Origin of the sequence: Streptomyces spiralis (assembly GCF_014654675.1) — a bacterium.
Lineage (GTDB): Bacteria > Actinomycetota > Actinomycetes > Streptomycetales > Streptomycetaceae > Streptomyces > Streptomyces spiralis.
This window is the reverse complement of record NZ_BNBC01000028.1, coordinates 1-56113: the sequence shown is the minus strand read 5'-3', so window position 1 is coordinate 56113 and position 56113 is coordinate 1. Positions and strand designations below refer to the sequence as shown.

The following is a 56113-nucleotide window of genomic DNA, read 5'->3' as shown; positions in this document are numbered from 1 at the left end:
TCACTTCGAGGTCATGACCTTCGACGGCAAGCGACTGGTCCAGGTGGACGCCTAGGCCCTGTCGTCAAACTCCCGTCTGCCCCGCGACGCCATGCACGCCCCCCTCGCCGCACCGGGCGCAGACCCAAGTACGTCCAAGTACGTGGGCCCGCGCCCGGCACGCCGAGAGCACGCACCTGACGCCGCAGGGCCGCCCTTCGGGCGGACGACGGGAGTTTGACGACAGGACCTGGCGAACGGCCAGAGAGGTGCCCGGGCCGCCGCCCGGCTTCCGCCGACGGGTCCCCTTCGCGTACGGTTGACGGCTGCCCAGCACGTCAGAAGGGGGCCCGGTGGCCGCTCAGGCTCAACAGGATTCCGCGGTCGAATCGGTTCACGGCGCAGGCCACGGCGCGGCGCAGGACGCCGCGCAGGACTCGGTGCGCGACCAGGAGATCCGCGGCGAACAGGAACACCTGGACCGGGTGTACCGCCGGCTCGAGGAGAAGATCCACGAGGCGGAGTTCCTCATGCACGACGCGGCCAAGCGCGGCCAGGTCGGCACTCCCGGCGCGCTCGCCGAGCGCGACGCGCAGGTCTTCCGCGCGGGCATCCACCTCAACCGGCTGAACAACGAGTTCGAGGACTTCCTCTTCGGCCGTATCGACCTGCTGCTCGGCAAGGACGGCAAGAAGGGGCCCGACGGCGCCTACACGGCCGTGGAGCCCGCCGAGGGCGCGGTGCGCGAGGACAACACCGCCGACATCGCCGAGACCCTGCACATCGGCCGGATCGGTGTCCTCGACGAGGACTACTCCCCGCTCGTCATCGACTGGCGGGCGCCGGCCGCCGCCCCGTTCTACCGCTCCACCCCGGTCGACCCCGGCCGGGTCGTCCGCCGTCGTGTGATCCGCTCCAAGGGGCGGCGCGTGCTCGGCGTCGAGGACGACCTGATGCGGCCCGAGCTGACGGCCTTCCTGGACAGCCGGGAGCTGCCCGTCATCGGCGACGGCGCGCTGATGGCCGCGCTCGGCCGCGCCCGCACCCACACCATGCGGGACATCGTCGCCTCCATCCAGGCGGAGCAGGACCTGGTCATCCGCGCGCCCGCCGCCTCGGTGACGTACGTCGAGGGCGGCCCGGGCACGGGCAAGACGGCGGTCGCCCTGCACCGGGCGGCCTACCTGCTCTACCAGGACCGGCGCCGCTACGCGGGCGGCATCCTGATCGTCTCGCCGACCCCGCTCCTCGTGGCGTACACCGAGGGCGTGCTGCCTTCCCTCGGCGAGGAGGGCCAGGTCGCCATCCGCGCGATCGGCTCGCTGGTCGAGGGCACCGAGGCCACGCTGTACGACTCGCCGTCCGTGGCCCGGGCCAAGGGCTCGTACCGGATGCTGAAGGTGCTGCGGAAGGCGGCGCGCGGCGCGCTTGAGCTTGGTCCCGGCGCGGGCGCGGCGGCCGGTCCGGTGGCGGCCGCGGCCGCCGCGGCGGGGCAGCTCGCCCTCGGTGACGACACGGACGGCGACGCCGCCCCGCAGACCCCCGCCGGGCCGCCCGCCCGGCTGCGGGTGGTCGCCTTCGGGCGCCGGCTGGAGCTGGAGGGCGGGGAGCTGGACCGCATCCGGCGCACCGCCCTCGGCGGCACCGCGCCGGTCAACCTGTTGCGCCCGCGCGCCCGCAAGCTGCTGCTGGACGCCCTGTGGGAGCGGTCCGGCGCCGGCGCCCGGCACACCGACCCCGAGCTGGCCGCCGAGCTGCGCTCCTCCTTCGACGAGGACGTGACGAGCGAGGACTCCTTCACCGCCTTCCTGGACGCCTGGTGGCCCGAGCTGACCCCGCGCGCCGTGCTCGCCGCCATGGCCGACGAGCGGCGCCTGGGCCGCTGGGCGCGCCGGGTCCTCAACCCCGGTGAGGTGCGCAGGGTCGCCCGTTCGCTGAAGCGGGACGGGTACTCGGTGCACGACATCGCGATGCTCGACGAGCTCCGGGCGATCCTCGGCACCCCGGCCCGCCCGAGGAAGAAGCGCGAGCTGGACCCGCTGGACCAGCTCACCGGCCTGGAGGAGCTCATGCCGGTGCGCGAGGAGTCGCAGCGCGAGCGGGCCGAGCGCCTCGCGCAGGAGCGCACCGAGTACGCGCACGTCATCGTGGACGAGGCGCAGGACCTCACGCCCATGCAGTGGCGCATGGTCGGCCGTCGCGGCCGGCACGCCACCTGGACGGTGGTGGGCGATCCGGCCCAGTCCTCCTGGTCCGACCCGGACGAGGCGGCCGAGGCCCGTGACGAGGCCCTGGGCACCCGCCCGCGCCGCCGCTTCGAGCTCACGGTGAACTACCGCAACCCGGCCGAGATCGCCGAGCTGGCCGCGAAGGTGCTCGCCCTTGCCATGCCCGGCTCCCGGGCCCCGTCGGCGGTGCGCTCCACGGGCGTACAGCCGCGCTTCGCGGTCGTACGGGACTCGGTGGCGAGCACCGTGCGTCAGGAGGCCGAGCGGCTGCTGGACCGGGTGGACGGCACGGTCGGCGTGGTCGTCGCGATGAACCGGCGCGAGGAGGCCAGGCGCTGGCTGGCCGGCCTCGGGGACCGGGTCGTGGCCCTGGGCAGCCTGGAGGCGAAGGGCCTGGAGTACGACGCGACGCTGGTCGTCTCGCCCGCGGAGATCGCCGACGAGTCGCCGGCCGGCCTGCGGGTGCTCTACGTCGCCCTGACCCGGGCCACCCAGCAGCTGACGGTGGTCTCGGGGGAGCGGGACGAACCGGACGCGGCCGGGGTGCCGGACCTGCTCAGGGACTGATCGGGGGAACCCGCCCGGGACTGATTCCGCCGGAAGCGGGAGCTACGGGAATGGCCCCGCGGCATCTGTTTGTTAGCCTTGACCGTGACACCGGCTCGATCCAAGCCCCCGGGCCCAACCTTCGTCCCTTCGAGGGACCACTTGCCGCGAGGCGAGCATGGCGGGTCGGTGTCATGAACGTGTGAGAGGCCCACGTCACCGAGTGACGTGGGCCTCTTTCTTTGTCCGATCCTTTCTCGTATGGTGGAAGTCGTTTTCCGAAAGCGCGCGCTCCTCCGTGAACAAAACGTCCGCAATCCGGGGCGACTACCACGTACTCAGGGGTAGGTGCGACGATCGGACGGCTACAACTCGCGACACGGTGAAAGCAGAGGAAGTCGGCCATGGCAACGGCGCCCAGCGTCTCCTACTCGATGACCATCCGGCTGGAGGTGCCCGCGAGCGGAACCGCCGTCTCGCAGCTCACCACCGTCGTGGAGTCCTCCGGAGGCTCGGTCACCGGCCTCGACGTCACCGCGTCCGGCCACGAGAAGCTCCGTATCGACGTCACCATCGCGGCCACCTCCACCGCGCACGCCGACGAGATCGTCGGGAAGCTGCGCGGCATCGAGGGCGTCACGCTCGGCAAGGTCTCCGACCGTACGTTCCTGATGCACCTCGGCGGCAAGATCGAGATGGCGTCCAAGCACCCCATCCGCAACCGTGACGACCTGTCCATGGTCTACACGCCGGGTGTGGCCCGCGTCTGCATGGCGATCGCCGAGAACCCCGAGGACGCCCGCCGCCTGACCATCAAGCGCAACTCCGTTGCGGTCGTGACGGACGGCTCCGCCGTGCTGGGCCTGGGCAACATCGGCCCCAAGGCCGCGCTGCCGGTCATGGAGGGCAAGGCGGCCCTCTTCAAGCGGTTCGCCGGCATCGACGCCTGGCCGATCTGCCTGGACACCCAGGACACCGACGCGATCGTGGAGATCGTCAAGGCGATCGCCCCCGGCTTCGCCGGCATCAACCTGGAGGACATCTCCGCGCCCCGCTGCTTCGAGATCGAGGCCCGGCTGCGCGAGGCCCTGGACATCCCCGTCTTCCACGACGACCAGCACGGCACCGCGATCGTCGTGCTCGCCGCCCTCACCAACGCGCTGCGCGTGGTGGACAAGCCGATCGAGAACGTCCGGGTCGTGATGTCCGGCGCCGGAGCCGCCGGTACGGCCATCCTCAAACTGCTGCTCGCGGCGGGTGTGAAGAACGCGGTCGTCGCCGACATCCACGGTGTGGTGCACACCGGCCGCCATGATCTGGTCGACGCCGCCCCCGAGTCGGCGCTGCGCTGGATCGCCGACAACACCAACCCCGAGAACCTCACCGGCACCCTGAAGGAGGCCGTGCGCGGCGCCGACGTCTTCATCGGCGTCTCGGCCCCGAACGTGCTCGACGGCGAGGACGTGTCCGCCATGGCCGACGGTGCGATCGTGTTCGCGCTCGCGAATCCCGACCCCGAGGTCGACCCGGCAATCGCCCGGCAGACGGCCGCAGTTGTGGCCACCGGCCGCTCCGACTTCCCCAACCAGATCAACAACGTGCTGGTCTTCCCGGGCGTCTTCCGCGGCCTGCTGGACGCCCAGTCCCGCACCGTCAACACCGAGATGATGCTGGCCGCCGCGCAGGCCCTGGCCGACGTGGTCACCGAGGACGAGCTGAACCCGAACTACATCATCCCGTCCGTCTTCAACGAGAAGGTCGCCGGCGCCGTCGCCGGAGCGGTGCGCGAGGCCGCCAAGGCGGCCGGGGCGGCACCGGTGAGCAGCAGCCCGACCAGCGTCGTCTGAGCACCTGCTCTGAGTACCTCTTCGGGGCACCTGCTCCGAGCATCACTTGACAAACGGGTCATACTGACTGAAAACAGGCGTCCGGGGGCGGCGGCTCCCGGACGTGACGATGGCCACGGTGGGCCTGAAACCGGCGCGTCGCCGATCGCGTTGTCAGTGGCGCGTTTTATCGTGGCCGCCAGGCGCAGGCCCTCTTTTCGTGTGACTCCCAAGGGTGTTCTCACGACTCCTACGGGTGCCGGATTGGCTTTCCCGCCGCAGGTGGGGGCAGGATGCCTCCCTGGGCGCGAGGGTCTGACGAGGGACCCGGGTCCGGGGACCGATCGAGGACCCTGGCAGCATCGGCTTCGCTGGCCCAACATGCGGCTTGGCCGCGTGGCACGCCTCAACGGCAAGAAGAACACGGGAGTAACAACATGAACCGCAGTGAGCTGGTGGCCGCGCTGGCCGACCGCGCCGAGGTGACCCGCAAGGACGCCGACGCCGTGCTGGCCGCGTTCGCCGACGTCGTCGGCGACATCGTCTCCAAGGGGGACGAGAAGGTCACCATCCCTGGCTTCCTCACCTTCGAGCGCACCCACCGTGCCGCTCGCACCGCCCGCAACCCGCAGACCGGCGAGCCGATCCAGATCCCGGCCGGCTACAGCGTCAAGGTCTCCGCGGGCAGCAAGCTCAAGGAAGCCGCCAAGGGCAAGTGACCTTGCCGTTGGTACGCCTCGGGACGGCGTACGCGGCCCGCTAGGTCCGGCATCGACGTCAATGGGGCGGCCCCCTTCACCGGGGGCCGCCCCATCGTCGTACGCGCCTACAGCCGCGGGTGAGCGCTGCCGTCGTACGTCCGCCGTGAGCGCTGCGTACGACGGCCTGTGGCGACCGCTAGCCGAGTGCCTGGCCCGGCAGCTCGACCTTCGCGCCCAGTTCCACGAGCTTCTCCATGCTGTGCTTGTCCGGGGGATGACCCCCGGGCCCCCAGCCGGAAGGCGCTCGCTCAGCCGGAGTGGCGCGGCTGAGGGCCGTCAGCCGAGCGCCTGGCCCGGCAGCTCGACCTTCGCGCCCAGTTCCACGAGCTTCTCCATGAAGTTCTCGTAGCCGCGGTTGATCAGGTCGATGCCGTGGACCCGGGAGGTGCCCTGGGCGGCCAGGGCGGCGATCAGGTAGGAGAAGCCGCCGCGCAGGTCCGGGATGACCAGGTCGGCGCCCTGGAGCCGGGTCGGGCCGGAGACGACGGCCGAGTGCAGGAAGTTGCGCTGGCCGAAGCGGCAGTCGGAGCCGCCCAGGCACTCGCGGTAGAGCTGGATGTGGGCGCCCATCTGGTTCAGCGCGGAGGTGAAGCCCAGACGGGACTCGTACACCGTCTCGTGGATGATCGACAGGCCGGTCGCCTGGGTGAGGGCGACCACCAGCGGCTGCTGCCAGTCGGTCTGGAAGCCGGGGTGCACGTCCGTCTCCAGTGCGATGGACTTCAACTGCCCGCCGGGGTGCCAGAAGCGGATGCCCTCGTCGTCGATCTCGAAGGCCCCGCCCACCTTCCGGTAGGTGTTCAGGAAGGTCATCATGGACCGCTGCTGGGCCCCGTGGACGTAGATGTTGCCCTCGGTCGCCAGCGCCGCCGACGCCCAGGAGGCGGCCTCCAGACGGTCCGCGAGCGCGCGGTGGGTGTAGCCGCCGAGCTTGTCCACACCGGTGATGCGGATGGTGCGGTCGGTGTCGATCGCGATGATCGCGCCCATCTTCTGCAGGACGCAGATCAGGTCCTCGATCTCCGGCTCGACCGCCGCGTTGGACAACTCCGTGACGCCCTCGGCGAGTACGGCCGTCAGCAGCACCTGCTCGGTCGCGCCGACGGACGGGTAGGGCAGCCGGATCTTCGTGCCGCGCAGCCCCTTGGGCGCCTCCAGGTACTGGCCGTCGGCCCGCTTCTCGATCACCGCGCCGAACTGCCGCAGCACGTCGAAGTGGAAGTCGATGGGCCGGCCGCCGATGTCGCAGCCGCCGAGGCCGGGGATGAACGCGTGGCCCAGCCGGTGCAGCAGCGGGCCGCAGAACAGGATCGGAATGCGGCTGGAGCCCGCGTGGGCATCGATGTCAGCCACGTTCGCGCTCTCCACCCGGGTCGGGTCGAGCACCAGCTCGCCCGGCTCCTCACCCGGACGGACCGTCACCCCGTGCAGCTGCAGCAGACCGCGTACGACCCGCACGTCACGGATGTCCGGAACGTTGCGCAGCCGACTTGGCTCACTGCCCAGCAGAGCGGCGACCATGGCCTTGGGCACGAGGTTCTTCGCACCGCGGACACGGATCTCGCCCTCCAGCGGGGTGCCGCCATGGACAAGCAGGACATCGTCGTTGACGCTCATGTATCTCGCGTTCCGATGAGGTGGGCAGGGGGGTGGCCGGGCGCGGCCGATCACTTCGGTCAGGGCCGGGGAAGACAGAGTAATCGCCGTACACCCCCCTGAAGTAAGCCCGAGGACCGCCCAGCCACGTCATGGCTGTGTCACAACACGAACCGTCGCAGACCGGGCACATGGGGTCACCGCCTGGCCGTGCGCCCTCGGCGCTCCCGTGCCCCCGTGAGCTGCCCTCACTCCCGTAGCCGGATTGGCTCCCCACACCTGGGCAAGATGCGGGATCATGTCTGGCATGACCGAGGTGTCCTCGCTCACAGGGCGGCTGCTCGTGGCAACGCCCGCCCTGGCGGACCCGAACTTCGACCGCGCGGTGGTGCTCCTTCTCGACCACGACGAGGAGGGCTCCCTCGGTGTCGTCCTCAACCGTCCCACGCCCGTGGACGTCGGCGACATCCTCGAGGGCTGGGCGGATCTCGCCGGGGAGCCCGGCGTCGTCTTCCAGGGCGGCCCCGTGTCGCTGGACTCCGCGCTCGGCGTCGCCGTCATCCCGGGCGGCGCCTCCGGCGAGGCCGCTCCGCTGGGCTGGCGCCGGGTGCACGGCGCGATCGGACTCGTCGACCTGGAGGCCCCGCCGGAGCTGCTGGCCTCCGCCCTCGGATCGCTGCGGATCTTCGCCGGGTACGCCGGCTGGGGCCCCGGTCAGCTGGAGGACGAGCTGGTGGATGGGGCGTGGTACGTCGTCGAGTCGGAGCCCGGCGACGTGTCCTCCCCGTCCCCCGAGCGGCTCTGGCGCGAGGTGCTGCGCCGGCAGCGCAACGAGCTGGCGATGGTCGCCACATATCCGGACGACCCATCGCTCAACTGAACTCCGGACGCTTCAGTACCCTTGCCGTATGAGCACTCTCGAGCCCGAGCGCGGGACTGGTACGGGAACCCTCGTAGAGCCGACGCCGCAGGTGTCCCACGGCGACGGCGACCACGAGCGCTTCGCCCACTATGTCCAGAAGGACAAGATCATGGCGAGCGCCCTGGACGGGACGCCCGTCGTGGCGCTGTGCGGCAAGGTCTGGGTGCCCGGCCGCGACCCGAAGAAGTACCCGGTGTGCCCCCTGTGCAAGGAGATCTACGAGTCCATGGGTGCCGGCGGCGGCGACGACAAGGGCGGCAAGGGCGGCGGCAAGTAGTCGCCGGGAGAGCGGTTCAGACCTCAGTGGTCCAGACCTCTTGTGGGTGCCTGCGGTAGTCCCTAGGCTCCGTCCGTGGCGCAGGACGAGATCAAGAACGACGTGATTCCGGCGGCGCGCGCCGTCGCCGGTCCGGTGCGGGGCGCGTTCCTGTTCGACCAGGACACGACTCTGCGGGCCGCCCCCGGCACGGGCACCGCTGAACGCTGGCTGCGCGCCACGCTCGGCGCGGCCCTCGGTCTGCCGCTGCCGGCCGTCAGCCCGAGCGGGCCGCCGACTGCCGCGTCAGCCGCTGTGTCGGCCGCCGTGTCGTCCGCCCCGTCGGCCGTCGGTCGGGAGCCGGCGGCGAACTCGGTGCGGCTGCTCCTGGACGACACCCTGGAGCCCGAGGCCTATCGGCTCCGTGTGACCGACCGGAGCGTGGAGATCCGCGGCGGTGCCCCGGCCGGGGTCTTCTGGGGCGCGCAGACCCTGCGCCAGCTGCTCGGCCCGGACGCCTTCCGCCGCGCCCCCGTGCGACCGGGCGCCGCCCACGCGGTCCCGGCCCAGGTCATCGACGACGCGCCCCGCTTCCGCTGGCGCGGGCTGATGCTGGACGTGGCCCGGCACTTCATGCCGAAGGACGGCGTCCTGCGCTACCTGGACCTGATGGCCGCGCACAAACTCAACGTGCTCCACCTCCACTTGACGGACGACCAGGGCTGGCGGGTGGAGATCAAGCGGTACCCGAAACTGACCGAAACCGGCTCCTGGCGCTCGCGCACCAAGGTCGGCCACCGGGCCTCCCCGCTGTGGGAGGACAAACCGCACGGCGGCCACTACACCCAGGACGACATCCGCGAGATCGTCGCCTACGCCGCCGAGCGGCATATCAGCGTCGTCCCGGAGATAGACGTACCCGGGCACTCGCAGGCCGCCATCGCCGCGTATCCGGAACTCGGCAACACCGACGTCATCGACACCACCGCCCTCACTGTCTGGGACAACTGGGGGGTCAATCCGAACGTACTCGCCCCCACTGACAACACCCTGCGCTTCTACGAGGGCGTCTTCGAGGAACTGCTCGACCTGTTCCCGGCGAACGCCACGGGCTCCACGGGATTTTCGGAGTTCTTCCACATCGGCGGCGACGAGTGCCCCAAGGACCAGTGGCGCGCCTCGTCTGCGGCGCAGGCCCGCATCCGGGAACTCGGGCTGGCCGACGAGGACGAGTTGCAGGCGTGGTTCGTCGGCCACTTCGACAAGTGGCTTGCCGCGCGCGGGCGTCGGCTCATCGGCTGGGACGAGATCCTGGAAGGCGGGCTCGCGGACGGTGCCGCCGTGTCGTCCTGGCGCGGGTACGCGGGCGGGATCGCCGCCGCGCGGGCCGGCCACGACGTCGTCATGTGTCCCGAGCAGCAGGTGTACTTGGACCACCGGCAGGACGCGGGCGCCGACGAGCCGGTGCCCATCGGCTACGTACGGACCCTGGAGGACGTCTACCGGTTCGAGCCGGTGCCGCCCGGACTCGACGCGGACCACGCCCACCATGTGCTGGGCGCCCAGGCCAACGTGTGGACCGAGGTGATGGAGGACTCCGCACGCGTGGACTACCAGACCTTCCCCAGACTGGCCGCCTTCGCCGAGGTCGCCTGGAGCGCTCTGCCCGCGCCCTCGCAACGGGACTTCGCCGACTTCGAACGCCGGATGACCACCCACTACCGACGCCTGGACGCCCTGGGCGTCGCCTACCGCCCTCCCACCGGCCCGCACCCCTGGCAACGCCGTCCCGGCATCCTCGGCCGCCCGATCGACGGCCCGCCACCGGCCAGGTGACCCCCGATGGAGCCGGGCCGCGACTGTCGGGCGGGCCCGCGACTGATGGGCAGACCCTGACTGGTGGGGCGGGGCCCTCTGCTGGGCGGGGCTCCTTCCGGTGAGGCGGCCTTGGTAGGTGGGGCGAAGTCCTGATCGGTGGGCGGCGTCCCTGCCGGTGGGGCGGACTTGGCGGGGGAGCGGGTCCTGGTCGGTGGGCGGTGCCCCTGCCGGGGGGCAGCCCCGACGGGAGGCCTCCGGCCGGTGGGCGAGGCCCCGACCGGTGCGGCGGCGGCCCCCGACGGGTCGGGCGGCGCGGGGCGACCCGCGGCCCTTCCGGCTTCCCGCTCCCCGGTCCCTGCCGGTGGGGCCGCCCCCGACGGGGAGTCCCCGGCCGGTGGGCGAGACCCGACGGGTGCGGCGGGCTCCGACGGGTCGGGCGGCCTCGGCGGGTGGGGCGGCCCCGACGGGCCGGCCCGTCGGGGCCGCCCCGGGTTCCCGATCCCCCGGCTCCCCGATCCCCGCCCCTTCCGCGCCCCGCGCTTCTCGAACTGACAGCGGAAAAAAATCCGCAAGAGTCAGCGAAGGGTGGGAATTCGCCCGCAGCGGTGATGCCGTGTCAAAACGGACCATGTCCCCGATGAGGTGGGCGAATGCCTCCTGGCGGACCCGTGTCCTCGCCCCCTGCGAAGATGTGCCAGAGTTGCCACGTCCGCCCTGTCAGGTCGTACCGTACGGCCACACGGGTGGGACCAGTGGGGCAGCGGGAAGGGGCAAGCCGGTTTGACCACGCACGCACCGCAGGCGGCGCAGGCCGTCACGCTGCCCACGACGCTGGACGAGGCCGTGGCGGCACTCACCGCCATGCCCGCCGCCGTGCCCGTGGCCGGCGGCACCGACCTCATGGCCGCCGTCAACTCCGGGCAGCTCAGGCCGGCCGCGCTGGTCGGCCTCGGCCGGATCAGCGAGATCCGCGGCTGGCAGTACCAGGACGGCCACGCGCTGCTCGGCGCCGGCCTCACGCACGCGCGCATGGGGCGCCCCGACTTCGCCGCCCTGATCCCCGCGCTCGCCGCCGCCGCACGCGCCGCCGGCCCCCCGCACATCCGCAACGCCGGCACCCTGGGCGGCAACATCGCCTCCGCCGCCCCCACCGGGGACGCGCTGCCGGTGCTGGCCGCCCTGGAGGCGACCCTGATCATCGCGGGTCCGGGCGGAGCCCGCCGGGAGATCCCGGTGTCGCACCTGCTCGCCGGGGTGGAGATGCTCCGCGCGGGCGAGCTCATCGGCTACGTGCGCGTACCGCTGCTGCACGCCCCCCAGGTCTTCGTGAAGGCGACCGGCCGCACCGGCCCCGGCCGCGCCGTCGCGTCCGTGGCGCTGGTCCTGGACCCGGCCCGGCGCGGTGTGCGCTGCGCGGTCGGCGCCATAGCGCCCATGCCGCTCCGGCCCCTGGACGCCGAGCAGTGGGTGGCCCAGCTCATCGACTGGGACAACGACCGCGCGATCGTGCCCGAGGCGCTCAACGCCTTCGGCGAGTACGTCGCCGCGGCCTGCATCCCCGATCCGGTCCCGGCCCCGGACGGGTCCGTGCCGCAGCTTCCACCCGCCGTACTGCACCTGCGGCGCACCGTCGCCGCGCTGGCCCGACGAGCACTGGGGAGGGCGCTGTCGTGACCGACGACCAGCACGCGGAGGGCGCGCCCGGCAGCGGCGGCCGCTGGAACCCGCTGCCACAGGGCGACTACGACGACGGTGCCACCGCGTTCGTGAAGCTTCCCGAGGGCGGCATCGACGCCCTCCTGGCCGCCGACAGTCCGCTGGCCGCGCCCGGCCACGGCTATGTGCCGCCGCAGATAACGGTCACGCCCGCCTCGCCCGCGGCCACCGACCCGTCGGCCACCGGCGGCTGGGCCGTACCCGCCGAGGGCGCCCAGTGGCCCGACCCGAACGCGGTGCCGCAGGACGGCACCGGGGACGCGGGCGCGGACGACCGGTTCGCGTACCGCCCCCAGGCCACCCAGCAGTGGACCTTCCAGGACGACCACACCCAGGCACAGGGGCAGGCGCAGGCGCACTCCCAGGGGCGCTCCCAGGCGCAGCCCCCGTCCCCGGCGCCCGGGCACGACGTCACGGGGCAGTGGTCGATCCCGGTCGCCGGAGGCGACCTTCCGGACGAATCGGGCGAGTTCACTACGTCGTCCCTGGTCCAGCAGTGGGGCGGCACCCCTCCGCCCACCCTCCCGGGCGGCGCGGCCGCCCCCTGGGCGCCGGAGGCGATCGGGCAACCGTGGGCGCGCCCGCCGCAGGACCCCGCCGACGGTGCGTACGACGGCGGCGCGTACGACGGCGAGCCCGCCGCCCACCCGTATCCGGCCGAGCCCGCGACGACCGCCCAGCACCCCGAGGAACCGACGGCGCGTGACGAGCACCCGGAGCACCGCCGGCACCCCGAGTCCGAGCCCGAGCCGGAGTCCGGTGCCCCCGCCGCGACCCGGTCGGCCGCACGGGACGCCGAGGCCGTGCAGCCCGGCGCCGGACCTTCCCGACCTTCCGGACCTTCCGGGGCTCCCGGGGCCGATGAGTCGCCCGAGCATGTACGCGGGGCCGTCCAAGCGCCCGTAGAGCCCGCCGAGAGCGCCGCTGGGCGCCCCGCCGCCCAGGACCCGGCCGAGGAGTCCGCCGACCCCCGCCAGGCCGCCGAAGAGCCCGTCACGGCCTCCGACCCCACGGCCCCGGACGCCGACCCGGCCGACCCGGCCGACGCGCACCAGGAAGCCGCGGCCGCGGACGGCCCGCCGCCCGCGGCGCCGCAGGACGAGCATCCGCTCGCCTCCTACGTGCTGCGCGTCAACGGCGTGGACCGGCCCGTCACCGACGCGTGGATCGGCGAGTCGCTGCTGTACGTGCTGCGCGAGCGGCTCGGTCTCGCGGGCGCCAAGGACGGCTGCTCGCAGGGCGAGTGCGGCGCCTGCAACGTGCAGGTGGACGGCCGTCTCGTCGCCTCCTGCCTGGTGCCCGCGGTCACCGCGGCCGGCAGCGAGGTCCGTACGGTCGAGGGCCTGGCCGTCGACGGACAGCCGTCGGACGTGCAGCGGGCGCTCGCGCGCTGCGGCGCGGTGCAGTGCGGCTTCTGCGTGCCCGGCATGGCGATGACCGTGCACGACCTGTTGGAGGGCAACCCGGCCCCCACCGAACTGGAGACCCGTCAGGCCCTGTGCGGCAACCTGTGCCGCTGCTCGGGCTACAAGGGCGTCCTGCGGGCGGTCGAGGAGGTCGTCGCCGAGCGCGAGGCGCACGCCGCCGCGGAGCACGCCGCGGCCGACGGCGGTGAGACGGATGCCGGCGAGCCGCGTATCCCGCACCAGGCGGGCCCCGGCGCCGGCGGCATCCACCACTCGGCCTTCGGCGCACCGGCCCCGCACGGGCCCGACGAACCGCACGGTCACCCTGATCCGCACGGGCACCACCACGATCCCCACGGACATCACGACCCGCACGACCCCTACGGCCACGACGGAGGCCAGGCGTGAGCAACGAAGCCGCCACCGCTGCCGCCACGGAGACCGCCCCCGCGCCGGAGCCTCTGCCGCACGGAATCGGCTCCTCGCTGCCGCCCGCCGACGCCCGCGCCAAGACGGAGGGCACCTTCCCGTACGCGGCCGACCTGTGGGCCGAGGGCCTGCTGTGGGCGGCGGTCCTGCGCTCGCCGCACGCGCACGCGCGCATCGTGTCCATCGACACCACCCACGCGCGCGAGATGCCCGGCGTACGGGCCGTCGTCACCCACGAGGACGTCCCCGGCCGCCCGCTGTACGGCCGTGGCACGGCCGACCGTCCCGTCTTCGCGTCCGAAGTCGTACGCCACCACGGCGAGCCCATCGCCGCCGTCGCCGCCGACCACCCGGACACCGCGCGGATGGCCGCCGCCGCCGTCATCGTCGAGTACGAAGTACTCGACGCGGTGATCGACCCCGAGCAGGCGTTCGAGGCCGAGCCGCTGCACCCCGACGGCAACCTGGTCCGGCACATCCCGCTGCGCCACGGCGACCCGGAGGCGGCCGGTGACGTCGTCGTCGAGGGCCTGTACCGCATCGGCCGGCAGGACCCCGCGCCGATCGGCGCCGAGGCCGGCCTCGCCGTGCCCCGCCCGGACGGCGGCGTCGAGCTGTACCTCGGCTCCACCGATCCGCACGCCGACCGCGACGCGCTCGCCGCCTGCTACGGGCTGGAGCCGGAGCGCGTGAAGATCGTCGTCACCGGTGTGCCCGGCGCCACCGCCGACCGCGAGGACCAGGGCTTCCAGCTCCCGCTGGGCCTGCTGGCGCTGAAGACCGGCTGCCCGGTGAAGCTGACGGCGACCCGCGAGGAGTCCTTCCTGGGCCACGCCCACCGCCACCCGACCCTCCTGCGCTACCGCCACCACGCCGACGCCGAGGGCAAGCTGGTCAAGGTCGAGGCGCAGATCCTGCTGGACGCGGGCGCCTACGCCGACACCTCCGGCGACGCCCTGGCCGCCGCCGTGTCCTTCGCCTGCGGACCGTACGTCGTGCCGAACGCCTTCATCGAGGGCTGGGCCGTGCGCACCAACAACCCGCCCTCGGGCCACGTCCGCGGCGAGGGCGCCATGCAGGTGTGCGCCGCCTACGAGGCGCAGATGGACAAGCTGGCCAAGAAGCTCGGCGTCGACCCGGCGGAGCTGCGGCTGCGCAACGTGATGGCCACCGGAGACGTCCTGCCCACCGGCCAGACGGTGACCTGCCCGGCCCCGGTCGCCGAACTGCTCCAGGCCGTGGCGGACCACCCGCTGCCCCCGCTGCCCAAGGACACCCCCGAGGACGAGTGGCTGTTGCCCGGCGGCCCCGAGGGCGCGGGCGAGCCGGGCGCGGTGCGCCGGGGCGTGGGCTACGGCCTGGGCATGGTGCACATGCTCGGCGCGGAGGGCGCGGACGAGGTCTCCACGGCCACGGTGAAGGTCCAGAACGGCGTCGCTACGGTGCTGTGCGCTGCCGTCGAGACGGGCCAGGGCTTCACGACGCTCGCCCGGCAGATCGTCCAGGAGACGCTGGGCATCGACGAGGTGCACGTGGCCCCCGTCGACACCGACCAGCCCCCGGCCGGCGCGGGCTGCCGGGGCCGCCACACCTGGGTGTCCGGCGGCGCGGTGGAGCGCGCGGCGAAGATGGTCCGCACCCAGCTCCTCCAGCCCCTCGCGCACAAGTTCGGCATGTCGACCGAGCTGCTGCAGATCACCGACGGCAAGATCACGTCGTACGACGGCGTGCTGTCGACCACGGTCACCGAGGCCATGGACGGCAAGGAGCTGTGGGCGACGGCCCAGTGCCGCCCGCACCCCACGGAGCCGCTGGACGAGGCCGGCCAGGGCGACGCCTTCGTGGGCCTGGCCTTCTGCGCGATCCGCGCCGTGGTGGACGTGGACATCGAGCTGGGCTCGGTCCGCGTGGTGGAGCTCGCGGTGGCCCAGGACGTCGGCCGGGTCCTCAACCCCGAACAGCTGGTCTCCCGCATCGAGGCGGGCGTCACCCAGGGCGTGGGCATCGCGCTCACGGAGAACCTGCGCACCCCGCGCGGCCTGGTCCGCCATCCCGACCTGACGGGGTACGCCCTGCCGACGGCCCTGGACGCGCCCGACATCCAGATCGTGAAACTGGTCGAGGAGCGGGACGTCGTGGCCCCCTTCGGCGCGAAGGCGGTCAGCGCGGTCCCGGTGGTCACCTCCCCGGCGGCCGTCGCCTCCGCGGTTCGGGCCGCCACCGGCCGCCCGGTCAACCGCCTGCCGATCCGCCCGCAGGCGGCGGTCGTCACGGGCCAGTGAGCGGCTGAGCCCCGGCGTTCTCGCAGGCCGGGGGCTTTGTCAGTGGTGCGTCGTAGTGTTTTCGGCAGTCGGGCAGTCGGTACGACGGCTTCGGAGAACACGGGGGAACGATGAGCACGACCTGCACCGCGGTGACCGCCCTGGCCGAGGAGGCCGGGGATCCGAACCAGGGCCTGACCCTGCGCCTGCCCGCCCGCCTCCTGGACGAGGAGTTCGGCCGGGGCCGCGTCGTCCGCTTCGAGGACGTCGACTTCCCGGCCACGCTCACCCACGAGCCGACCCGCCGCTTCCTGCGCGAGACGGGCCTGCCCGAGGACGGCATCCTCTTCGAGCTGGACACCGACATCCCCCTGCGCACCCTCGCCGAGTACTACGCCGACGAGCACCCGGGCGCTTACCGGCGTGCCGAACTTCCGTCCCACGTCGACCGCTTGATACGCCTCGGCCACTTCGCCGAGGGCGACAGCCTGGTGGTCGACGGAGCCACGGGCGAGGTGTGGAACTGGAGCGCGGCCGAGGCCACGCTCCACCCCTTCGACGAGGACGTCTCCACCCTCGCCTTCAGCCTCTGGCTGCTGCACCGCACGCTGGGAGGCCGTGGCGGGAATTGAACCCGCGTACCTCGCTTTGCAGGTTTGTCGTCGCTGGTCAGAGCGCCATCCGGATGCGGCTCCGTAAGGCTGTGTACGGCGATGAACGAGACGGAAACTGAGACGGACGCTGTCTCCTCGCGTCAGCCGCGATGACCTTACGTCCTGCGCGATTGATACGCGAAGCGTGATGTGGCTCCTGATCATCCAACGAGGCCGACGAGCGTCTGACAGGCTCTCAGGGTTAACCGCGGATGTTGCTCAAGCCTGGGGTCGCTGCCCCAGGTCTGCCCCGGGCGCGGTGGCGCGCTGCAGCTTGCAGGCGAACGTAGCGGGCTGGATTCACAGGCGCACGATGACCAGGGCGGTGTCGTCGGTGGCGTCACCGGGTGGGAGTAGGTCGTTGAGCACGGCGTCGGCGAGGGGTTCGGGGTCCTCTGCCTGGTGGCGAACCAGGGAGTCGGCGAGCCGGGCGAGGCCGGTGTCGATGTCTTCGCCGCGGCGTTCGATCAGGCCGTCTGTGTAGAGCACGACAACGGCGCCCTCGTGGAAGTCCGCTGCAGCCTGGATCCGGGGGGCGTGTTCGGGACGGGCGGCCAGTGGCGGGTCGGTGGCCTGGTCCAGGAACTCGACGGTCCCGTCCTTCTGCAGGAGCGCGGGTGGGGGGTGGCCCGCGCTGCTGTAGGTGATGGTGCGGGTCTTCCAGTCGATGAATGCCGTGGCCACGGTGGTGTTCTCGGCGCCGTCGACGGTGCGGGCGTACAACCCGAGGACCTCCAGGGCGCGGGCGGGGCCTTCGGCGACGAGGGAGGCGGCGGTGAGGGCGCTGCGCAGTTGTCCCATGACGCCGGCTGCGGGCAGGCCGTGGCCGACGACGTCGCCGACCGCGACGGTGATGCGGTCGCCGGGCAGGTCGACCAGGTCGTACCAGTCGCCGGCCACATGCAGCGCTTCGGAGGCGGGCCGGTAGCGTACGGCCGCCGGGTGCCGGCCGACCGGGCGAGGAGCGGGCAGCATGGCTTCTTGCAAGGTCAGCGCGACTTCACGGGCGCGGATGAGCTCGGTGACGTCCTCCGCCCGGTGCAGCAACAGCGTTACCCGTTCGTCAGATCCGAACACGGGGATGTTGGTCATGTTGAAGTACCGCTCGTGCCGCACTCCGGGCAGATCGGGGTCCTCCACGTCGTAGCGCTGCAACGCCACGATGCTGCGCTCACCGGTGCACGCTGCCCGGCGTAGTGATGCCAGAACTCTGAGCAGGAGAGGCTCGGAGGGGTCTTTTTCGGGGTAGTCCTCGGGCACGAAGCGACCGACCACCTGCTCGCGGGGGAGGCCCCGGAGGCGCAAGAACTCCGCGTTGGCGTCCGCGTAGATCAGCTGCGGGGTCACCAGCGCCACCGCCCCGGGAAGGGCCTGGAACACCGCCGCGTAGTCGACCGCCGGTACCTTCATGACTTCCCTGCCTTGCCCCGCAGCTCTGTCTCTCTTCACGATACGAGCGGGGACTCACAGCTCGCCTCATGATGTTGTAGGTCCAAGGGCGGCTACACACGAACCGTGATCGATTGGCGTGCCCGGGGATCCTCGCCGACGACCTAGCCGGGGTGTGCGCCGCGGTCTGAGCGTCGAACGACCTTCGGCACGGCTGCAGGGCTCAGGCGATGCTGGACTCGCCGACCGCCACGGACACAGTGAGCCCGGCCGTCAGCAGGCCGAGAAGCGCTCCTCCACCTCCTTCATTGAGCCCCGCTGTGCGGGCCATCGGCACGGGCTGTAGTTGCTCCCGACCGCCCTCGGATGGCGCGGATACGCCCCGACTCTGGCCGTCCAGCAGATTTACAGTGTGCTCCGCCCCCGCACTGCGACCTGCGCTTTCCCTGGCAGCCGGCACCGCCGGGAGACGCCTGGGGGAGATCGAATCGGTGGACGGCGACCGCTGCTTACAAGTTCGCTCGCTGGGTCAGGCGACATCCCGGAATGGGCCCTCGTGGCTGGCCGGCATTCCAGCCGAGGCCGTCGTTGTCCGCCCTGGTCCGGCGTCGTTGATGTCGGCTGGTGATGGCAGCCGGACTCTCTGCCGACAGCGGCGGACCCTGCAGGTCACTCAAGCGGCACGGGAGCGACGGGGAGCTGTTCCTTGTACGGCCACGTGAACGTTCGGTCCGGTTCGAGGTGAGCCTCTCCCCAGTGAATGGCATGGATGCCGTTCTCCGGATCGGCCGTGAAGAAGACGCAGATCAGCTTCGTAGAAGCTCCCAACTCCTCGAACGCTTCGTACAGCCCCAGGTACTCCTCCGTCGCCAGGCCGTCATCGAGGTCGAACAGCCCCTCTGGCGGCTGGGGCCCATGCGCCCGGAACAGTCGATGCCGGGTGGGCGACGCGTTCGAAGGCAACCGGGCACGATCAAGCGGCCTCGGCTTGTCTGCGTACCTGAAGGGGAAGAGTGCGTGATCGTGGATCACTGCGTACTCGTACCCGCGCACGTCTCGTACGGACTCCCCAAGCTCCCGCGCCGTCTGCGCCAGGTACTCGCGCACCAATCCTGAGAGGGCGACACCGTAGGGGCTCCGCTTCCTCAGCCCTACCGCAAGGTGTGCGGCATGAGCCTTCGCGTGCGCGTTGGCCAGTTGCATCGGCACGGCTGCCGCCAGCGCGCCGGCATGCCGCCCGAATGGAGCACATCGTCGGCGTCAGCATTGCCTTCCGTGATGCTGAGGGGACGCACTGGCAGCGCACGCGAGACGGGTCCCTCCGCGAGGTCGACACAGGTGATGTGAGTCAGCGGACGGGAGTTGCTGACGGTGGCGGTTTCGTTCAACCCCAGGAATTGGAGGATGTGGATCTCCCACGTCTCCAGGCCTGAGTCGATCGCCAGGTGCCCAACCAGACGACGACTCCTGGTGAGCGGAGCCCGGACCGGTATAGGCAGGGACTTGCTGTCGACTGAGACGGAAACTGAGACGGACGAGCAAAGGGGCGGCACCCCATCAAGGGTGCCGCCCCTTCGTTTTGCCTGTTCAAGGCAACAGAGGCCGTGGCGGGAATTGAACCCGCGTACCTCGCTTTGCAGGCGAGTCCCTGGGCCACTCGGGCACACGGCCGTGTCGGGAACCGCTGGGCGGTCCGTTCCGAACTCGGTGCGTCGACCGTAGGCCGTGGTGAAGGGGCGACTCAAGGAAACCGCGGGGGCTGCAACGCGACTGCCATACGCCGTTCACAAAGAACGTTCGTGGAGAAGGGGGAGGACGAGTGGAGGTCGTACGACCAAGGTCCCGGTCCGGGGGCGACTCCCGACAGGGGCAAGAAGCGGCTGTGGACCTTACCCTGACGACCATGACCGCCCTGGAACCACGCGACACCGGCGTCGCCGGCACCTCCGACCAGCCCGGCAGATCCCGCCCGCGGGAGGCACCGGCCCCCGCCCCCGCGGCGGCCGAAGAGGCCACCGACACCGTGCTCGGCCGGGCCTACCGATCGCTCAGCGTCGGGATCGTCTCCGTCGTGCTGCTGATCGCCTTCGAGGCGACCGCCGTGGGCACGGCGATGCCGGTCGCGGCCCGGGAGTTGCACGGGCTGTCGCTGTACGCCTTCGCGTTCTCGGGGTTCTTCACGACGAGTCTGTTCGGGATGGTGCTCGCCGGGCAGTGGTCGGACCGGCGCGGTCCGCTGGGTGCGCTGACCGCGGGGATCGGCGCCTTCGCGGCGGGGCTGCTGCTGGCCGGGACGGCCGCGACGATGTGGGTGTTCATCGCGGGACGGGCCGTGCAGGGGTTCGGCGGCGGGCTGGTGATCGTCGCCCTGTACGTCGTCGTGGGGCGGGCCTATCCGGAGCGGCTGCGTCCGGCAATCATGGCGGCGTTCGCGGCGGCCTGGGTGGTCCCGTCGATCGTCGGCCCGCTCGCCTCGGGCGCGGTGACCGAGCACCTGGGATGGCGCTGGGTGTTCATCGGCATCCCGGTGCTGGTCGTGTTCCCGCTGGCGATGGCGCTGCCCCAGATACGGCGGCGGGCGTCGGGCCCGGTGGGGGAGGGCACCGACGAGGAGACCGAGCAGTCCTTCGACCTGCGGCGCATCCGGCTCGCCCTCGGTATCTCGTTCGGCGCCGGGCTGCTCCAGTACGCGGCGCAGGACCTGCGCTGGATATCGCTGATACCGGGAGCGGCGGGGGCCGCGCTGCTGGTGCCGGCCGTGCGCGGGCTGCTGCCGCGCGGCACCTACCGGGCGGCGCGCGGGCTGCCGTCCGTGGTGCTGCTGCGCGGGGTCGCGGCAGGCTCCTTCATCGCCGCCGAGTCCTTCGTCCCGCTGATGCTCGTCACCCAGCGGGGGCTCTCCCCGACGCTGGCCGGCTTCTCGCTGGCGGCGGGCGGCGGGACCTGGGCGCTCGGCTCCTGGGTGCAGTCGCGGCCCAGGATGGCGCCGTACCGGGAGCGGCTGATGACACTCGGGATGGTGCTGGTGGCGGCGGCCATCGCCACCGCGCCCAGCGTGCTGATCCACTCCGTGCCGGTCTGGACGGTCGCCGTCGCCTGGGGCTTCGGCTGCTTCGGCATGGGCCTGGTCATCGCCTCCACCAGCGTGCTGCTGCTGCGGCTGTCCGCCCCCGAGGAGGCCGGCACCAACTCCGCGGCCCTGCAGATCTCCGACGCCCTGTCCAACGTCCTGCTGCTCGCGGTGGGGGGTGCCGCGTTCGCCGCGCTGGGCGGCGGCACGGTGGCCCACACGACCGCCACGGCGACCGGTTCCACCGCCCACCCGGCCGCCTTCGCGGCGGTGTTCCTGCCGATGGCCGGGGTGGCGTTGGTGGGGGTTTGGGTGGCCAGGCGGGTGCGGGGCGAAACGCGGTGACACCTCGTGGTGCCACGTAGTACCACGTAGTACCGTCGAGGTATGGCTGGACTGAACCTCCGCTTCACGGACGAGGAACTCGAGGCGCTGCGCGAGCGGGCGGCGGCCGAGGGCAGGAGCATGCAGGCGTTCGCGCACGACGCGGTGATCGCTGCCGTGAACGAGCGCTCCCGGCTGTTCAACGAGGCGGCCGAGCACGTGCTCAAGGCCAGCGCCGAGCTCAACCGGAGACTGGCCTGATGTACTACCTCACCCTTCCCGAGCTGCTGAACCTCGCCAAGCGGCTCGGGGCGGACGAGGTGCGCGACTACGGTCTGCTGGACTCGGCGCTGGCGCGTCCACAGTCGAGCGTGTTCGGGCAGGACGCCTACCCGGACGTCTGGCAGAAGGCCGCCGCCCTGATGGAGTCCCTGGCGCGCAACCGCGGACTCGTGGACGGGAACAAGCGCATCGCCTGGTACGCGACCTGGGTCTTACTGCACCTCAACGGGCATCCGCTGGACGCGGACTTCGACGTGGACGAGGCCGAGCGCTTCGTGCTCGATGTCTGCCAGGGCGCCCTCGATGTACCCAAGATCGCCGCGCAGTTGCCGCGTTTTGCCCGATGATCTGTGACGCGTGTCGCAACCGGGGTCGGCGGGGTGTCGTCGGCCCGGGTGACGGGTGAGCACACCGGTAGGGTGGCTCGGTCGTCATCCGTAGCCGAGCCCCCAGCACAACGAACCGGAGACCGTGACTACTACCGCCGCCAGCTCGTCGCACTCGCACCATCTCTCGCCCGCCTTCCCCGGACGCGCGCCCTGGGGCACCGCCAGCAAACTGCGTGCCTGGCAGCAGGGGGCGATGGAGAAGTACATCCAGGAGCAGCCGCGCGACTTCCTCGCGGTCGCCACCCCCGGCGCCGGCAAGACGACCTTCGCGCTGACGCTCGCCTCATGGCTGCTGCACCACCACGTCGTCCAGCAGGTGACCGTGGTCGCGCCCACCGAGCACCTGAAGAAGCAGTGGGCCGAGGCGGCGGCGCGCATAGGCATCAAGCTGGACCCCGAGTACAGCGCGGGCCCGCTCGGCAGGGAGTACCACGGCGTCGCCGTGACGTACGCGGGCGTCGGCGTGCGCCCCATGCTGCACCGCAACCGCGTCGAGCAGCGCAAGACCCTCGTCATCCTCGACGAGATCCACCACGCCGGTGACTCCAAGTCGTGGGGCGAGGCCTGTCTGGAGGCGTTCGAGCCGGCGACCCGCCGCCTCGCCCTCACCGGCACGCCGTTCCGCTCCGACACCAACCCCATCCCGTTCGTGACGTACGAGGAGGGCCAGGACGGCATCCGGCGCTCGGCCGCCGACTACACCTACGGCTACGGCTCCGCGCTCTCCGACGGCGTCGTGCGGCCCGTCATCTTCCTCTCCTACAGCGGCAACATGCGCTGGCGCACGAAGGCCGGCGACGAGATCGAGGCCAGGCTGGGCGAGCCGATGACCAAGGACGCGGTCAGCCAGGCCTGGCGCACCGCGCTCGACCCGCGCGGCGAGTGGATGCCGGCCGTGCTGCGCGCCGCCGACCAGCGGCTGACCGAGGTCCGCAAGGCCATCCCGGACGCCGGTGCCCTCGTCATCGCCTCCGACCAGGACTCCGCGCGCGCCTACGCCAAGCTGATCCGCGAGATCACGGGCAGTGGCGCGACGGTCGTCCTCTCCGACGACGCGGGCGCCTCGAAGAAGATCGACGAGTTCAGCGACGGCGACGACCGCTGGATGGTCGCGGTCCGCATGGTGTCCGAGGGTGTCGACGTGCCCCGCCTCGCGGTCGGCGTCTACGCCACGACGATCTCCACCCCGCTGTTCTTCGCCCAGGCAGTCGGCCGTTTCGTACGGTCCCGGCGGCGCGGCGAGACCGCCTCCGTCTTCCTGCCGACCATCCCGGACCTGCTCACCTTCGCCAACGAGATGGAGGTCGAGCGCGACCACGCCCTCGACAAGCCGAAGAAGGAGGGCGAGGAGGACCCGTACGCCGAGTCCGAGAAGGAGATGGAGGAGGCGAACCGGGAGCAGGACGAGGACACCGGCGAGCAGGACATGCTGCCGTTCGAGGCACTGGAGTCCGACGCCGTCTTCGACCGGGTCCTCTACGACGGCGCCGAGTTCGGCATGCAGGCCCACCCGGGCAGCGAGGAGGAGCAGGACTACCTCGGCATCCCCGGCCTGCTGGAGCCCGAGCAGGTGCAGCTGCTGCTGCAGAAGCGGCAGGCGCGGCAGATCGCGCACAGCCGCAGGAAGCCGGACAGCGAGGCCGATCTGCTCGAACTGCCCGCCGACCGGCGGCCGGTGGTGACCCACAAGGAGCTGATGGAGCTGCGCCGGGAGCTCAACACCCTGGTCGGCGCCTACGTCCACCAGAGCGGCAAACCGCACGGCGTGATCCACACCGAGCTGCGCCGGGTGTGCGGCGGCCCGCCGAGCGCCGAGGCGACGGCGGGACAGCTGCGCCAGCGGATCGCCAAGGTGCGGGAGTGGGCCACGCGCATGCGCTGATGCCGCGCGCCACGGCCCGGGACTGCGCGCGTATCCGGACGAATGCAGGCAGGCCGGATCTGCCCTTGCCCGGATTCTGGACGGAGGCTTCCGCTCAGCGAACCGGCTTCGCTACTGTCCCGCTACGCACACGCCCCGTGGCAGAGCCGCCGCGGAGCGCAGCCGTGAAGCGACTTACGTCCGGGACGGCCCGGACCGCCGGCCGATCGGCGGCCTCTGTTGCGCGTCACTGACGGGACTCGGTGACGTACCCGCCGCGATGAGCGCCGCCGACCTCACCACTTAAGGAGTGGGCGTCGTGACCGCGGAGACCTCTCAGACGCTCGACCGGGGACTGAAGGTCCTCAAACTGCTGGCCGACACGGACCACGGACTGACCGTCACCGAACTGTCCCAGAAACTGGGTGTGAACCGCACCGTCGTCTACCGGCTCCTCGCCACTCTGGAACAGCACGCGCTCGTCCGCCGTGACCTGGGCGGACGGGCCCGGGTCGGGCTCGGGGTGCTGCGTCTGGGCCGGCAGGTGCACCCGCTGGTGCGCGAGGCGGCGCTGCCGGCGCTGCGGTCGCTGGCCGAGGACATAGGGGCGACGGCGCACCTGACGCTGGTGGACGGGTCGGAGGCGCTGGCGGTCGCCGTCGTCGAGCCCTCGTGGACGGACTACCACGTGGCCTACCGGGCCGGGTTCCGGCACTCCCTGGACCGGGGTGCCGCGGGCAAGGCGATACTCGAGGCCCGCCGCCAGCCGATGGCCGACCCCGGCTACACCCTCACCCACGGCGAACTGGAGGCGGGCGCCTGCGGCGCGGCGGCCCCCCTGCTCGGCGTGACCGGCCTCGAGGGCAGCGTCGGCGTGGTCATGCTGGCCGACTCCGTGCCCGAGAGGGTGGGCCCGAGGGTCGTGGACGCGGCCCGCGAGGTCGCGGAGGCGTTGCGCTGAGGCGGCGGGGGCGTCGCGATGAGGTCGCGGGGGCATTGCGCTGAGGCGGCGGGGGCGTCGCGCCGAGGTCGCGGAGGCGTTGCGCCGAGCCGCAGGGGCCCGGGCGGAGGGTGACCGCCGCCCGGCCGGATGTCGTCGTCGCGTTAGATTGATCCCGTGCTCTCTCGCCTCTCGCGCCCCAAGGCCCTCGCCCTCTGTGCGCTGCCCGTCGTGGCCCTGATCGCCACGGCCGTGGCGGCGCCGCTGCCGTTCTCGGTGGCACAGCCCGGCTCGACGGCCAATGTGCTCGGCACGTTCAAGGGCAGCCAGGTGATCACGATCTCCGGTACACCGGTGCGGAGCACGAGCGGGCAGCTGCGGATGACGACCATCGAGGCGACCGGCCCGGACGCCCGCGTCACGCTCGGCGACGTGATCGACGGCTGGTTCGACACCGGCCGGGCGGTCATGCCGCGCGACGCGGTCTACCCGAGCGGTGACACCGTCCAGCAGATCGAGCGGCACAACGCCGAGCAGATGAAGCAGTCCCAGGACGCGGCGACCCAGGCCGCACTGAAGTACCTGGGCCTCAGCGGCGACAAGAACATCAAGGTCTCGCTGAAACTGGCCGACATCGGCGGCCCCAGCGCGGGTCTGCTGTTCTCCCTCGGCATCATCGACAAGATCCACGGAGACGCCACCGGCGGCGACCTCTCGGGCGGCCGCACGATCGCCGGCACGGGCACGATCAGCCCGGACGGCACGGTGGGCGCGGTCGGCGGCGTGTCCCTCAAGACCCAGGCCGCGCGCCGGGACGGCGCCACGGTCTTCCTGGTCCCGAAGGCCGAGTGCACCGACGCCCGCGCGGAGCTGCCGAAGGGCCTGCGCCTGATCCCGGTGACCACCCTCAAGGGCGCGGTCGGCGCCCTGACCGCCCTGCGCACGGGCAAGGGCTCGGTCCCGAGCTGTTAAACGAGCGAGCTGACAGAACGAGCCGGAGACCACCCCGCAACGGCCCCGCGACGCCCTCTACCCGTTCCTCTCCCGGTCCTCCGCCGCCTGCTCCACCAGAGGGATGATCCGCAGCGGCACGGGGTTCTCCATCACGATGGCCGTGGAGGCGCGGACGATGCCCTCGATGGCGACCACGCGGTCGATCACGCGCTGGAGGTCGGCGTTGGAGCGGGCCACCAGCCGGCACAGCATGTCGCCGGTGCCGGTGGTGGTGTGCAGTTCCAGGACCTCGGGCACCGTCGCCAGGTGGGCCCGTACGTCCGCGCCCTGCCCCTGGCGGATCTGCAGCGTCGCGAACGCCGTCACCGGATAGCCGAGCGCCGCCGGATCCACCTCCGGGCCGAAGCCACGTATGACGCCGTGGGACTGGAGGCGGTCCATACGCGCCTGCACCGTCCCCCGGGCGACCCCCAGGCGCCGGGACATCTCCAGGACGCCGATGCGCGGCTCGCGCGCCAGCAGCGCGATGATGCGGCCGTCCAGACGATCGATCGCCACAGCCCCGCCTCCAGGGTCGCCTCACGGTGGTCATCCTGTACAGAAAGCCCGCCGACACCGGTCGTTCACCGAGCATATTGCCCAGTGAATACGCGAACTATTGCGCACCTTGCGAGACCAGGTGACGCTTCCGCTATGACGCAGACCACACAGCACACTCCCGACGCGACCGCGCGGCAGGCCGACCCCTTCCCGGTCAAGGGAATGGACGCGGTCGTCTTCGCCGTGGGCAACGCCAAGCAGGCGGCGCACTACTACTCCACCGCCTTCGGCATGAAGCTGGTCGCCTACTCCGGACCGGAGAACGGCAGCCGCGAGACCGCTGCTTACGTCCTGGAGAGCGGCTCCGCCCGCTTCGTGTTCACCTCGGTGATCAAGCCCGCCACCGACTGGGGCCGCTTCCTCGCCCAGCACGTGGCCGAGCACGGCGACGGCGTCATCGACCTCGCCATCGAGGTCCCGGACGCGCGTGCCGCGTACGAGTACGCGATCGGGCACGGCGCCCGCCCGGTCGCCGAGCCCTACGAGGTCAAGGACGAGCACGGCACCGTCGTCCTCGCCGCGATCGCCACCTACGGCGAGACCCGTCACACCCTCGTCGAGCGGACGGGCTACGACGGCCCGTACCTCCCCGGTTACGTGGCCGCGAAGCCCCTCGTCGAGCCGCCCGCCCAGCGCACCTTCCAGGCGATCGACCACTGCGTCGGCAACGTCGAACTCGGCCGGATGAACGAGTGGGTCGAGTTCTACAACAAGGTCATGGGCTTCACGAACATGAAGGAGTTCGTGGGCGACGACATCGCCACCGAGTACAGCGCGCTGATGTCGAAGGTCGTGGCCGACGGCACCCTCAAGGTCAAGTTCCCGATCAACGAGCCCGCGATCGCCAAGAAGAAGTCCCAGATCGACGAGTACCTGGAGTTCTACGGCGGCGCCGGCGTCCAGCACATCGCGCTGAACACCAACGACATCGTGCAGACGGTACGGACGATGCGCGCGGCCGGCGTCGAGTTCCTCAACACCCCCGACTCCTACTACGACACCCTCGGCGAGTGGGTCGGCGACACCCGCGTGCCCATCGACACCCTGCGCGAGCTGAAGATCCTCGCCGACCGCGACGAGGACGGCTACCTGCTGCAGATCTTCACCAAGCCGGTCCAGGACCGCCCGACCGTCTTCTTCGAACTCATCGAGCGGCACGGCTCGATGGGCTTCGGCAAGGGCAACTTCAAGGCCCTGTTCGAGGCGATCGAGCGCGAGCAGGAGCGCCGCGGCAATCTGTGAGGCGAGGGCGCCGAGGCGGACGTAGGCTCACGTCATGGCCAGGATCAACGACGTGGGCGGCACGGTCGGCTTCGGCGCCATCGACACCACCGACGACCCCGAGCCCTTCCACGCGGACTGGGAGGCGAGGGTCGCCGGCCTCCTGCTCGCCCTGCGCGCGGAGGGGCTCTTCCAGCTCAACGAGTTCCGGGACGCCATCGAGTCGATCCCGCCCGCCCGGTACCTGACCACCTCCTACTACGAGCGGTGGTTCACGGCCATCTGCTCCCTGCTGGAGCGCAAGGGCGTCCTCGCACCGGGTGAACTCGACGAGCGGGAACCCGGCGGCCGCGGCGAGACGGAGGCCGCGGATGCCTGACCGCTTCGCCGCCGGCACCCGGGTCCGCACCTTCCCGTACGACCCGCCGCACCACACCCGCCTGCCGCGTTACGCCCGCGGCAAGCCGGGTGTCGTCGTCGAGCCGGAGGAGCGGGCACCCCTGGCCGACCTCAGTGCACAGGGCCGCGCGGACGCGCCCGTCGAACAGGTCTACGCCGTGCGCTTCGCCGCCCGGGACCTGTGGGGCGAGGGCGATCACCACGTCGTACTGGACCTGTGGGAGAGCTATCTGGAGGAGGTGCCCGATGAGCGGTGACCACTCCGACGCGGCGATCGCCCGCCGGGTGCGGCGGCTGGAGACCCTGCTCGAGGAGAAGGGGGTGCTCACCGGCGCGCGGCTGGACGAGATCATCGACGCCTTCGTCACCGGCGCGACCCCGGCGAACGGCGCCCGCGTGGTGGCCCGCGCCTGGACCGACCCGGCCTACAAGGCTCGGCTGCTCTCCGACGGAACGGCCGCGGTCCGCGAACTCGGCTACATGAAGGGCGGCTACGAGCGGCTGAGGGTGGTGGAGAACACCGAGAACGCCCACAACGTCATCGTCTGCACGCTCTGCTCCTGCTACCCGCTGTTCCTGCTCGGCCCGTCCCCCAGCTGGTACAAGTCCGAGGCCTACCGCTCCCGGGTGGTCAGGGACCCGCGCGCCGTCCTCGCCGAGTTCGGCCTGCACCTGCCCGCCGACACCCGGATCACCGTATGGGACTCCAGCGCGGAGACGCGCTACATGGTGCTGCCGAGACGGCCCGCGGACACCGAAGGGCTGAGCGAGGAACAGCTGGCCGCGCTGGTCACCCGCAACGCCCTCATCGGGACCGCCGCGCTCTGAACTCGGCCGGCGGACCGGAGGGAGAGGGCCGACGGGGTTCACAGGGATGGCCCATGGTGCGACGCTGTGATCATGAGCCGTATCCAAGCCGCACCCGACGAGGCCCAGGGCAACCTCACCGACCGGCTCCTTTCGGGCCTGCCGGCCGAGGCGGTCCTCACCGACGCCGACGTCACGGCCTCCTACGCCAACGACATGGCGAGCTTCTGCCCGTCGGGCGTCCCGGCCGTCGTCGTCCTGCCGCGCACGGTGGAGCAGGTCCAGCACGTCATGCGGATCGCCACCGAACTGCGCGTCCCGGTCGTCCCGCAGGGCGCCCGCTCCGGCCTGTCCGGCGCGGCCAACGCCTCCGACGGCTGCATCATCATGTCCCTGACCAAGATGGACCGCATCCTGGAGATCAACCCGGTCGACCGGATCGCGGTCGTGGAGCCGGGTGTCGTCAACGCCGCGCTCTCCCGCGCGGTGAACGAGCACGGCCTGTACTACCCGCCGGACCCCTCCAGCTGGGAGATGTGCACCATCGGCGGCAACATCGGCACCGGCTCCGGCGGCCTGTGCTGCGTGAAGTACGGCGTCACCGCCGAGTACGTCCTCGGCCTGGACGTGGTGCTGGCCGACGGGCGCCTGATGTCCACCGGCCGCCGCACCGCCAAGGGCGTCGCCGGATACGACCTCACCCGGCTCTTCGTCGGCTCCGAGGGCTCGCTCGGCATCGTCGTACGGGCCGTGCTGGCGCTCAAGCCGCAGCCGCCGCAGCAACTGGTGCTCGCCGCCGAGTTCTCCTCCGCGGCCGCCGCCTGCGACGCGGTGTGCCGGATCATGACGGGCGGCCATGTGCCGTCGCTGCTGGAGCTCATGGACCGTACGACGGTGAAGGCCGTCAACGACCTCGCGCACATGGGCCTGCCGGAGACCACCGAGGCCCTGCTGCTCGCCGCCTTCGACACCTCCGACCCGGCCGCCGACCTCGCCGCCGTCGGCGCGCTGTGCGAGGCGGCCGGCGCCACCCAGGTCGTCCCCGCCGAGGACGCCGCCGAGTCCGAGATGCTGCTCCAGGCCCGGCGGCTGTCCCTGACCGCGCTGGAGGCGGTCAAGGGCACCACGATGATCGACGACGTGTGCGTGCCGCGCTCCCGGCTCGGCGAGATGCTCGACGGAATCGAGCAGATCGCCGAGAAGTACCAGCTCACCATCGGGGTCTGCGCACACGCCGGCGACGGCAACACCCACCCGACCGTCTGCTTCGACGCCCAGGACCCCGACGAGTCCCGGCGCGCCCGCGAGTCCTTCGACGAGATCATGGCCCTGGGCCTCCGGCTCGGCGGCACGATCACCGGCGAGCACGGAGTGGGCGTACTGAAGAAGGAGTGGCTGGCGCGCGAGATCGGCCCGGTGGGCGTCGAGATGCAGCGGGGGATCAAACAGGTCTTCGATCCGCTGGGCATCCTCAACCCCGGCAAGCTGTTCTGACCCGCGCGCACCCGCGTACCCGCGCACCCGCGCCGTCGCGTCCGCTGCGCCGCCCGGGCCCCCGCGCTCACCGGGCGAGCAGTTCGGCCAGACCGTCGTCCAGGCCGAGCTGCTCCCCCTCGCTGCCCGGCGGCACCACGCGCAGCGTGCGCTCCAGCCACGCCGAGACCTGCGCGGCCGGCGCCTCCAGCAGGGCCTCGCCGCCCGGTGACCGCAGCGCCATCAGGACGACGCTGCGGCCGTCCGACTTCGACGGCCACACCCGTACGTCACCGTTGCCGCACGGCCGGAACACCCCCTCCACGAGCAGCTCGCGGGCGAACGTCCAGTGCACGGGGTGCGCGGAGTCGACATGGAAGTCGAGGTGCACGGCGTACGGGTCGTCGGTGCGGTATCCGAGCCGGGCCGGAACGGGGATCCCCCGCTCGGGCGACAGCACCAGCCTCAGCTCCAGCTCGCGTTCCACCACGGTGCGCTTCATCCTCCGTCGGTCCTCTCCACTCGTCACGGGTACGGATACGGATCCGGAGCGGACCCGCACGAGTGGAGAGGCGGGTGGACGCCGGGCATTACGCGGATCGACCGAACTTTTTTCCGTTCGGGGCTTCGGGCTTGTGAAGTACATGTACGAGGTTGCCCGGAAAGGAGTCGGTCCGGCGGGACTGGCGGTGGCGGGTGCGCCGGTCTGATAGATGTGGAGGCCCCCGATACCACCCCCGAGCAGATACGGGACGACGGACATGAGCGCCCCAACCCCGGCACCAGGTGACGACAGGCCCCGCGAGGGGTACTACCCGGACCCGTCCATCCCCGGATACGTCCGGTACTGGAACGGTGCCGCCTGGGTACCGGGCACCAGCCGTCCGGCACCGGCCGACGGCGAGCCGCTCAGCCCGCCGCCCGGGGTGAGCCCCGCGCCCGCACCCGCGGGCGCCGCCACTCCGGCGGTCGAGGAGACGGGCCCGCACTTCTTCGACGAGGACCCCGCGGACGCGCCGGGCCCGGCAGGGGCGCAGGGCGTCCGTGCCGAGCCGGCCTCGGCGTGGGGCGCCGACCGAGGGCAGCAGTCCGGATTCGGCGGCGACCAGGACCGCCGCGTCTCCTGGGGCACCCCGGCGCCGGCCGACCCCCGCGTGGCCCACACGCCCGAGCCGACCGTCCGGCCCTCTGACGAGCGGGCCGCGGAGGCAGGCCAGGGCCAGGGCCAGGGGCAGGGGCGAGGACCCGGCCAGGCCGAGGCGGGCAACACGTTCGTGTTCCGCCGTCCGACGGCGGCGGACGGCGGAGCCGGGACGCCGGGCAACCCGCCCGGGTCCGGCCTCCCTGCCCCCGGCGGCCCCCCGGCCGACGAGGGCACCATGATGTTCCGCCCGGTGCGCCCCGGGTGGCAGTCCGATCCGACGGGAGACCCGGGACGCCCGGGACCGGCGCCGGTACCCCCTCAGGGCTCGCCCGGCGGGCCGGACGGCCCCGGCTTCGCCGCCGGCAAGGCGGCAGCCGGGCGCGCGTCGGCAGCGCAAGGACCGGCGCAGGGACAGGCGCAGGGCCAGGGCCCCGCTCAAGGTCGGACAGGCCCGGCGGGTCCGGCGGGTCCGGCAGGTCCGGCTCAGGGCTTGCTGGGCGGTCCGGAGGCCACCCCGCACGGCCGCCCGCAGGGCCAGGCTGCCGCCAGGGCTCAGACCCCGGGAGCCGCCCCGGCTCAGGCGTCCGGCGCCGCGCCGGCCGGGTCCCCCTCCCCGGCGCACGCCCCCGCCCCCGCACTGCCCCAGCAGGGCGGCGCACCGCAGCCCGTTCCCAACGCCTCGGCCGGTCCGGCCGCCGGTCCCGTGCCCACGCCACTGACCAGTGGCCCCGGCGGCGGGCAGTCCTCCTGGCCGCAGCAGGTGCACCAGCTCGCCGGAGCGGGAGCGGGAGCGGGAGCGGGTGCGGGGGCAGGTGCGGCCGTGGGCGCAGGGGAGGGGCAGCCCGTCGCGCCGTGGAAGCCGCCGGTCGAGGACCCCTTCCAGGCGGCCGCGCGCCGGCAGGCGGAGGCCCGGCCCGCCGGCCTCGGCAGGCGGCTGGCCGCACGCCTCGTCGACACGGTCGTCCTCGCCGGAGCCACCGCAGGGGCCGCCGCACCGCTGGGCACCAGGGCGGCCGACCACATCGACGAGAAGATCGACGCGGCCAAGCTCTCCGGCCACACGGTCACCGTCTGGCTGCTGGACGGCACGACGGCGACGTATCTGGGCATCGTCCTCGCCGTCCTGCTGCTCTTCGGCGTCGTCTACGAGGCACTGCCCACCGCCAGGTGGGGCCGCACCCTGGGCAAGAAGCTGTGCGGCCTCCAGGTGCGGGACATCGAGGCCCACGAGCCTCCGTCCTTCGGCCGGGCACTCGGCCGCTGGCTCGTCTACAGCGTGCCCGGGCTGCTCGTCGTCGGACTCGTGGGCGTGCTGTGGTGCCTGTTCGACCGGCCCTGGCACCAGTGCTGGCACGACAAGGCCGCGCACACCTTCGTGGCGGGGTGACCGGGACGGCGTAGGGGCTCGGCGGCCGTCATCCGTACGGCCGCTCGCCGGATGCGGCCCGGCCGGGTTCGAGATCGACTCGGCGCATGAGCACCGAACCGCCCCCCGGCTCCGAACCGCCTCCGGGCTCCGGACCCCCGCCCCCGCCCCCGGGCGGGCCGCCCCCGCCGCCCGGCGGCGGAGGACCGCACGGCGGTGACCAGTACGGCGGCGGCACGGGCGGCTCCCCGTACGGCGGAGGCGGTGAACCCCACGGGGGAGGCGGGCCCTACGGAGGCGGGCCCTACGGCAGTGGCGGACCCTACGGCGGTGGCGGGCCCTACGGCGGCGGCCCGTACCCGGAGGACCCGCTCGCCGGGATGCCTCCGCTCGCGGACAGCGGCAGGCGCACCCTCGCGCGGATCATCGACCTGATCCTGGTCGGCGTCGTCGTGTGGCTGATCACCCTGGCGCTCCGCGTCAACGAGTACACGGTGAACGCCGATCAGGTGGAAGTCGCGCGCTCCCTCTGGCAGTCGGTGGTCGGCGTGGTGCTCTACATGGCCTACGACACCTTCATGACCGCCCGATGGGGACAGACCCTCGGAAAGAAGTGGCTGGGCATGCGCGTGGCGAACCTGGCCGACGGTTCCACGCCGTCCGTCGCGACCGCGTTGGCGCGCGCGGCGGTGCTGTGGATCCCGTTCTGGTTCTGCTGCGCCTGCATCTGGCTGGCGATCTGCGGCGGTTGGAGCTACTTCGACCGGCCCTACAGGCAGGGACTGCACGACAAGGCGGCCAAGACGGTGGTGGTCAGCACGAACCGCTGAACGCGCCGAGGGGCACTGAGCGTGCCGAGGGCGCCGAACGCGCCTGGGGCCGGTCCCGCCCGACGCGGCGTCAGGAACCCCCGCCGGACCCGCCCTGGCCTGTCTCCGCGCCCGCGGAGACGGGCTCTCGCCATTCCCGGGCGGGCGCCTGGACGTGCTCGACGGTCCGGGCGTCCCGGGTGTCCCGGGCGGCAGCCGCGGCGGCCGCCGCGTGCGCCTTCGGCAGCGGTACGGTCATGGCGACCAGGATTCCCAGCGCGAGTGCCGCGAGGGCGACGACCGCGATGCCCAGGCCCGAACTCGTCTGTGACAGCAGCAGCATGGCGAGCGTCGAGAGGATCACGGTGCAGGAACCGTAGGCGAGCTGTGCGGCGGTCGGACGAGGCATGGCAATCGTGTCCTCGGAAGAATTTGGGGGCGAGACGGGGTGACGGCCTGGCTTTCCGCCGACTTCCGGGCGTTCCGCCAATCGACTTTAATCCCCTGCATGCCCGAGCGGAACGGCCGGTAAGCGTGACCTAACCCACGGTGCCGATGCACAGGGGGCGCACGGAGTCACGCCTCGCACCCCGCCCCCGGTCCCACGCGCCGCCCACCCGGCGGGCCGCCCCGGACGCCCGTCCACGCCGTCCGTAAAGCGAACCCCAGCTCCGCATAGTGCACTTGAACTGTCCAAGTCAAGGTCTGTCTTTTCTCGTAAACCTCTAGTCAAATGTCGTCACTTGACTACACGCGTTGATCGCGCGCGGACCTTTGTCGTGGCCTGAGACCGCCTCTCCGCGCGCCGAACGCGTCAGGGGAGGACATCAAGTGACACGTAGACCCTGGACGTTCAGAACGGCCGCGATCGGTGTCGCCCTCGCGGCGGCCACCGCCACGTTCTCGACGTTCGCCGTCGCGGAGGCCGCCCCCACGGGCAGCGGCTCCGCCTCGGTGGACCGGCACGACCCGCTGTCGGGTCAGAAGGAGCACGACTTCGACGGTCCGCTGAGCAAGACCCAGGAAGCTCAGCGCCAGGAAGCGCTCAACCAGGTCATATCCGGCAAGGCCACGGTCAAGGACCGTGACGGTTCGAAGGTCGTCCAGCTCAAGGGCAAGAAGGGCGACAGCAAGTACGTCGAACTCGGCCGTGAGAAGACCGACAAGATCTTCACGATCCTGGTCGAGTTCGGCGACCAGGTCGACAGCCGCTACGGCGGCACGCCCGGCCCGCAGCACAACCAGATAGCCGCCCCCGACCGTACGAAGGACAACAGTACGGACTGGCAGGCGGACTACAACCAGAAGCACTACCAGGACCTGTACTTCGGCACCGGCAAGGACACCGAGTCGCTGAAGAAGTACTACGAGACGCAGTCCTCGGGCCGCTACTCGGTCGACGGCGAGGTCACCGACTGGGTCAAGGTCCCCTACAACGAGGCCCGTTACGGCTCCAACAAGGCCGGCGACTCCGCCGCCTGGTACGCGGTCCGGGACGGCGTCAACGCCTGGGTCGCCCAGCGCGAGGCCGCCGGTGACACCGCGGCCGAGATCCGCACCGAGCTCGCCCAGTTCGACCAGTGGGACCGCTACGACCACGACGGCGACGGCAACTTCAACGAGCCCGACGGCTACATCGACCACTTCCAGATCGTGCACGCCGGCGAGGACGAGTCCGCGGGCGGCGGCGCCCAGGGCACGGACGCCATCTGGGCCCACCGCTGGTACGCCTTCGGCACCGACGCCGGCGCGACCGGCCCGGACGAGAACAAGCTCGGCGGCACCCAGATCGGCGACACCGGCATCTGGGTCGGCGACTACACCATCCAGCCGGAGAACGGCGGACTCGGCGTCTTCGCCCACGAGTACGGCCACGACCTCGGTCTGCCGGACGAGTACGACACCAACGGCGGCGAGAACTCGACCGGGTTCTGGACGCTGATGTCGTCCGGTTCCTGGCTGGGTACGGGCAAGGAGGCCATCGGCAACCTGCCCGGCGACATGAACGCCTGGGACAAGCTCCAGCTGGGCTGGCTCAACTACGACACGGCCAAGGCCGGCGTGAACTCGTGGCACAAGCTGGGCGTGGCCGAGTACAACACCAAGCACAAGCAGGCGCTGGTCGTCTCGCTGCCCGACAAGGCGGTCAAGACCGAGGTGGTCACCCCGGCCGAGGGCGCGAGCCAGTGGTGGAGCGGCAGTGGCAACGACCTGAAGAACACGCTGACCCGCTCGGTCGACCTGACCGGCAAGTCCTCGGCCACGCTGTCCCTGGACGGCTGGTACGACATCGAGGCCGAGTACGACTACCTCTACGCCGAGGTGTCGACCGACGGCGGCGCCAACTGGACCGCCCTGGACGGCACGGTGAACGGTCAGCCGATCCCGCGCGACGCCAGCGACAAGCCGGGGCTGACGGGTTCGATCGACGCGTACGCGAAGCTGTCGTACCCGCTCGACGCCTACGCGGGCAAGAAGTTCGACCTGCGCTTCCGCTACCAGACCGACGGCGGTGTGGCGCTCAAGGGCTTCGCGGCCGACCGGATCACGGTGACGGCGGACGGTTCCGCGGTCTTCTCGGACAACGCGGAGAGCGCCGACCCGGCCTGGACGGCGGCCGGCTTCTCCCGCATCGGCGCGTCCTTCACCAAGGACTACAAGCAGTACTACATCGCCGAGAACCGTCAGTACGTGTCGTACGACAAGACCCTTCAGGTCGGCCCGTACAACTTCGGCTTCTCGACGACCCGTCCGGACTGGGTTGAGCACCTCCCGTACCAGAACGGCCTGTTGATCTGGAAGTGGGACACCTCACAGCCGGACAACAACACCGGCGACCACCCCGGCACCGGTCTGATCCTGCCGGTCGACTCGCACCCGACGCCGCTGAAGTGGACCGACGGCACGCTGCTGCGCAACCGGTTCCAGGCGTACGACTCCCCGTTCACCCTGGAGCGCACGGACGCGATCACGCTGCACAAGGCGGACGTGCCGGTGTGGATCAAGTCGCAGAAGGGGGTGTCGGTCTTCAACGACCACACCAACACCTACTACGACGCGTCGAACCCGGCGGCCGGTGTCAAGATCACTGACACCAACACCAAGATCAAGATCGAAAAGGTGGCCAAGGACGGCTCGACGATCGAGCTCGAGGTCGGCAGCGCGGTGAAGTAGTCAGCAAACGCGCAGGTCACACGCGTATCGGCGGTAACCCCTGGCGGGTTGCCGCCGATCGTGTTTAGGTGCCTGCTGTGGCTCTCTTATTGACACCGACCGGAACGGGGATGTGACCACATGGCCGCAGGAGGCTTCAGCAAGCTGCCGAACGGCACGGTGGTGGTGGCGCTGAACCTGCCCGGCGCCGCCCCCGACGGCGTCGGCGGCGTCCGCGTGCTCGTCCACGCCCGCAACCGCGCCCGCGCCCTGACCAGGCTGCGCAACCTGGGCCTGCGCGCGGTCTACCTGCGGGGCAACGCCGCCCCGCCCACCCCGGACGAGATCACCGCGGTGCTGCACCACCCCGACGGCCTGATATGGCGCACGTCCCGGGACAACGCTGTCGGCGTCCCCGTCGGCCCCCCGGAGCTGTGGCACCCGATCAGGACCCTCCTGCGCCCGCACACACCCGCCCAGGCGTAGGAGGTGTCTCGGCGATCATGCCGGGCTCGCGGCGCCTGGCACCGCTCCCTGATCCGGCCTGATCGACGAGACGCCCCCAAAGGGCCGGGGAGGGCCGGGCCTCCGGGCCACGCCAAGGGAGCCGGGGCGGGCTGGGCCCCCGGGCTACGCCACCACCGGCTTGCCCGTCAGCTCCACGCCCGCGCGGCGCAGCTCCTCCAGGGCTCGTTCGGTGGTCTCCGCGGCCACCCCGGCGGTGAGGTCCAGCAGCACCTGGGTGCGGAAGCCCTCCTTCGCGGCGTCCAGGGCGGTGGCGCGCACACAGTGGTCCGTGGCGATCCCGACCACGTCGACCTCGGTGATCTCCCTGGCCCTCAGCCAGTCGGCCAGGGACACGCCGTTCTCGTCGACGCCCTCGAAGCCGCTGTAGGCCGCCGCGTACGCGCCCTTTTCGAAGACCGCGTCGATCGCGCCCGAGGTGACGGCGGGCGCGAAGTTCGGGTGGAAGCCCACGCCCTCCGTGCCCGCCACGCAGTGCGCGGGCCAGGTGCGGACGTAGTCGGGGTCGTCGGCGAAGTGCCCGCCGGGCGCGATGTGGTGGTCGCGGGTGGCCACCACGTGCCGGTACCCGGCGGGCGCCTGCCCGATCAGATCGGTGATCGCGGCGGCGACGTCCGCCCCACCGGCCACCGCGAGGCTGCCCCCCTCACAGAAGTCGTTCTGCACATCGACGACGATCAAGGCGCGGCGCATGGTGGGTGTCCTTCGGTCTCGGATCAGTGGGCGGAACCAGCTCTCGGCGGTGCTGAAGCGGGCACCCGCTTTAGTTACCCGAGCGCTCGTGGACGTACTCCGTCGGAAGGACTGGTTCCCCGCGGGAGAGCTGGGTCGCGGACAGCGGGAGGTTGGCGCGGGCGGCGGCGTGCCGGTCGCGTACGGCGTCCAGCGGCTCGCGGCCGACGACCTCGCCGCCCTTGACCAGCTGCACCAGCAGCTGCCGGCCGGCCAGCTCGTCGGGCACCGGGCCGGTGCCCACCACCTCGGTCTCCGCGACCCCGTAGGCGTCCAGCCGGCGCGCCGCCCACTTGCGGCCGCCGATGGAGGTCTTGCCGCCGCTGGACTTCTTCGCCACCGGCGTCAGCGGAGCGTTCGGATCGGCGGACTCGGCGCGGGCGACCAGCTTGTAGACCATCGAGCAGGTCGGGTGGCCGGAGCCGGTGACGAGCTGGGTGCCGACGCCGTACGCGTCCACGGGTGCCGCCGCGAGCGAGGCGATGGCGTACTCGTCGAGGTCGGAGGTCACGACGATCTTCGTGTCGCGGGCGCCCAGCTCGTCCAGCTGCTGCCGTACCCGGTGCGCGACCAGCAGCAGGTCGCCGGAGTCGATGCGCACGGCGCCCAGCTCGGGCCCGGTGATCTCCACGGCCGTACGGACGGCCTCGGCGACGTCGTAGGTGTCCACCAGCAGCGTGGTGCCCCGGCCGAGCGAGTCGACCTGGGCGCGGAATGCGTCCCGCTCGGAGTCGTGCAGCAGGGTGAAGGCGTGGGCGGCGGTGCCGACGGTGGGGATGTTGTAACGGAAGCCCGCGGCCAGGTCGGAGGTGCTGGAGAAGCCGCCGACGTAGGCGGCGCGCGCGGCGGCGACGGCGCCAAGCTCGTGGGTGCGGCGGGCGCCCATCTCGATCAGCGGCCGGTCACCGGCGGCCGAGGACATCCGGGAGGCGGCGGCCGCGATCGCCGAGTCGTGGTTGAGGATCGACAGGATCACGGTCTCCAGCAGCACGCACTCGGCGAAGGAGCCCTCGACCCGCATGATCGGCGAGCCCGGGAAGTACACCTCGCCCTCGGGATAGCCCCAGACGTCGCCGCTGAACCGGTAGTCGGCCAGCCACTGGAGGGTGGCCTCGTCCACCACTCCGCGCTCGCGCAGGAAGCCGAGGACGCCCGCGTCGAAGCGGAAGTTCTCCACCGCGTCCAGGACGCGCCCGGTCCCGGCCACGACGCCGTACCGGCGTCCGTCGGGCAGCCGCCTGGTGAAGACCTCGAAGACGCTGCGCCGCCCGGCCGTCCCGGCCCGCAGAGCGGCCTGCAGCATCGTCAGCTCGTATTGGTCGGTGAAGAGCGCCGTCGAGGGAACGTCCACCGGCAGCCTGAGGTCCGCTGTGTTCATGACGAGGAATCGTACTCCCATTTCGTCAGTCTGACGATTTAAGATTTCTCGCCCGCCACCACCCGGCCGCCGCCCTGCCTGTTTGTGCTCCCACCCCCCTGTAGTGGCAGCATGGGCCATGTGACGGCAGCCGCACCCATCGAGATCGAGAAGACCGAGTCGGCGGAAGAGGTCTCCGCCGTACCTGAGCCGGACGTCCCCTGGGTGACGATCGTCCACAACGATCCCGTCAATCTCATGAGCTATGTGACGTATGTCTTCCAGACGTACTTCGGCTACTCCAAGGACAAGGCCACCAAGCTCATGCTCGACGTCCACCACAAGGGCCGGGCGATCGTCTCCAGTGGCAGCCGCGAGGAGATGGAACGGGACGTTCAGGCCATGCACGGCTACGGTCTGTGGGCCACGCTCCAGCAGGACCGCAAGTAGTCGCGCAGCAGCCATCCAGCAGCCGTGGGCAGCAGGACAGCCCGGACCGACCGGAAGCAGCGAACCCCTTCCATGCCAGGACACTTCGAACCGCTCCCCGGCGGCGGCGCGGCCGTCGCCCTCGACGAGGTGGAGATCTCCATCATCCGGTCGCTGGCCGTGCAGCTCCTGGAGCTGATCGGCCCCGGCCCCGCCGAGGACGCCCCCGCCGACCCGCTCGCCGAGCTCTTCGCCGAGGGCCCGAGCGAGCCGCCCACCGACCCGGTCCTCAAGCGGCTGTTCCCGGACGCCTACAGCGACCCCGAGGAGCAGCCGGCCGGCCCGCAGGAGGCGGCCGAGCAGCGCGCCCACTCGGCGGAGTTCCGCCGCTACACCGAGAACGACCTGCGCGCCGGCAAACGGGAGAACGCGCTCGCGGTGGTCCACTCCCTCAACGAGCTGTCCCCGGCAAGCGAGGGCGGTGCCGTGCTGGAGCTGTCGCCACAGGAGTCCCGGCGCTGGCTCGGCGCCCTGAACGACCTGCGCCTGGCCATCGGCTCCCGGCTGGAGATCACCGACGAGGACGACGCCGACGATCTCTACACCCTCCCCGACGAGGACCCGCGCAAGCCGATGGTGATGGCGTATCTGTGGCTCGGCGGGCTCCAGGAGACCCTCGTCACCACCCTCATGCCCTGATCGGCATGCCCGGATCGATCCAGATCGATCCCATTTCGGCTGCTTCTGCGTTCGCTCAGCGGACGCTCAGATCCGCATAACGATCCTGTTACCGCGGTGCCCCCGTATGCCCGATTCAGGTGGCCTTTGGGTGTTTCTAGTTATGTGATGCATCACAGGCCACACCTGTGATCTCTGTAAAGCTCGTGGTACATCTTCACGACCGCCCGGCGAACACCACCCATGTCCGCCGGGTGCGCCACCACGCCGACGACCGTCGGTTGGCACCAGCTCCATCACATCCGGGGGGATCGGGACCCGATCCGCGGCCGACTCAAGGCCCGGGTCGGCATGGAGAAAGGCGCACCATCCATGACCTCAGTGCAGGTCGACCAGCATCGCGACGGCAAAGAGGCCGCGCGGGACGGCGAGGGGTATCAGCGCGGGCTCGGCGCCCGGCAGATCCAGATGATCGCCATCGGCGGTGCCATCGGCACCGGCCTCTTCCTCGGCGCGGGCAAGGGCATCTCCAAGGCCGGGCCCAGTCTGATCCTTGCCTATGCCATCGCCGGCCTCGTGATCTTCTTCATCATGCGGGCGCTCGGCGAACTGCTGATGTACCGCCCGGTGTCCGGTTCCTTCTCCGAGTACGCGCGCGAGTTCATCGGCCCCTTCGCGGGCTTCGTGACCGGCTGGACGTACTGGCTGTTCTGGGTCGTCACCGGCATCACCGAGGTCACCGCCGCGGCCGCCTACATGACGTACTGGTGGGACATCCCGCAGTGGCTGTCCGCCCTGGTCTTCACCGTCGTCCTCTACGGCGCGAACCTGATCTCCGTGAAGCTCTTCGGTGAGCTGGAGTTCTGGTTCTCGATGGTCAAGGTCACCGCGATCATCGGCATGATCCTCATCTGCGCGGGCATCCTGACGATCGGCTTCTCCGACGCCGGCGACACCGCTTCCGTGGCCCACCTGTGGAACGAGGGCGGCTTCTTCCCGCACGGTGTCGGCAGCACGCTGATGACGCTGCAGATGGTGATGTTCGCCTTCCTCGCCGTCGAGCTGGTCGGTGTCACCGCGGGCGAGTCCAAGGACCCCAAGACCGTGCTGCCCCGCGCGATCAACACCGTGCCGTGGCGCATCGCCGTCTTCTACGTCGGCGCGCTGATCATGATCCTGTCGGTCGTGCCGTGGACGAACTTCCACCCGGGCGTGAGCCCCTTCGTCGCCGCCTTCCAGAAGATGGGTCTGGCCGCCGGCGCGGGCATCGTGAACTTCGTCGTCCTGACCGCCGCCCTGTCGTCCTGCAACTCGGGCATGTACTCCACCGGCCGCATGCTGCGCGACCTCGCGCTCAACAGCCAGGGCCCGAAGTTCTTCACCAAGCTGACGCCCAGCGGCACCCCGCTCGTCGGCACGACGTTCTCCGCCGCGCTGATGCTGGTCGGCGTGTGGATCAACTACCAGTGGCCGGGCAAGGCGTTCGACTACGTGGTGTCCTTCGCCACCATCTCCGGCATGTGGGCCTGGATCGTCATCCTGATCAGCCAGATCCGCTACCGCGCCAAGGCCGACCGCGGCGAGCTGCCCCGCTCGGAGTTCCGCGCCCCGGGCGCCCCGTTCACCAGCTGGTTCGCGCTGGCGTTCATCGGCATGGTGATCGTGATGATGGGCATCGACAAGGACGCCCGCATCTCCCTGTACTGTGCGCCGCTGTGGGGCGTGATCCTGGGCGTCGCCTACTGGGTGCTCAGGCGCCGCAACCCGGAGGCCGCCGCCTTCAGCAGGCGCTGACCTCTCAGGGACCGGACGTCCAGCGGGAGCGGATACTCGTGGAACCCGCTCCCGCTGCCGCTCAGGGCGTCCGCCATGTGGGCCGTTCCGTACCACTCCCCGGTACGGAACGGCCCTTCTGCTTATCCTGTGCCCCATGCTGACCATCACCCAGTCGCTCTACGACCAGATCGTCGCCCACGCCCGCGAGGACCACCCCGACGAGGCGTGCGGCGTGGTCGCCGGTCCCGTGGGTGCCGGCCGCCCCGAGCGGTTCATCCCCATGCTCAACGCGGCCCGCTCGCCCACCTTCTACGAGTTCGACTCCCAGGACCTGCTCAAGCTCTACCGCGAGATGGACGACCGCGACGAGGAGCCGGTGATCATCTACCACTCCCACACCGCGACCGAGGCCTACCCCTCCCGCACCGACATCTCCTACGCCAACGAGCCCGGCGCCCACTACGTCCTGGTGTCCACGGCCGACACCGACGGAGCCGGCGAGTTCCAGTTCCGCTCGTTCCGGATCGTGGAGGGCGAGGTCACGGAGGAGGAGGTCAAGGTGGTCGAGGCCTACTGATCCCGCATCACGGACGAAAGCAGTCCGAAGGGCGAGATCACACTCTGGGGCACGGGCCGGGAATCGATACGATGACCGCATGGTTCTGAACGACGTGAGCGACAAGACGCCGGGCGTGCTGCTCGTGGCGCGGCTGCACGTCGACCTGTGCAGGCTGAACAGCGCCATCTGTTGACGTTCTCCTGCCGCCGTCCGGCCGTGAGCCGCGGCGCTTTCCCGTGCTGAACGCCTGGGAGAACCCATCGCGCGCCGCACCCTATCGACGACACCTTCCTGACAGGAGCCCGCAACCATGGCCATCGAGGTCCGTATCCCGACCATCCTCCGCACCTACACCGACGGCCAGAAGGCGGTGGAGGGGAATGGGGAGACCCTCGCCGAGCTCTTCGCCGACCTCGAGGCCCGGCACCCGGGCATCCAGGCCCGCATCGTCGACGGCGACCAGCTGCGCCGCTTCGTCAACGTCTACCTCAACGACGAGGACGTCCGCTTCCTGGACGGCATCAGCACCAAGCTCGCCGACGGCGACAACGTGACGATCCTGCCGGCCGTCGCCGGTGGTATGGCCTGATCGGCATGCGGTACGACTCTCCGCTGGCCGCGGTCGGCAACACCCCTCTGGTGCGCCTGCCGCGGCTCTCGCCGTCCGCCGACGTCCGCATCTGGGCGAAGCTGGAGGACCGCAACCCGACCGGCTCCGTCAAGGACCGCCCCGCCCTGCACATGGTCGAGCAGGCGGAGAAGGACGGCCGGCTCACCCCGGGCTGCACGATTCTCGAGCCCACCTCCGGCAACACCGGCATCTCGCTGGCCATGGCGGCCAAGCTCAAGGGCTACCGCATGGTGTGCGTGATGCCCGAGAACACCTCGCAGGAGCGCCGGGACCTGCTGGGCATGTGGGGAGCGGAGATCATCTCCTCCCCGGCCGCGGGCGGCTCCAACACCGCCGTGCGCGTGGCCAAGGAGCTGGCCGCCGAGCACCCGGACTGGGTGATGCTCTACCAGTACGGCAACCCGGACAACGCCGGCGCCCACTACGCCACCACCGGCCCCGAGATCCTCGCCGACCTGCCCTCGATCACGCACTTCGTCGCAGGCCTGGGCACCACCGGCACCCTGATGGGCGTCGGCCGCTATCTGCGCGAGCACAAGCCCGACGTACAGATCGTCGCCGCCGAACCGCGCTACGACGACCTGGTGTACGGCCTGCGCAACCTCGACGAGGGCTTCGTCCCCGAGCTCTACGACGCCTCCGTCCTCACCAGCCGCTTCTCGGTCGGCTCCGCCGACGCGGTCACCCGCACCCGTGAACTCCTCCAGCAGGAGGGCATCTTCGCGGGCGTCTCCACCGGCGCGGCCCTGCACGCGGCCATCGGCGTCGGCAGGAAGGCGGTCAAGGCGGGACAGAGCGCCGACATCGCGTTCGTCGTCGCCGACGGCGGCTGGAAGTACCTCTCCACCGGCGTCTACACGGCCGCCACCACGGAAGAGGCCATCGAGACGCTCCAGGGCCAGCTCTGGGCGTAGGGCCTTCTTCGCGACAGGCTCCGGTCCTGCTCGGGCACGCGCGGCCCCCTCTCTCATGTGGGGGCTAAGCGCATCCTATGGAGACGCAAAGAATTCGCTCCGGTACTGCCGGGTAGCACGGCCCTGGTATTACGTTCCTACCGCGCCCTGTCATGTCACGCTCACCCAGCGCCATGACAGGCGTCTGTGAGTGTCATGCTCATGACTGCGCGGTCTCGCCGCCGCTACGCGCGTCACGGGCTGCCAATCCAGTGCGAATCCCCACGTCAACCGGAGGCAGTACCCCATGCGTGAGTCACGCCCGAGCCGGCGGAGACGGAGTCTGAGAAGACTCCTCGCCGTCGCGTTCCCCGCCCTCGCCCTCACCGTCGCCGGACTCGTCGCCGCCCCCACGGCCGGCGCCCAGCCCGCCGCCACGGCGCAGCCGCACCTCACGAAAACCGCGCAGAACACCAAGGCCCTGACCGACCCCGGGCGGCAGATCTTCCACTCCACCGGCAAGGCCGGCCAGAAGGTCCCCACCCAGCACCTGTGCGCCACCGCCGAGCCGGGCCACGCCTCCTGCTTCGCCCAGCGCCGCACCGACATCAAGCAGCGCCTCGCCTCGGCGCTCGCGGCCGCCGCGCCCTCCGGCCTCTCCCCGGCCAACCTGCACAGCGCCTACAACCTGCCCACCACGGGCGGCTCCGGCCTGACCGTCGCCGTCGTCGACGCCTACAACGACCCCAACGCCGAGTCGGACCTGGCCACCTACCGCTCGACCTACGGCCTGTCGCCGTGCACCAAGGCCAACGGCTGCTTCAAGCAGGTCAGCCAGACCGGCTCCACCACCTCGCTGCCCTCCAACGACACCGGCTGGGCCGGCGAGGAGGCGCTCGACATCGACATGGTCAGCGCCGTCTGCCCCAACTGCAACATCATCCTCGTGGAGGCCAACTCGGCCAACGACACCGACCTCGGCATCGCGGAGAACGAGGCCGTCGCCCTCGGCGCCAAGTTCGTCTCCAACAGCTGGGGCGGCGGCGAGGCGTCCGGCCAGACCACCGAGGACTCCCAGTACTTCAAGCACCCGGGCGTCGCCATCACCGTCTCCGCCGGTGACTCCGGCTACGGCGCCGAGTACCCGGCGACCTCCCAGTACGTGACCGCCGTCGGCGGCACCGCGCTGACCACCGCCTCCAACTCCCGCGGCTGGAGCGAGAGCGTCTGGCACACCAACTCCACCGAGGGCACCGGCTCCGGCTGCTCCGCCTACGACCCCAAGCCCAGCTGGCAGACCGACACCGGCTGCGCCAAGCGCATGGAGGCCGACGTCTCCGCGGTCGCCGACCCCGCCACCGGCGTCGCCGTCTACGACACCTACGGCGGTTCCGGCTGGGCGGTCTACGGCGGCACCAGCGCCTCCGCCCCGATCATCGCCGGCGTCTACGCCCTGGCGGGCACCCCGGGCAGCAGCGACTACCCGGCGAAGTACCCGTACTCCCACACCGGCAACCTGTACGACGTCACCAGCGGCAGCAACGGCTCCTGCTCGACCTCGTACTTCTGCACCGCCCGCACCGGCTACGACGGCCCGACCGGCTGGGGCACCCCCAACGGCACCACCGCCTTCACCTCCGGCACCACCAGCGGCAACACGGTGACCGTCACCAACCCGGGCAGCCAGTCCACCACCACCGGAAGCTCCGTCAGCCTCCAGATACACGCCACCGACAGCGCCGGCGCCGCCCTCACCTACAGCGCCACCGGCCTGCCGACCGGACTGTCCGTCAACAGCTCCACCGGCCTGATCTCCGGCACCGCGTCCACCGCGGGCACCTACCAGGTCACGGTCACCGCCAAGGACTCCACCGGCGCCTCCGGCTCGGCCTCCTTCACCTGGACCGTCGGCTCCTCCGGCGGCACCTGCACCTCGGCGCAGCTGCTCGGCAACCCGGGCTTCGAGTCCGGCAACACCACCTGGACCGCCACCAGCGGCGTCATCACCAACGACAGCGGTGAGCCCGCCCACAGCGGCTCCTACAAGGCCTGGCTCGACGGCTACGGGACCACCCACACCGACACCCTGTCCCAGTCGGTGACCATCCCCGCCGGCTGCAAGGCCACGCTCACGTTCTACCTGCACATCGACACGTCGGAGAGCGGCAGCACCGCCTACGACAAGCTCACGGTGACGGCCGGCTCGCAGAGCCTGGCGACGTACTCCAACGTCAACGCCGCCTCGGGCTACGCCCAGAAGTCCTTCGACCTGTCCTCGCTGGCCGGTTCCACGGTCACGCTGAAGTTCAGCGGCAGCGAGGACTCCTCCCTGCAGACCAGCTTCGTCGTCGACGACACGGCGATCACGACCAGCTGATCCGCGAGTCGCACAGGGCCCCGGCCGGGCGGGCACGCACCGGCCGGGGCTCCGGCGTGCGCGGGGGAGCGGATCCTGATGTGCTGGAAAGACGTCACATCGGCATCAGGGCACTGGGCACCCGTGACCGGGACAGCAGAAAGGCGGCCGCCCCATGCGCCGTACGACGTCCACGACGCTCCACCGCACCGCCGTCGCCGTCGCCACGGCGGCGGCAGCGGCCCTGCTCGCCACCGGCTGCGGAGCGCAGCACGACGGCAAGGGCGGCGGCACCCCGGGTTCCGCGGGCGCGAGTTCCGCGAGTTCCGCGAGTTCCGCGAGTTCCGAGGGCTCCGAGGGCGGCAGCTCGGCGTCGCCGCCGGCCTCCGCCTCGGCCACTTCGTCCGCGCCCGCCTCCAAGGCCCCCTCCGGCTGCACCGGCCAGGCCCAGCTCGGCGCCGCCGACTCCGGCCGCACCGTCTGCCTCACCGTCGGCGGGTATCTGCGCCTCACCCTGGACGGCACCAAGGACCGCCCCTGGGCCCCGGTCAAGGCCACCGGAACCGTCCTGAAAGGGGCCGACCCGGGCATCGTGATCATGCCGGGCGACGCCCTGGCCGCCTACACCGCGACCGCGCCCGGCACGGCCCGGCTGACCTCCTCCCGCCCGCTGTGCGCGACCGGCCCCCACAAGATCTCCTGCATGGGCATCCAGGAGTGGACGGTCACCGTGAGGGTGACGCGACCATGACCTCAGCCGGCCAGGTAGCGCACCTGGTCCCAGAGCACCGGGTCCACGACCCCCACCCGGCGCCGGAAGTCCCACACGGGCACCTCCCGCACCTCGTCGGTCTCCAGGAAGCTGGTCCGCCCCTGCGCGTCGCCCACCGAGCCGGGTGGCAGGGGAATCACCCCGGCCCGCTCGTCGTGGTACCGGCTGGTGATCTTGGCGACCCGGGCCCGCTTGCCGTGCACGGACAGCACCAGACAGGGCCGGTCACCGGCCCCCGAGCCCTCCTCGTAGGGCACGTTCGCCCACCAGATCTCCGCCGGCTGCGGCCGGGCCGCACCGCCCCGCCCCAGCACACGCCCCGGCGGCCGCGTCCTGCGCCCCGAGGGCCGGCGACCGCGCCCCCACCCGTCCACGAGCGTGGCGACGAGCGCGAGCAGTACCACTGCCGCGAGCGCCAGCCACCACGACGTGTCCATAAGGACGACGGTACCGGCGCGAGACCTTCAGCGCGCGCCCTCTTTCACACCTCATGCGCCCCACGTCCAGCCGAACCGGTGACACCACAGGTGAGTTCGCCCACAACCGCCCTTGCCGGAGGAGCGACCGGCCGTTTCGCGCCTTACGCTCGACGGACCGCACGACCCCCGTCACCTTCTGTATCTGTCCCGCCAGCGGAGGTTTCTTCTCCATGAAGCTCACCGTCGTCGGCTGCTCGGGGTCGTTCCCGTCCGCGGAATCGGCCTGCTCGAGCTACCTCGTAGAGGCCGACGGCTTCCGGCTGCTCCTCGACATGGGCAACGGCGCCCTGGGCGAGCTGCAGCGCCACTGCGGTCTCTACGACCTCGACGCGATCTTCCTGAGCCATCTGCACGCCGACCACTGCATCGACATGTGCGCCTACTTCGTCGCGCGCTACTACCGGCACGACGGCGGGCCCTGCGCCCCCCTGCCGGTCTACGGCCCCGAGGGCACCGAGCACCGGCTGACCACCGCCTACGGCGACACCCCGACCGCCTCGTCCATGAGCGAGGTCTTCGACTTCCACACGGTCAAGCCGGGCACCTTCGACATCGGCCCCTTCACCGTGCACACCGAGCTGGTGGCCCACCCGGTGGAGGCGTACGCCATCCGGATCGAGCACGGCGGCCGCGCCATGACCTACTCGGGCGACACCGGCGTCAGCGAGGCCCTTGAGGAACTCGCCCGGGACACCGACCTGTTCCTGTCCGAGGCGGCCTTCACGGACGGCAAGGAATCCATCCCCGACCTCCACCTCAACGGCCGCGAGGCGGGCGAGACCGCCGCCCGCGCCCGTGCCCGCCGCCTCGTCCTCACCCACATCCCCCCGTGGACCGACCCCCAGATCAACCTCGCCCACGCCCGCGCGGTCTACAACGGCCCGGTGGAACTGGCGGCGCCGGGAGCGGTGTACGAGATCTGACACCGCGGCGACACGAGAAGGCCCCCGAGCAGTGCGCTCGGGGGCCTTCTCACGTCCGGGGAGGACTCACGCCTTCGTGAGGTCCTCGACCTCCTCCTCGGGCTCACGGCCCGGGGTGGGGAGGTTGAACTTGGTGATGGCGAAGCGGAAGGTCACGTAGTAGATCGCTGCGAACACCAGGCCGATCGGGATGATCAGCCATGGCTTCGTCGCCAGGTTCCAGTTCAGGCCGTAGTCGATGAGGCCCGCGGAGAAGGTGAAGCCGGCGTGCACGCCGAGCGCCCACGTGATCGCCATCGAGGCGGCGGTCAGCACAGCGTGGATCGCGTAGAGCACCGGGGCGATGAACATGAACGAGAACTCGATCGGCTCGGTGACACCGGTCACGAAGGAGGTCAGCGCGACCGAGACCATCATGCCCAGGACGGCCTTGCGGCGCTCCGGACGGGCGCAGTGCGCGATGGCGAGCGCGGCGGCCGGCAGGCCGAACATCATGATCGGGAAGAAGCCGGACATGAACTGACCGGCGGTCGGGTCACCGGCGAAGAAGCGGTTGAGGTCGCCGTGGACGACGTCGCCGGCCGCGTTCTTGAAGTCGCCGATCTGGAACCACGAGACGGTGTTGACGAACTGGTGCATGCCGACCGGGATCAGCGCACGGTTGATCAGACCGAACAGACCGGCACCGGCGGCGCCCAGACCAGTGATCCACTCACCGAAGTCGGAGATGCCCTCACCGATCGGCTTCCAGATCAGACCGAAGACGACACCCATCGCGGTGCCGACGAACGCCATGATGATCGGCACCAGGCGACGGCCGTTGAAGAAGCCGAGCCAGTCCACCAGCTTCTTGCGGTGGTAGCGCTGCCACAGCACCGCCGACAGCAGACCCATCAGGATGCCGCCGAGCACACCGGGGTTGTTGTACGTGGCGGCTATGTCCGCGCCCGCCTGGACCTTCGCCTCGGTGACCGGGAACGCCTTCAGGACATTGCTGTAGACCAGGAAGCCGACCAGGGCGGCGAGCGCCGTCGAGCCGTCGGACTTCTTGGCGAAACCGATCGCGACACCGATGCAGAACAGCAGCGGCAGGTTGTCGAAGATCGCGCCACCGGCCGTGGCGAAGACAGCCGTAACCTTGTCGGGCAGGTTCAGCTTGTCGTGCACGTCCGCCTGCCCCAGGCGGAGCAGGATGCCCGCCGCCGGGAGTACGGCGATCGGAAGCTGAAGGCTTCGACCGACTTTCTGCAGGCCCTGGAACAGGCCTGAACCCCGCTTCTTTGCGGGAGCCGCCGACGATGTCGCGGTGGCGGTGCTCATTCGTCCTCCATCGGGTGGTGGTCTACACCACTCAGTGGTGTAGACCTGTTGTAGCACGATGAAGGTGAGGTAAGGAACCCGCGAACTTGCGACCGTTCCGCTACGGGCCGTAGGGGTGCTGTTTCGGCCGTTGGAGGGGCCATCAGGCCCTGGTGGTGTCCTCCACTTCCTCCTCCGGCTCACGCCCCGGAGTCCGCAGGTCGAACCTCGTGATCGCGAAACGGAAGACCGCGTAGTACACCACCGCGAAGCACAACCCGATCGGCACGATCGCCCACGGCCGGGTCGCGAGGTTCCAGTTGATCACATAGTCGATCAGGCCCGCCGAGAAGCTGAACCCGTCGTGCACGCCCAGCGCCCACGTCACCGCCATCGACACACCGGTCAGCACCGCGTGCACCGCGTAGAGCAGCGGAGCGATGAACATGAACGAGTACTCGAGCGGCTCGGTGATCCCCGTGACGAACGACGTCAGCGCCACCGACAGCATCAGCCCGCCGACCTCCTTGCGCCGGCCCGGCCGGGCGGTGTGCGTGATCGCCAGCGCCGCCGCCGGCAGCGCGAACATCATGATCGGGAAGAAGCCCGAGGTGAACAGGCCCGCGTTCGGGTCGCCGGCCAGGAACATGTTGATGTCGCCGTGCACCACCGTCCCGTCGGGCTTGGTGTAACTGCCGAACTGGAACCACAGCGGCACGTTCAGGAACTGGTGCAGGCCGATGACCAGCAGCGCCCGGTTCGCCAGACCGAAGATCCCGGCACCCCAGGCCCCCGCGTCGTGCAGCCAGTCGCTGAAACTCTCCAGCCCGTCACCGATCGGCGGCCACACCCACAGACACAGGGCGGCGAAGAGGATCGCCACGAACGCCATGACGATCGGCACCAGCCGACGGCCGTTGAAGAACCCCAGCCAGTCCACCAGCCGCGTCCGGTGGAAACGCTGCCAGAAGAAAGCGGACAGCAGCCCCATCACGATCCCGCCGAAGACCCCCGGATTCTGGTACGTGAACGCCGTCACCGTCCCGCTCGCCGCCTGACAGCCGGTCGCGGCCACCTTCGCGCCCGCCGGACAGGTGATCGGGAACTGGTGCAGCACGTTGTAGTAGACGAGGAAGCCCGCCACCGCCGCCAGCGCGGTCGAGCCGTCCGCCTTCTTCGCCATACCGATCGCCACACCGACGCAGAACAGCATCGGCAGCCCCAGCTGGCCGTCGAGCAGCGCGCCGCCCGCCCCCGCCATCACCTTCGAGACATCGGTCCAGCCCAGCCCGTCCTTGCCGAACACATCCGGCTGCCCCAGCCGGTTCAGGATGCCCGCCGCCGGCAGCACGGCGATCGGCAGCTGAAGACTGCGCCCCATTTTCTGCAGACCCTGGAACAGGGTGTTCCAGCGCTCGCGCACGGGAGAGACCCTGGCGTCGGCGCTGTCGGCACTCATGGGCGTCCTCCCCGGCTCCGCTCCTGGGCGCGGCACGCGTTTGGCCACCGCGCCAACGGTGGTGTAGACCAGTTGACGCACGGTTCCGCTGTCGTGAACGCCATCCTTCGGCACCCACGGCACGACCGCTCGCGAAGATGGGCCAACTGTGGGTTACTGCCACAAAGCGGTTTCGGATCAGGGAGAAGGAACATGGCCAGCAAGGCTGAGAAGATCGTTGCCGGGCTCGGCGGCATCGACAACATCGAAGAGGTCGAGGGCTGCATCACCCGCCTCCGCACCGAGGTCAACGACGCCTCACTGGTCGACGAGGCCGCACTCAAGGCAGCAGGCGCCCACGGCGTCGTGAAGATGGGCAACGCCATCCAGGTCGTCATCGGCACCGACGCCGACCCCATCGCTGCGGAGATCGAAGACATGATGTGACCCTCCGCGGTCCACACGGACCGCCGGGTTCACCTGGAAGGGGCTCCTCCCGACACGGGAGGAGCCCCTTCCGCGCAGGGGACTAGGCTCGGCACCATGTCTCGAATCGACGGCCGCACCCCCGAACAACTCCGCCCGGTCACCATCGAACGCGGCTGGAGCAAGCACGCCGAAGGCTCCGTCCTCGTCTCCTTCGGCGACACCAAGGTCCTGTGCACCGCCTCCTTCACCGAAGGCGTCCCGCGCTGGCGCAAGGGCAGCGGCGAGGGCTGGGTCACCGCCGAATACTCCATGCTGCCCCGCGCCACCAACACCCGCGGCGACCGCGAGTCCGTCAAGGGCAGGATCGGCGGACGCACCCACGAGATCAGCCGCCTCATCGGCAGGTCCCTGCGCGCCGTCGTCGACTACAAGGCACTCGGCGAGAACACCGTCGTCCTGGACTGCGACGTCCTCCAGGCCGACGGCGGCACCCGCACCGCGGCCATCACCGGCGCCTACGTCGCCCTCGCCGACGCCGTCGCCTGGGCCCAGGCCAAGAAACTGATCAAGCCCGGCCGCCAGCCGCTCACCGGCACCGTCAGCGCGGTCTCCGTCGGCATCGTCGGAGGAGTCCCGCTCCTCGACCTCTGCTACCAGGAGGACGTGCGCGCCGACACCGACATGAACGTCGTCTGCACCGGCGACGGCCGCTTCGTCGAGGTCCAGGGCACCGCCGAGGCCGCACCCTTCGCCCGCGACGAACTCAACGCCCTGCTCGACCTCGCCGTGGCCGGCTGCACGGACCTCGCCGCGATCCAGCGCACGGCACTCGAAAGCACCCGCGAAAAGTAGAAAAGCCGGAAAAGCAGCAAGAAAAGTAAAGGGAGCCTCAAGACAGGCGACCGTCGAGGGCAACCCCGGCCACCCGGCCCGCGTCCCTACCGGTACGGGCGCACGGCACCACCGCCGTACGCCCGGCCACCACAGGGAGGGAACCGAACCATGGCCGCGAGCCGCCACCGACGACGCCCGGGCCGCACCACCGCCATCGCCGCCACCACGGCCGCCGTCGCACTCGCCGTCTCCGCCCTGACCGGATGCGACGCGGTCGGCAAGGCCCTGGACTGCGTCCAGACCGCCGACTCCATCGCCGACAGCGTCACCGACCTCCAGCAAGCGGTCCAGAACGCGTCGAACGACCCGACGCAGACCGACGAAGCCCTCGCCGCCATCGAGAAGGACCTGAAGAAAATCGGCGACAAGACGGACAACACCGACGTCAACAAGGCCGTCGACGACCTGGGCAAGGCCGTGGACAACGTCCGCACCGCCGTCAGGAACGGCGACAAGACCCCGGACGTCACCCCGGTCACCGACGCAGCCGGCGAACTGACCAAGGTCTGCACGCCCTGACGGTCCCCCGATACTGGTGAGCATGACCCGCTTGATCCTCGCCACCCGCAACGCCGGAAAGATCACCGAACTCAGGGCGATCCTCGCCGACGCAGGCCTCCCCCACGAACTCGTCGGCACCGACGCCTACCCGGAGATCCCCGACGTCAAGGAAACAGGCGTCACCTTCGCCGAGAACGCCCTGCTGAAGGCCCATGCCCTGGCCCAGGCGACAGGCCTCCCGGCGGTGGCGGACGACTCCGGCCTCTGCGTGGACGTCCTCGGCGGCGCCCCCGGCATCTTCTCCGCCCGCTGGGCGGGCCGCCACGGCGACGACCAGGCCAACCTGGACCTGCTCCTCGCCCAACTCTCGGACATCGCGGAGGAGCACCGGGGGGCCCACTTCGCCTGCGCGGCAGCCCTGGCCCTGCCGGACGGCACGGAAAGGGTGGTCGAAGGCCAACTGAGCGGCGTACTACGCCATGCCCCCGCCGGCACCAACGGCTTCGGCTACGACCCGATCCTCCAGCCGAACGGCGAGTCGAGGACGTGCGCCGAACTGACCCCCGCCGAGAAGAACGCGATCAGCCACCGCGGCAAGGCGTTCCGGGCATTGGTGCCGGTGGTACGGGAGTTGCTCGGCTGAGATGGCCGTCAGGGCCGTCCGGACCGGAGTCGGTGCGGCCGGAGGGACTCGAACCCTCACGGGAGTTACCCCACTGGGACCTAAACCCAGCGTGACTGCCAATTCCACCACGGCCGCTCGGTGCTGCCCGGCCATGCTACTGGCCGGGCAGCCACCTCAGAGACCGAGATCCTTGATGATCTTGGCTACGTGGCCCGTGGCCCGGACGTTGTACAGGGCTCGTTCGACCTTGCCGTTCTCGTCCACGATGATCGTGGAGCGGATGACGCCCATGTACGTCTTGCCGTAGTTCTTCTTCTCGCCGTAGGCGGCGTAGGCCTCGGTGACCTTCTTGTCGGGGTCGGCGAGGAGGGTGACCTTCAGGGACTCCTGCTCGCGGAACTTCGCCAGTTTCTCCGGCTTGTCGGGGGAGATGCCGAGCACGTCGTAGCCCGCGTCGGCCAGGAGGGCCAGGTTGTCGGTGAAGTCGCAGGCCTGCTTGGTGCAGCCGGGGGTGAGGGCGGCCGGGTAGAAGTAGACGATGACCTTGCGGCCCTTGTGGTCGGCCAGCGACACCTCGTTTCCGTCGGCGTCGGGGAGGGTGAAGGCGGGGGCCACGTCCCCGGGCTGGAGTCGCTCGGTCATCGAAGCTCGTCTCCTCGTGCGTGCCAATACCGTGTCGGTCCGAGGGTAACCGGGGGTGCCGACAGCGCGGTCCCGGCCGAAGCTGACAGACTGTACTGAACAGGCATCAGTGGACTGCGGAGGCGGTACGGTGGCGGACACGGCGGACACCAGGACCCCGGCTGAGATCGAGGCGGACATCAGGCGCCGTCGCGAGGTGCTGGCCGAGACGCTCGACGAGATCGGCGTGCGGGTGCACCCGAAGACCATCGTCGCGGATGCCAAGGCCAAGGTCACCTCCCACGTCGACCACACCCTCGGACGGGCCTATGTACAGGTCAACCGAGTCGTCAGCGATGTGCGCGCCCAGTTCGTCGACGGGGACGGCGCGCCTCGTCTGGAGCGGATCGTGCCGGTCGCGCTGGTCGCCGTCGGGGTCGTGGGTCTGCTCGCCCTGGGCGCGCGCAGGCGCCGGGGCTGACCCAGGCACGTACGGACATGCTGAAGGCAGGTAGGTTCGAGGCGTGAGCGCCAACAGAAACGAGCACAGCACCCATCACGACAAGCTGCCCATCCGGATGCTGCACGACCGGGTACTGGTCCGGCAGGAGACGGGCGAGGGCGAGCGTCGTTCGGGCGGCGGCATCCTGATTCCCGCCACGGCGGCGGTGGGACGCCGGCTGGCCTGGGCGGAGGTCGTCGCGGTCGGGCAGAACGTGCGGACCGTGGAGCCGGGCGACCGGGTCCTGTTCGACCCGGAGGACCGGGCCGAGGTGGAGGTGCGGGGCACCGCGTACGTGCTGATGCGTGAGCGTGATCTGCACGCCGTGGCCGCGGACCGGTTCGAGGGGTCGGAGGACTCCACCGGTCTGTACCTGTGACGTGACGGAGCCGAGGGGCTGGTGACCGTTGTCACCAGCCCCTTTGTCGTGCCTCTTGGCCGTCCGTTCGTTTTGCTAGCCTCGAAGAGGAGCCCGACGAGACGCGCCGTACCGGGATGCAGGCAAAGACGACGCACCCCCCGTTCGTCAGTGAATCGTCTCGGAGGTGCCCGTCGTGGCCTGGGTTTTGCTTGTCCTCGCCGGTCTGCTGGAGGTCGGCTGGTCGATCGGGATGAAGTACAGCGATGGCTTCACCCGACCCGTCCCCAGTGTGCTGACCGGCGCCGGCATCGTCGCGAGCATGCTGCTGCTGTCCTACGCCTCCCGTTCCCTGCCCATCGGTACCGCCTACGGCGTGTGGGTGGGCATCGGGGCGGCCGGTGCGGCGGTGCTCGGCATGGTGGTGCTGGGGGAGCCGGCGACCGCCGCCCGGATCTTCTTCGTGTGTCTGCTGCTGGTGGCGGTGGTGGGGCTGAAGGCCACCTCCGGCCACTAGGGCCTGTCCGGCGGATCAAGGTGCAGGCAAGCGGCGGCGCCGGTCAACTCAGGTGAGCGGGGGCTGGTGCGTCCAGGTGCAAGGCGGAGGAGGGAGTCGACGCGGAGCGTCGGCGAGTGACGACAACGCCGCAGATGGGCGTGCCAGCCCCCGCGTCTGCGCCATGATCCGCCGGACAGGCCCTAGTGACCTGAGTCAGAGATTCTTCGGCAGTAGGCGGCCACCTTGTCGAGGATCTCGT

Annotated in this window: 54 protein-coding genes, 2 tRNA genes, 1 pseudogene and 1 riboswitch (1 of these 58 cut by a window edge); of the genes and pseudogenes, 43 read left to right on the top strand and 14 right to left on the bottom strand. The window is 71.1% G+C overall.

Annotated features, from left to right (window positions below; all coding sequences use genetic code 11):
• The 4 genes from IE318_RS26445 to IE318_RS26430 all read left to right on the top strand — a co-directional run.
• Positions 1-55, top strand: the end of a protein-coding gene (locus IE318_RS26445; protein WP_308438597.1) for an anti-sigma factor family protein. It extends 764 nt beyond the left edge of the window; only the last 55 of its 819 coding nucleotides appear in the window; its start codon lies beyond the left edge, outside the window; the stop codon is at positions 53-55.
• Between the two features lie 277 nt (positions 56-332).
• Positions 333-2774, top strand: a complete 2442-nt coding sequence (locus tag IE318_RS26440) for a HelD family protein (protein ID WP_189904286.1) — start codon at positions 333-335, stop codon at positions 2772-2774.
• A 383-nt stretch (positions 2775-3157) separates the two neighbouring features.
• Complete coding sequence (locus IE318_RS26435; protein WP_030167261.1) at positions 3158-4600, top strand: NAD-dependent malic enzyme; 1443 nt, start codon at positions 3158-3160, stop codon at positions 4598-4600.
• 416 nt (positions 4601-5016) lie between these two features.
• Positions 5017-5298 carry an HU family DNA-binding protein gene (locus IE318_RS26430; RefSeq protein ID WP_003990598.1) on the top strand — a complete coding sequence of 94 codons (282 nt, stop codon included), beginning with the start codon at positions 5017-5019 and terminating at the stop codon, positions 5296-5298.
• Positions 5299-5616: 318 nt separating this feature from the next.
• Here IE318_RS26430 and murA read toward each other — a convergent pair whose 3' ends face one another.
• Positions 5617-6957 carry a UDP-N-acetylglucosamine 1-carboxyvinyltransferase gene (gene murA / locus IE318_RS26425; protein WP_189904284.1) on the bottom strand — a complete coding sequence of 447 codons (1341 nt, stop codon included), beginning with the start codon at positions 6955-6957 and terminating at the stop codon, positions 5617-5619.
• A 286-nt stretch (positions 6958-7243) separates the two neighbouring features.
• On the opposite strand from murA, the gene IE318_RS26420 reads away from it, so the two are divergent.
• From IE318_RS26420 to IE318_RS26390, 7 genes and pseudogenes are all read left to right on the top strand, one after another.
• Positions 7244-7816 carry a YqgE/AlgH family protein gene (locus tag IE318_RS26420; protein ID WP_189904282.1) on the top strand — a complete coding sequence of 191 codons (573 nt, stop codon included), beginning with the start codon at positions 7244-7246 and terminating at the stop codon, positions 7814-7816.
• Positions 7817-7844: 28 nt separating this feature from the next.
• Positions 7845-8135 (top strand): DUF3039 domain-containing protein, encoded by a 291-nt coding sequence (locus IE318_RS26415; protein ID WP_189904280.1) that lies wholly within the window; start codon positions 7845-7847, stop codon positions 8133-8135.
• 75 nt (positions 8136-8210) lie between these two features.
• Positions 8211-9950 carry a beta-N-acetylhexosaminidase gene (locus IE318_RS26410; RefSeq protein WP_189904278.1) on the top strand — a complete coding sequence of 580 codons (1740 nt, stop codon included), beginning with the start codon at positions 8211-8213 and terminating at the stop codon, positions 9948-9950.
• Positions 9951-10712: 762 nt separating this feature from the next.
• On the top strand, positions 10713-11606 hold the full coding sequence (locus IE318_RS26405) for an FAD binding domain-containing protein (RefSeq protein WP_189904276.1): 894 nt from the start codon (positions 10713-10715) through the stop codon (positions 11604-11606).
• Positions 11603-13462, top strand: coding sequence for a 2Fe-2S iron-sulfur cluster-binding protein (locus tag IE318_RS26400; RefSeq protein WP_189904274.1), 1860 nt, complete (start codon positions 11603-11605; stop codon positions 13460-13462). Before IE318_RS26405 ends, IE318_RS26400 begins: the two co-directional genes overlap by 4 nt.
• Positions 13459-15765: a xanthine dehydrogenase family protein molybdopterin-binding subunit gene (locus tag IE318_RS26395; protein ID WP_189904272.1), complete on the top strand. Its 2307-nt coding sequence runs from the start codon at positions 13459-13461 to the stop codon at positions 15763-15765. Before IE318_RS26400 ends, IE318_RS26395 begins: the two co-directional genes overlap by 4 nt.
• Positions 15766-15935: 170 nt before the next feature.
• Positions 15936-16349: pseudogene (locus tag IE318_RS26390) on the top strand (SUKH-4 family immunity protein); the annotation flags it as partial.
• A gap of 348 nt (positions 16350-16697) precedes the next feature.
• On the opposite strand, the gene IE318_RS26385 reads toward IE318_RS26390, so the two are convergent.
• From IE318_RS26385 to IE318_RS26375, 3 genes are all read right to left on the bottom strand, one after another.
• Positions 16698-17807, bottom strand: coding sequence for a PP2C family protein-serine/threonine phosphatase (locus IE318_RS26385; RefSeq protein WP_189904268.1), 1110 nt, complete (start codon positions 17805-17807; stop codon positions 16698-16700).
• Between the two features lie 648 nt (positions 17808-18455).
• Positions 18456-18893 carry a hypothetical protein gene (locus IE318_RS26380; protein ID WP_229903757.1) on the bottom strand — a complete coding sequence of 146 codons (438 nt, stop codon included), beginning with the start codon at positions 18891-18893 and terminating at the stop codon, positions 18456-18458.
• Between the two features lie 492 nt (positions 18894-19385).
• Positions 19386-19457: transfer RNA gene (locus tag IE318_RS26375), tRNA-Cys, on the bottom strand.
• A 232-nt stretch (positions 19458-19689) separates the two neighbouring features.
• Between IE318_RS26375 and IE318_RS26370 the strand changes: the two genes are divergently transcribed.
• The 6 genes from IE318_RS26370 (at position 19690) to IE318_RS26345 (ending at position 25624) form a co-directional block, all read left to right on the top strand.
• Positions 19690-21201, top strand: coding sequence for an MFS transporter (locus IE318_RS26370; protein ID WP_189904266.1), 1512 nt, complete (start codon positions 19690-19692; stop codon positions 21199-21201).
• Positions 21202-21243: 42 nt separating this feature from the next.
• Complete coding sequence (locus IE318_RS26365; protein WP_030167296.1) at positions 21244-21441, top strand: hypothetical protein; 198 nt, start codon at positions 21244-21246, stop codon at positions 21439-21441.
• Positions 21441-21809 carry a type II toxin-antitoxin system death-on-curing family toxin gene (locus IE318_RS26360; RefSeq protein WP_189904264.1) on the top strand — a complete coding sequence of 123 codons (369 nt, stop codon included), beginning with the start codon at positions 21441-21443 and terminating at the stop codon, positions 21807-21809. The genes IE318_RS26365 and IE318_RS26360 overlap by 1 nt, the downstream gene beginning before the upstream one ends.
• A gap of 124 nt (positions 21810-21933) precedes the next feature.
• The gene (locus IE318_RS26355; protein ID WP_030167300.1) at positions 21934-23733 is read left to right on the top strand and encodes a DEAD/DEAH box helicase; all 1800 of its coding nucleotides are present in this window, start codon (positions 21934-21936) and stop codon (positions 23731-23733) included.
• Positions 23734-24031: 298 nt separating this feature from the next.
• Positions 24032-24673, top strand: a complete 642-nt coding sequence (locus IE318_RS26350) for an IclR family transcriptional regulator (RefSeq protein ID WP_030167302.1) — start codon at positions 24032-24034, stop codon at positions 24671-24673.
• 156 nt (positions 24674-24829) lie between these two features.
• Positions 24830-25624, top strand: coding sequence for a S16 family serine protease (locus IE318_RS26345; RefSeq protein ID WP_189904263.1), 795 nt, complete (start codon positions 24830-24832; stop codon positions 25622-25624).
• A gap of 57 nt (positions 25625-25681) precedes the next feature.
• Here IE318_RS26345 and IE318_RS26340 read toward each other — a convergent pair whose 3' ends face one another.
• Entirely contained in the window at positions 25682-26164 is a 483-nt protein-coding gene (locus tag IE318_RS26340; protein WP_030167307.1) for an Lrp/AsnC family transcriptional regulator, read from the bottom strand.
• 135 nt (positions 26165-26299) lie between these two features.
• Between IE318_RS26340 and hppD the strand changes: the two genes are divergently transcribed.
• The 5 genes from hppD (at position 26300) to IE318_RS26315 (ending at position 30127) form a co-directional block, all read left to right on the top strand.
• Positions 26300-27448: a 4-hydroxyphenylpyruvate dioxygenase gene (gene hppD, locus IE318_RS26335; RefSeq protein ID WP_030167310.1), complete on the top strand. Its 1149-nt coding sequence runs from the start codon at positions 26300-26302 to the stop codon at positions 27446-27448.
• A 34-nt stretch (positions 27449-27482) separates the two neighbouring features.
• A complete protein-coding gene (locus IE318_RS46565) occupies positions 27483-27806 on the top strand; it encodes an SH3-like domain-containing protein (protein WP_189904260.1) in 324 nt (107 codons plus the stop codon).
• A complete protein-coding gene (locus IE318_RS46560; RefSeq protein ID WP_030167315.1) occupies positions 27799-28083 on the top strand; it encodes an SH3-like domain-containing protein in 285 nt (94 codons plus the stop codon). The genes IE318_RS46565 and IE318_RS46560 overlap by 8 nt, the downstream gene beginning before the upstream one ends.
• Positions 28073-28654, top strand: coding sequence for a nitrile hydratase subunit alpha (gene nthA / locus IE318_RS26320; RefSeq protein WP_189904258.1), 582 nt, complete (start codon positions 28073-28075; stop codon positions 28652-28654). Before IE318_RS46560 ends, nthA begins: the two co-directional genes overlap by 11 nt.
• Before the next feature lie 66 nt (positions 28655-28720).
• Complete coding sequence (locus IE318_RS26315; protein ID WP_189904256.1) at positions 28721-30127, top strand: FAD-binding oxidoreductase; 1407 nt, start codon at positions 28721-28723, stop codon at positions 30125-30127.
• Positions 30128-30194: 67 nt separating this feature from the next.
• Here the strand turns inward: IE318_RS26315 and IE318_RS26310 are convergent, their stop codons facing one another.
• Positions 30195-30608 (bottom strand): SsgA family sporulation/cell division regulator, encoded by a 414-nt coding sequence (locus IE318_RS26310; RefSeq protein ID WP_189904254.1) that lies wholly within the window; start codon positions 30606-30608, stop codon positions 30195-30197.
• Positions 30609-30867: 259 nt separating this feature from the next.
• Between IE318_RS26310 and IE318_RS26305 the strand changes: the two genes are divergently transcribed.
• On the top strand, positions 30868-32637 hold the full coding sequence (locus IE318_RS26305) for an RDD family protein (protein WP_189904252.1): 1770 nt from the start codon (positions 30868-30870) through the stop codon (positions 32635-32637).
• Positions 32638-32723: 86 nt separating this feature from the next.
• Positions 32724-33446: an RDD family protein gene (locus IE318_RS26300; RefSeq protein WP_030167330.1), complete on the top strand. Its 723-nt coding sequence runs from the start codon at positions 32724-32726 to the stop codon at positions 33444-33446.
• Between the two features lie 70 nt (positions 33447-33516).
• On the opposite strand, the gene IE318_RS26295 is transcribed toward IE318_RS26300, so the two are convergent.
• Complete coding sequence (locus IE318_RS26295; protein ID WP_189904377.1) at positions 33517-33834, bottom strand: hypothetical protein; 318 nt, start codon at positions 33832-33834, stop codon at positions 33517-33519.
• Between the two features lie 422 nt (positions 33835-34256).
• On the opposite strand from IE318_RS26295, the gene IE318_RS26290 reads away from it, so the two are divergent.
• On the top strand, positions 34257-36599 hold the full coding sequence (locus tag IE318_RS26290; RefSeq protein WP_189904250.1) for an immune inhibitor A domain-containing protein: 2343 nt from the start codon (positions 34257-34259) through the stop codon (positions 36597-36599).
• 120 nt (positions 36600-36719) lie between these two features.
• The gene (locus IE318_RS26285) at positions 36720-37064 is read left to right on the top strand and encodes a hypothetical protein (RefSeq protein WP_030167337.1); all 345 of its coding nucleotides are present in this window, start codon (positions 36720-36722) and stop codon (positions 37062-37064) included.
• 144 nt (positions 37065-37208) lie between these two features.
• Here IE318_RS26285 and IE318_RS26280 read toward each other — a convergent pair whose 3' ends face one another.
• Together IE318_RS26280 and IE318_RS26275 are read right to left on the bottom strand one after the other, a co-directional pair.
• Positions 37209-37796, bottom strand: coding sequence for an isochorismatase family protein (locus tag IE318_RS26280; protein WP_189904248.1), 588 nt, complete (start codon positions 37794-37796; stop codon positions 37209-37211).
• A gap of 70 nt (positions 37797-37866) precedes the next feature.
• Positions 37867-39213, bottom strand: coding sequence for a nicotinate phosphoribosyltransferase (locus tag IE318_RS26275; RefSeq protein WP_030167342.1), 1347 nt, complete (start codon positions 39211-39213; stop codon positions 37867-37869).
• A 111-nt stretch (positions 39214-39324) separates the two neighbouring features.
• Between IE318_RS26275 and clpS the strand changes: the two genes are divergently transcribed.
• From clpS to IE318_RS26235, 9 genes are all read left to right on the top strand, one after another.
• Positions 39325-39642: an ATP-dependent Clp protease adapter ClpS gene (gene clpS, locus IE318_RS26270; RefSeq protein ID WP_030167345.1), complete on the top strand. Its 318-nt coding sequence runs from the start codon at positions 39325-39327 to the stop codon at positions 39640-39642.
• A 72-nt stretch (positions 39643-39714) separates the two neighbouring features.
• Complete coding sequence (locus tag IE318_RS26265) at positions 39715-40320, top strand: DUF2017 domain-containing protein (RefSeq protein ID WP_189904246.1); 606 nt, start codon at positions 39715-39717, stop codon at positions 40318-40320.
• A gap of 351 nt (positions 40321-40671) precedes the next feature.
• Positions 40672-42093, top strand: coding sequence for an amino acid permease (locus IE318_RS26260; protein ID WP_030167350.1), 1422 nt, complete (start codon positions 40672-40674; stop codon positions 42091-42093).
• 136 nt (positions 42094-42229) lie between these two features.
• Positions 42230-42652, top strand: a complete 423-nt coding sequence (locus tag IE318_RS26255) for a M67 family metallopeptidase (protein WP_189904244.1) — start codon at positions 42230-42232, stop codon at positions 42650-42652.
• A gap of 79 nt (positions 42653-42731) precedes the next feature.
• Complete coding sequence (locus tag IE318_RS46555) at positions 42732-42827, top strand: putative leader peptide (RefSeq protein ID WP_362035247.1); 96 nt, start codon at positions 42732-42734, stop codon at positions 42825-42827.
• A 117-nt stretch (positions 42828-42944) separates the two neighbouring features.
• Positions 42945-43223: a MoaD/ThiS family protein gene (locus IE318_RS26250; protein WP_030167357.1), complete on the top strand. Its 279-nt coding sequence runs from the start codon at positions 42945-42947 to the stop codon at positions 43221-43223.
• Between the two features lie 5 nt (positions 43224-43228).
• Positions 43229-44179, top strand: coding sequence for a PLP-dependent cysteine synthase family protein (locus IE318_RS26245; RefSeq protein WP_030167359.1), 951 nt, complete (start codon positions 43229-43231; stop codon positions 44177-44179).
• Between the two features lie 286 nt (positions 44180-44465).
• Positions 44466-46535 (top strand): putative Ig domain-containing protein, encoded by a 2070-nt coding sequence (locus IE318_RS26240; protein WP_189904243.1) that lies wholly within the window; start codon positions 44466-44468, stop codon positions 46533-46535.
• A 154-nt stretch (positions 46536-46689) separates the two neighbouring features.
• The gene (locus IE318_RS26235) at positions 46690-47265 is read left to right on the top strand and encodes a hypothetical protein (RefSeq protein WP_189904241.1); all 576 of its coding nucleotides are present in this window, start codon (positions 46690-46692) and stop codon (positions 47263-47265) included.
• A gap of 2 nt (positions 47266-47267) precedes the next feature.
• Here IE318_RS26235 and IE318_RS26230 read toward each other — a convergent pair whose 3' ends face one another.
• The gene (locus IE318_RS26230) at positions 47268-47723 is read right to left on the bottom strand and encodes a type II toxin-antitoxin system PemK/MazF family toxin (RefSeq protein ID WP_030167365.1); all 456 of its coding nucleotides are present in this window, start codon (positions 47721-47723) and stop codon (positions 47268-47270) included.
• A 212-nt stretch (positions 47724-47935) separates the two neighbouring features.
• On the opposite strand from IE318_RS26230, the gene IE318_RS26225 reads away from it, so the two are divergent.
• Positions 47936-48688, top strand: a complete 753-nt coding sequence (locus IE318_RS26225) for an MBL fold metallo-hydrolase (protein ID WP_189904239.1) — start codon at positions 47936-47938, stop codon at positions 48686-48688.
• 66 nt (positions 48689-48754) lie between these two features.
• Here the strand turns inward: IE318_RS26225 and IE318_RS26220 are convergent, their stop codons facing one another.
• Together IE318_RS26220 and IE318_RS26215 are read right to left on the bottom strand one after the other, a co-directional pair.
• Positions 48755-50008, bottom strand: coding sequence for a PTS transporter subunit EIIC (locus tag IE318_RS26220; RefSeq protein WP_189904237.1), 1254 nt, complete (start codon positions 50006-50008; stop codon positions 48755-48757).
• 142 nt (positions 50009-50150) lie between these two features.
• Positions 50151-51446 (bottom strand): PTS transporter subunit EIIC, encoded by a 1296-nt coding sequence (locus tag IE318_RS26215; protein WP_189904235.1) that lies wholly within the window; start codon positions 51444-51446, stop codon positions 50151-50153.
• 192 nt (positions 51447-51638) lie between these two features.
• Between IE318_RS26215 and IE318_RS26210 the strand changes: the two genes are divergently transcribed.
• The 4 genes from IE318_RS26210 to rdgB all read left to right on the top strand — a co-directional run bounded on the left by IE318_RS26210 (position 51639) and on the right by rdgB (position 53892).
• Complete coding sequence (locus tag IE318_RS26210) at positions 51639-51872, top strand: PTS sugar transporter subunit IIB (protein WP_030167375.1); 234 nt, start codon at positions 51639-51641, stop codon at positions 51870-51872.
• Between the two features lie 96 nt (positions 51873-51968).
• Entirely contained in the window at positions 51969-52706 is a 738-nt protein-coding gene (gene rph, locus IE318_RS26205; RefSeq protein WP_030167378.1) for a ribonuclease PH, read from the top strand.
• A 150-nt stretch (positions 52707-52856) separates the two neighbouring features.
• Positions 52857-53267 (top strand): hypothetical protein, encoded by a 411-nt coding sequence (locus IE318_RS26200; RefSeq protein ID WP_030167381.1) that lies wholly within the window; start codon positions 52857-52859, stop codon positions 53265-53267.
• 22 nt (positions 53268-53289) lie between these two features.
• Positions 53290-53892, top strand: a complete 603-nt coding sequence (rdgB, locus tag IE318_RS26195) for an RdgB/HAM1 family non-canonical purine NTP pyrophosphatase (RefSeq protein ID WP_030167384.1) — start codon at positions 53290-53292, stop codon at positions 53890-53892.
• Between the two features lie 33 nt (positions 53893-53925).
• On the opposite strand, the gene IE318_RS26190 is transcribed toward rdgB, so the two are convergent.
• A tRNA-Leu gene (locus tag IE318_RS26190) sits at positions 53926-54009 on the bottom strand.
• A 39-nt stretch (positions 54010-54048) separates the two neighbouring features.
• Positions 54049-54516, bottom strand: coding sequence for a thioredoxin-dependent thiol peroxidase (gene bcp / locus IE318_RS26185; RefSeq protein WP_030167387.1), 468 nt, complete (start codon positions 54514-54516; stop codon positions 54049-54051).
• A gap of 130 nt (positions 54517-54646) precedes the next feature.
• Between bcp and IE318_RS26180 the strand changes: the two genes are divergently transcribed.
• The 3 genes from IE318_RS26180 (at position 54647) to IE318_RS26170 (ending at position 55872) form a co-directional block, all read left to right on the top strand.
• On the top strand, positions 54647-54976 hold the full coding sequence (locus IE318_RS26180; RefSeq protein ID WP_189904233.1) for a DUF3618 domain-containing protein: 330 nt from the start codon (positions 54647-54649) through the stop codon (positions 54974-54976).
• 43 nt (positions 54977-55019) lie between these two features.
• Positions 55020-55376: a GroES family chaperonin gene (locus tag IE318_RS26175; protein WP_030167393.1), complete on the top strand. Its 357-nt coding sequence runs from the start codon at positions 55020-55022 to the stop codon at positions 55374-55376.
• Between the two features lie 74 nt (positions 55377-55450).
• A riboswitch (guanidine-III (ykkC-III) riboswitch) is annotated at positions 55451-55514 on the top strand.
• 37 nt (positions 55515-55551) lie between these two features.
• The gene (locus IE318_RS26170; protein WP_189904231.1) at positions 55552-55872 is read left to right on the top strand and encodes a DMT family transporter; all 321 of its coding nucleotides are present in this window, start codon (positions 55552-55554) and stop codon (positions 55870-55872) included.
• Positions 55873-56113: the final 241 nt, after the last annotated feature.

Excerpts from the sequence above, each read along its gene's own strand:
- rph (WP_030167378.1), top strand. The coding sequence starts at position 51,969 with ATGTCTCGAATCGACGGCCGCACCCCCGAACAACTCCGCCCGGTCACC.
- hppD (WP_030167310.1), top strand. The coding sequence starts at position 26,300 with ATGACGCAGACCACACAGCACACTCCCGACGCGACCGCGCGGCAGGCC.
- IE318_RS26360 (WP_189904264.1), top strand. The coding sequence starts at position 21,441 with ATGTACTACCTCACCCTTCCCGAGCTGCTGAACCTCGCCAAGCGGCTC.
- IE318_RS26310 (WP_189904254.1), bottom strand. The coding sequence starts at position 30,608 with ATGAAGCGCACCGTGGTGGAACGCGAGCTGGAGCTGAGGCTGGTGCTG.
- IE318_RS26305 (WP_189904252.1), top strand. The coding sequence starts at position 30,868 with ATGAGCGCCCCAACCCCGGCACCAGGTGACGACAGGCCCCGCGAGGGG.
- IE318_RS26300 (WP_030167330.1), top strand. The coding sequence starts at position 32,724 with ATGAGCACCGAACCGCCCCCCGGCTCCGAACCGCCTCCGGGCTCCGGA.
- IE318_RS26265 (WP_189904246.1), top strand. The coding sequence starts at position 39,715 with ATGCCAGGACACTTCGAACCGCTCCCCGGCGGCGGCGCGGCCGTCGCC.
- IE318_RS26240 (WP_189904243.1), top strand. The coding sequence starts at position 44,466 with ATGCGTGAGTCACGCCCGAGCCGGCGGAGACGGAGTCTGAGAAGACTC.
- IE318_RS26260 (WP_030167350.1), top strand. The coding sequence starts at position 40,672 with ATGACCTCAGTGCAGGTCGACCAGCATCGCGACGGCAAAGAGGCCGCG.
- IE318_RS26225 (WP_189904239.1), top strand. The coding sequence starts at position 47,936 with ATGAAGCTCACCGTCGTCGGCTGCTCGGGGTCGTTCCCGTCCGCGGAA.
- clpS (WP_030167345.1), top strand. The coding sequence starts at position 39,325 with ATGGGCCATGTGACGGCAGCCGCACCCATCGAGATCGAGAAGACCGAG.
- IE318_RS26365 (WP_030167296.1), top strand. The coding sequence starts at position 21,244 with ATGGCTGGACTGAACCTCCGCTTCACGGACGAGGAACTCGAGGCGCTG.
- IE318_RS26385 (WP_189904268.1), bottom strand. The coding sequence starts at position 17,807 with ATGAAGGTACCGGCGGTCGACTACGCGGCGGTGTTCCAGGCCCTTCCC.
- IE318_RS26210 (WP_030167375.1), top strand. The coding sequence starts at position 51,639 with ATGGCCAGCAAGGCTGAGAAGATCGTTGCCGGGCTCGGCGGCATCGAC.
- IE318_RS26430 (WP_003990598.1), top strand. The coding sequence starts at position 5,017 with ATGAACCGCAGTGAGCTGGTGGCCGCGCTGGCCGACCGCGCCGAGGTG.
- bcp (WP_030167387.1), bottom strand. The coding sequence starts at position 54,516 with ATGACCGAGCGACTCCAGCCCGGGGACGTGGCCCCCGCCTTCACCCTC.
- IE318_RS26255 (WP_189904244.1), top strand. The coding sequence starts at position 42,230 with ATGCTGACCATCACCCAGTCGCTCTACGACCAGATCGTCGCCCACGCC.
- IE318_RS46560 (WP_030167315.1), top strand. The coding sequence starts at position 27,799 with ATGCCTGACCGCTTCGCCGCCGGCACCCGGGTCCGCACCTTCCCGTAC.
- IE318_RS26285 (WP_030167337.1), top strand. The coding sequence starts at position 36,720 with ATGGCCGCAGGAGGCTTCAGCAAGCTGCCGAACGGCACGGTGGTGGTG.
- IE318_RS26200 (WP_030167381.1), top strand. The coding sequence starts at position 52,857 with ATGGCCGCGAGCCGCCACCGACGACGCCCGGGCCGCACCACCGCCATC.
- IE318_RS26235 (WP_189904241.1), top strand. The coding sequence starts at position 46,690 with ATGCGCCGTACGACGTCCACGACGCTCCACCGCACCGCCGTCGCCGTC.
- IE318_RS26280 (WP_189904248.1), bottom strand. The coding sequence starts at position 37,796 with ATGCGCCGCGCCTTGATCGTCGTCGATGTGCAGAACGACTTCTGTGAG.
- IE318_RS26215 (WP_189904235.1), bottom strand. The coding sequence starts at position 51,446 with ATGAGTGCCGACAGCGCCGACGCCAGGGTCTCTCCCGTGCGCGAGCGC.
- murA (WP_189904284.1), bottom strand. The coding sequence starts at position 6,957 with ATGAGCGTCAACGACGATGTCCTGCTTGTCCATGGCGGCACCCCGCTG.
- IE318_RS26220 (WP_189904237.1), bottom strand. The coding sequence starts at position 50,008 with ATGAGCACCGCCACCGCGACATCGTCGGCGGCTCCCGCAAAGAAGCGG.
- IE318_RS26275 (WP_030167342.1), bottom strand. The coding sequence starts at position 39,213 with ATGAACACAGCGGACCTCAGGCTGCCGGTGGACGTTCCCTCGACGGCG.
- IE318_RS26420 (WP_189904282.1), top strand. The coding sequence starts at position 7,244 with ATGACCGAGGTGTCCTCGCTCACAGGGCGGCTGCTCGTGGCAACGCCC.
- IE318_RS26230 (WP_030167365.1), bottom strand. The coding sequence starts at position 47,723 with ATGGACACGTCGTGGTGGCTGGCGCTCGCGGCAGTGGTACTGCTCGCG.
- IE318_RS26250 (WP_030167357.1), top strand. The coding sequence starts at position 42,945 with ATGGCCATCGAGGTCCGTATCCCGACCATCCTCCGCACCTACACCGAC.
- IE318_RS46565 (WP_189904260.1), top strand. The coding sequence starts at position 27,483 with ATGGCCAGGATCAACGACGTGGGCGGCACGGTCGGCTTCGGCGCCATC.
- IE318_RS26435 (WP_030167261.1), top strand. The coding sequence starts at position 3,158 with ATGGCAACGGCGCCCAGCGTCTCCTACTCGATGACCATCCGGCTGGAG.
- nthA (WP_189904258.1), top strand. The coding sequence starts at position 28,073 with ATGAGCGGTGACCACTCCGACGCGGCGATCGCCCGCCGGGTGCGGCGG.
- IE318_RS46555 (WP_362035247.1), top strand. The coding sequence starts at position 42,732 with ATGGTTCTGAACGACGTGAGCGACAAGACGCCGGGCGTGCTGCTCGTG.
- IE318_RS26245 (WP_030167359.1), top strand. The coding sequence starts at position 43,229 with ATGCGGTACGACTCTCCGCTGGCCGCGGTCGGCAACACCCCTCTGGTG.
- rdgB (WP_030167384.1), top strand. The coding sequence starts at position 53,290 with ATGACCCGCTTGATCCTCGCCACCCGCAACGCCGGAAAGATCACCGAA.
- IE318_RS26295 (WP_189904377.1), bottom strand. The coding sequence starts at position 33,834 with ATGCCTCGTCCGACCGCCGCACAGCTCGCCTACGGTTCCTGCACCGTG.
- IE318_RS26415 (WP_189904280.1), top strand. The coding sequence starts at position 7,845 with ATGAGCACTCTCGAGCCCGAGCGCGGGACTGGTACGGGAACCCTCGTA.
- IE318_RS26370 (WP_189904266.1), top strand. The coding sequence starts at position 19,690 with ATGACCGCCCTGGAACCACGCGACACCGGCGTCGCCGGCACCTCCGAC.